At 36.1% G+C, this 57671-nt stretch carries 42 protein-coding genes, 2 tRNA genes, 1 other RNA gene and 4 pseudogenes (1 of these 49 running past the window's edge); 30 read left to right on the plus strand and 19 right to left on the minus strand.

Going from position 1 to position 57671, the window contains the following annotated elements:
• A pseudogene (locus ACFIK1_RS03100) lies at nt 1–190 on the plus strand (late control protein); the annotation flags it as partial.
• A gap of 355 nt (nt 191–545) precedes the next feature.
• Here ACFIK1_RS03100 and ACFIK1_RS03105 read toward each other — a convergent pair.
• A tRNA-Met gene (locus ACFIK1_RS03105) sits at nt 546–622 on the minus strand.
• 164 nt (nt 623–786) lie between these two features.
• Between ACFIK1_RS03105 and ACFIK1_RS03110 the strand changes: the two genes are divergently transcribed.
• Both ACFIK1_RS03110 and ACFIK1_RS03115 read left to right on the plus strand, forming a co-directional pair.
• The gene (locus tag ACFIK1_RS03110) at nt 787–1743 is read left to right on the plus strand and encodes a Gfo/Idh/MocA family protein (protein ID WP_375633056.1); all 957 of its coding nucleotides are present in this window, start codon (nt 787–789) and stop codon (nt 1741–1743) included.
• Between the two features lie 49 nt (nt 1744–1792).
• The gene (locus ACFIK1_RS03115; protein WP_375662060.1) at nt 1793–2911 is read left to right on the plus strand and encodes a DegT/DnrJ/EryC1/StrS family aminotransferase; all 1119 of its coding nucleotides are present in this window, start codon (nt 1793–1795) and stop codon (nt 2909–2911) included.
• Between the two features lie 324 nt (nt 2912–3235).
• Here ACFIK1_RS03115 and ACFIK1_RS03120 read toward each other — a convergent pair whose 3' ends face one another.
• Genes ACFIK1_RS03120 through ACFIK1_RS03130 form a run of 3 tightly spaced genes read right to left on the minus strand, consistent with a single transcriptional unit; the run spans nt 3236 to nt 4502 of the window.
• Nucleotides 3236–3502 carry a hypothetical protein gene (locus tag ACFIK1_RS03120; RefSeq protein ID WP_375611955.1) on the minus strand — a complete coding sequence of 89 codons (267 nt, stop codon included), beginning with the start codon at nt 3500–3502 and terminating at the stop codon, nt 3236–3238.
• The gene (locus ACFIK1_RS03125; protein WP_375662061.1) at nt 3492–3878 is read right to left on the minus strand and encodes a hypothetical protein; all 387 of its coding nucleotides are present in this window, start codon (nt 3876–3878) and stop codon (nt 3492–3494) included. Before ACFIK1_RS03125 ends, ACFIK1_RS03120 begins: the two co-directional genes overlap by 11 nt.
• Nucleotides 3879–3905: 27 nt before the next feature.
• Nucleotides 3906–4502, minus strand: a complete 597-nt coding sequence (locus tag ACFIK1_RS03130) for a DUF1134 domain-containing protein (RefSeq protein ID WP_375613340.1) — start codon at nt 4500–4502, stop codon at nt 3906–3908.
• A gap of 214 nt (nt 4503–4716) precedes the next feature.
• Between ACFIK1_RS03130 and chpT the strand changes: the two genes are divergently transcribed.
• Nucleotides 4717–5355: a histidine phosphotransferase ChpT gene (gene chpT, locus ACFIK1_RS03135; RefSeq protein WP_375632317.1), complete on the plus strand. Its 639-nt coding sequence runs from the start codon at nt 4717–4719 to the stop codon at nt 5353–5355.
• A 224-nt stretch (nt 5356–5579) separates the two neighbouring features.
• On the opposite strand, the gene ctrA is transcribed toward chpT, so the two are convergent.
• Complete coding sequence (gene ctrA, locus ACFIK1_RS03140; RefSeq protein ID WP_273790819.1) at nt 5580–6281, minus strand: response regulator transcription factor CtrA; 702 nt, start codon at nt 6279–6281, stop codon at nt 5580–5582.
• A gap of 565 nt (nt 6282–6846) precedes the next feature.
• On the opposite strand from ctrA, the gene ACFIK1_RS03145 reads away from it, so the two are divergent.
• Nucleotides 6847–7233, plus strand: a complete 387-nt coding sequence (locus ACFIK1_RS03145) for a flagellar export protein FliJ (protein WP_375634637.1) — start codon at nt 6847–6849, stop codon at nt 7231–7233.
• Nucleotides 7234–7374: 141 nt separating this feature from the next.
• Here ACFIK1_RS03145 and ACFIK1_RS03150 read toward each other — a convergent pair whose 3' ends face one another.
• A complete protein-coding gene (locus ACFIK1_RS03150) occupies nt 7375–7650 on the minus strand; it encodes a DUF1153 domain-containing protein (protein ID WP_273758311.1) in 276 nt (91 codons plus the stop codon).
• Between the two features lie 390 nt (nt 7651–8040).
• On the opposite strand from ACFIK1_RS03150, the pseudogene mnmA reads away from it, so the two are divergent.
• Nucleotides 8041–9265 (plus strand): annotated as a pseudogene (mnmA, locus tag ACFIK1_RS03155) (tRNA 2-thiouridine(34) synthase MnmA).
• A gap of 275 nt (nt 9266–9540) precedes the next feature.
• On the opposite strand, the gene ACFIK1_RS03160 reads toward mnmA, so the two are convergent.
• Nucleotides 9541–10350 (minus strand): TrmH family RNA methyltransferase, encoded by an 810-nt coding sequence (locus tag ACFIK1_RS03160; protein WP_375662062.1) that lies wholly within the window; start codon nt 10348–10350, stop codon nt 9541–9543.
• Nucleotides 10351–11111: 761 nt separating this feature from the next.
• Between ACFIK1_RS03160 and ACFIK1_RS03165 the strand changes: the two genes are divergently transcribed.
• Nucleotides 11112–12020: a cation diffusion facilitator family transporter gene (locus tag ACFIK1_RS03165; RefSeq protein WP_375662063.1), complete on the plus strand. Its 909-nt coding sequence runs from the start codon at nt 11112–11114 to the stop codon at nt 12018–12020.
• Between the two features lie 1292 nt (nt 12021–13312).
• On the opposite strand, the gene ACFIK1_RS03170 is transcribed toward ACFIK1_RS03165, so the two are convergent.
• Complete coding sequence (locus tag ACFIK1_RS03170; protein WP_375662064.1) at nt 13313–14152, minus strand: DUF1460 domain-containing protein; 840 nt, start codon at nt 14150–14152, stop codon at nt 13313–13315.
• A gap of 757 nt (nt 14153–14909) precedes the next feature.
• Between ACFIK1_RS03170 and ACFIK1_RS03175 the strand changes: the two genes are divergently transcribed.
• Nucleotides 14910–16130, plus strand: coding sequence for an MFS transporter (locus ACFIK1_RS03175; RefSeq protein WP_375618195.1), 1221 nt, complete (start codon nt 14910–14912; stop codon nt 16128–16130).
• Nucleotides 16131–16999: 869 nt separating this feature from the next.
• On the opposite strand, the gene carA is transcribed toward ACFIK1_RS03175, so the two are convergent.
• Complete coding sequence (carA, locus tag ACFIK1_RS03180) at nt 17000–18196, minus strand: glutamine-hydrolyzing carbamoyl-phosphate synthase small subunit (protein WP_375662065.1); 1197 nt, start codon at nt 18194–18196, stop codon at nt 17000–17002.
• A gap of 258 nt (nt 18197–18454) precedes the next feature.
• On the opposite strand from carA, the gene ACFIK1_RS03185 reads away from it, so the two are divergent.
• Nucleotides 18455–18907: a GatB/YqeY domain-containing protein gene (locus tag ACFIK1_RS03185; protein WP_375662066.1), complete on the plus strand. Its 453-nt coding sequence runs from the start codon at nt 18455–18457 to the stop codon at nt 18905–18907.
• 672 nt (nt 18908–19579) lie between these two features.
• On the opposite strand, the gene ubiC is transcribed toward ACFIK1_RS03185, so the two are convergent.
• The 4 genes from ubiC to ACFIK1_RS03205 form a co-directional block, all read right to left on the minus strand.
• Entirely contained in the window at nt 19580–20086 is a 507-nt protein-coding gene (ubiC, locus tag ACFIK1_RS03190; protein ID WP_375662067.1) for a chorismate lyase, read from the minus strand.
• A 1162-nt stretch (nt 20087–21248) separates the two neighbouring features.
• Nucleotides 21249–21500: a GlsB/YeaQ/YmgE family stress response membrane protein gene (locus ACFIK1_RS03195; protein WP_375611967.1), complete on the minus strand. Its 252-nt coding sequence runs from the start codon at nt 21498–21500 to the stop codon at nt 21249–21251.
• Nucleotides 21501–22355: 855 nt separating this feature from the next.
• On the minus strand, nt 22356–24047 hold the full coding sequence (locus ACFIK1_RS03200; RefSeq protein WP_375633036.1) for a Na/Pi cotransporter family protein: 1692 nt from the start codon (nt 24045–24047) through the stop codon (nt 22356–22358).
• Nucleotides 24048–24116: 69 nt separating this feature from the next.
• Nucleotides 24117–25334, minus strand: coding sequence for a mechanosensitive ion channel family protein (locus ACFIK1_RS03205; RefSeq protein WP_375662068.1), 1218 nt, complete (start codon nt 25332–25334; stop codon nt 24117–24119).
• 134 nt (nt 25335–25468) lie between these two features.
• Between ACFIK1_RS03205 and dnaG the strand changes: the two genes are divergently transcribed.
• The 3 genes from dnaG to ACFIK1_RS03220 all read left to right on the plus strand — a co-directional run bounded on the left by dnaG (nt 25469) and on the right by ACFIK1_RS03220 (nt 30885).
• Nucleotides 25469–27406 (plus strand): DNA primase, encoded by a 1938-nt coding sequence (gene dnaG / locus ACFIK1_RS03210; protein ID WP_375662069.1) that lies wholly within the window; start codon nt 25469–25471, stop codon nt 27404–27406.
• A 390-nt stretch (nt 27407–27796) separates the two neighbouring features.
• Nucleotides 27797–29812 carry an RNA polymerase sigma factor RpoD gene (gene rpoD / locus ACFIK1_RS03215; protein ID WP_375662070.1) on the plus strand — a complete coding sequence of 672 codons (2016 nt, stop codon included), beginning with the start codon at nt 27797–27799 and terminating at the stop codon, nt 29810–29812.
• Between the two features lie 611 nt (nt 29813–30423).
• Entirely contained in the window at nt 30424–30885 is a 462-nt protein-coding gene (locus tag ACFIK1_RS03220; protein WP_375662071.1) for a YcgN family cysteine cluster protein, read from the plus strand.
• A 28-nt stretch (nt 30886–30913) separates the two neighbouring features.
• On the opposite strand, the gene ACFIK1_RS03225 is transcribed toward ACFIK1_RS03220, so the two are convergent.
• Nucleotides 30914–31657, minus strand: coding sequence for an SIMPL domain-containing protein (locus ACFIK1_RS03225; RefSeq protein WP_375662072.1), 744 nt, complete (start codon nt 31655–31657; stop codon nt 30914–30916).
• A gap of 172 nt (nt 31658–31829) precedes the next feature.
• Here ACFIK1_RS03225 and ACFIK1_RS03230 point away from each other — a divergent pair.
• Nucleotides 31830–31906 (plus strand) — tRNA-Ile (locus ACFIK1_RS03230).
• Between the two features lie 1698 nt (nt 31907–33604).
• The gene (locus ACFIK1_RS03235) at nt 33605–33787 is read left to right on the plus strand and encodes a hypothetical protein (RefSeq protein ID WP_273790801.1); all 183 of its coding nucleotides are present in this window, start codon (nt 33605–33607) and stop codon (nt 33785–33787) included.
• Here ACFIK1_RS03235 and ACFIK1_RS03240 read toward each other — a convergent pair.
• Nucleotides 33711–34025 (minus strand): helix-turn-helix domain-containing protein, encoded by a 315-nt coding sequence (locus tag ACFIK1_RS03240; protein ID WP_007347852.1) that lies wholly within the window; start codon nt 34023–34025, stop codon nt 33711–33713. The two genes, ACFIK1_RS03235 and ACFIK1_RS03240, sit on opposite strands and share 77 nt — an antisense overlap.
• A 608-nt stretch (nt 34026–34633) precedes the next feature.
• Between ACFIK1_RS03240 and ACFIK1_RS03245 the strand changes: the two genes are divergently transcribed.
• From ACFIK1_RS03245 to ACFIK1_RS03255, 3 genes are all read left to right on the plus strand, one after another.
• Nucleotides 34634–34759: a hypothetical protein gene (locus tag ACFIK1_RS03245; protein ID WP_375613352.1), complete on the plus strand. Its 126-nt coding sequence runs from the start codon at nt 34634–34636 to the stop codon at nt 34757–34759.
• Between the two features lie 576 nt (nt 34760–35335).
• The gene (locus ACFIK1_RS03250) at nt 35336–35647 is read left to right on the plus strand and encodes a hypothetical protein (RefSeq protein ID WP_375613354.1); all 312 of its coding nucleotides are present in this window, start codon (nt 35336–35338) and stop codon (nt 35645–35647) included.
• A gap of 52 nt (nt 35648–35699) precedes the next feature.
• The gene (locus ACFIK1_RS03255) at nt 35700–35870 is read left to right on the plus strand and encodes a hypothetical protein (protein ID WP_375621377.1); all 171 of its coding nucleotides are present in this window, start codon (nt 35700–35702) and stop codon (nt 35868–35870) included.
• 529 nt (nt 35871–36399) lie between these two features.
• Here ACFIK1_RS03255 and ACFIK1_RS03260 read toward each other — a convergent pair.
• Nucleotides 36400–36579 (minus strand): DUF1508 domain-containing protein, encoded by a 180-nt coding sequence (locus tag ACFIK1_RS03260; protein WP_142416545.1) that lies wholly within the window; start codon nt 36577–36579, stop codon nt 36400–36402.
• Nucleotides 36580–36969: 390 nt separating this feature from the next.
• Complete coding sequence (locus tag ACFIK1_RS03265) at nt 36970–37509, minus strand: helix-turn-helix domain-containing protein (RefSeq protein ID WP_375611979.1); 540 nt, start codon at nt 37507–37509, stop codon at nt 36970–36972.
• Between the two features lie 358 nt (nt 37510–37867).
• Between ACFIK1_RS03265 and ACFIK1_RS03270 the strand changes: the two are divergent.
• Nucleotides 37868–38919: pseudogene (locus ACFIK1_RS03270) on the plus strand (DUF475 domain-containing protein).
• Between the two features lie 451 nt (nt 38920–39370).
• Here ACFIK1_RS03270 and pncA read toward each other — a convergent pair.
• Nucleotides 39371–39979 carry a bifunctional nicotinamidase/pyrazinamidase gene (gene pncA, locus ACFIK1_RS03275; protein WP_375655111.1) on the minus strand — a complete coding sequence of 203 codons (609 nt, stop codon included), beginning with the start codon at nt 39977–39979 and terminating at the stop codon, nt 39371–39373.
• Between the two features lie 46 nt (nt 39980–40025).
• Nucleotides 40026–40562, minus strand: coding sequence for a hypothetical protein (locus ACFIK1_RS03280; protein ID WP_375618210.1), 537 nt, complete (start codon nt 40560–40562; stop codon nt 40026–40028).
• A 160-nt stretch (nt 40563–40722) separates the two neighbouring features.
• Between ACFIK1_RS03280 and ettA the strand changes: the two genes are divergently transcribed.
• The 12 genes and pseudogenes from ettA to murD form a co-directional block, all read left to right on the plus strand.
• On the plus strand, nt 40723–42372 hold the full coding sequence (gene ettA / locus ACFIK1_RS03285) for an energy-dependent translational throttle protein EttA (RefSeq protein ID WP_375662073.1): 1650 nt from the start codon (nt 40723–40725) through the stop codon (nt 42370–42372).
• A gap of 586 nt (nt 42373–42958) precedes the next feature.
• The gene (locus tag ACFIK1_RS03290) at nt 42959–43897 is read left to right on the plus strand and encodes an ArsR/SmtB family transcription factor (protein ID WP_375662074.1); all 939 of its coding nucleotides are present in this window, start codon (nt 42959–42961) and stop codon (nt 43895–43897) included.
• Between the two features lie 2488 nt (nt 43898–46385).
• Nucleotides 46386–46763: a hypothetical protein gene (locus ACFIK1_RS03295; RefSeq protein ID WP_375618214.1), complete on the plus strand. Its 378-nt coding sequence runs from the start codon at nt 46386–46388 to the stop codon at nt 46761–46763.
• A 1308-nt stretch (nt 46764–48071) separates the two neighbouring features.
• Nucleotides 48072–48581, plus strand: coding sequence for a lytic transglycosylase domain-containing protein (locus ACFIK1_RS03300; protein ID WP_375662075.1), 510 nt, complete (start codon nt 48072–48074; stop codon nt 48579–48581).
• A gap of 83 nt (nt 48582–48664) precedes the next feature.
• An RNA gene (gene rnpB / locus ACFIK1_RS03305) (RNase P RNA component class A) lies at nt 48665–49055 on the plus strand.
• A gap of 264 nt (nt 49056–49319) precedes the next feature.
• Nucleotides 49320–50318, plus strand: coding sequence for a 16S rRNA (cytosine(1402)-N(4))-methyltransferase RsmH (gene rsmH, locus ACFIK1_RS03310; RefSeq protein ID WP_375662076.1), 999 nt, complete (start codon nt 49320–49322; stop codon nt 50316–50318).
• Nucleotides 50315–50719, plus strand: coding sequence for a hypothetical protein (locus ACFIK1_RS03315; RefSeq protein WP_375662077.1), 405 nt, complete (start codon nt 50315–50317; stop codon nt 50717–50719). The genes rsmH and ACFIK1_RS03315 overlap by 4 nt, the downstream gene beginning before the upstream one ends.
• A complete protein-coding gene (locus ACFIK1_RS03320; RefSeq protein ID WP_375662078.1) occupies nt 50719–52461 on the plus strand; it encodes a peptidoglycan D,D-transpeptidase FtsI family protein in 1743 nt (580 codons plus the stop codon). The genes ACFIK1_RS03315 and ACFIK1_RS03320 overlap by 1 nt, the downstream gene beginning before the upstream one ends.
• Nucleotides 52462–52484: 23 nt before the next feature.
• Nucleotides 52485–53936 (plus strand): UDP-N-acetylmuramoyl-L-alanyl-D-glutamate--2,6-diaminopimelate ligase, encoded by a 1452-nt coding sequence (locus ACFIK1_RS03325; protein ID WP_375662079.1) that lies wholly within the window; start codon nt 52485–52487, stop codon nt 53934–53936.
• The gene (gene murF / locus ACFIK1_RS03330; RefSeq protein ID WP_375662080.1) at nt 53933–55354 is read left to right on the plus strand and encodes a UDP-N-acetylmuramoyl-tripeptide--D-alanyl-D-alanine ligase; all 1422 of its coding nucleotides are present in this window, start codon (nt 53933–53935) and stop codon (nt 55352–55354) included. The genes ACFIK1_RS03325 and murF overlap by 4 nt, the downstream gene beginning before the upstream one ends.
• Before the next feature lie 21 nt (nt 55355–55375).
• Nucleotides 55376–56446, plus strand: a complete 1071-nt coding sequence (mraY, locus tag ACFIK1_RS03335; RefSeq protein WP_375633003.1) for a phospho-N-acetylmuramoyl-pentapeptide-transferase — start codon at nt 55376–55378, stop codon at nt 56444–56446.
• Between the two features lie 4 nt (nt 56447–56450).
• Nucleotides 56451–57671: pseudogene (gene murD, locus ACFIK1_RS03340) on the plus strand (UDP-N-acetylmuramoyl-L-alanine--D-glutamate ligase); it runs 175 nt beyond the window's last position.

Here is a 57671-nt window from a genome sequence, read left to right on the forward strand (position 1 = left end):
AGAGGGACGCCCTGAAATCATGGCGGATCAACCTCTCATCCTTCAAGGGTTTCGTGGGCAAATCAATGGACCATGGAAAGCCGCGACCGTCACCCACCGCTATGAAAAACAAAGCGGATACACCACAGAAATCACACTCGAGGCACCAAACAAGGGAAAAGAGGCAGGAGAAAAGGAAACCTCTGAGTGACAGAAAATCAAAGGGACAACTTGACCCTTTGATCGGTCGTGATGAGGAATAGGTGCAACTTGCACCAATTGCATGAGTACAGCAATAGGGTATTGTTTACCCAATTCCTCAAAGGAGCAATGGTGCAAACATTGCACAATTGCATACTGAAGAGCAATTTGGTCAAGTTGACCGAATTCCTTAAACGCTTCTCTTATTTAATAATGTCCTGAATAATGTGCTTAGGATACAGAAAAATCATCAGTCAATTTATGCTAAAAGAAGTCATACCATCTTATATACGCTGCTTCTCAAATAATACGATTNAAGCTACATTGGCAAGCTAAACTGCTGGCAAGCTACAACAAACAAGTAATGGTAGCGGAGGAGGGATTTGAACCCCCGACACAAGGATTATGATTCCTCTGCTCTAACCTACTGAGCTACTCCGCCAAAATAAGCAATCATAATTGTCAATAATTACATCTTTTGCGGATATAAGGGGTAGAATAGTAAGATGTCAAGCATCGTTTTTAAGCTTTTCTCTTGTCATTCTATTTTATCCTCGATATGTAAAAGTGTAATTTTCATATGATAAAGTAAGGTAAGGCATGAAAATGGTGCCACGTGTAGCGGTTTTAGGATGCGGTCATTGGGGTGAAAATCATATACGGACACTCCACTCTCTCGGGGCTTTAGCAGCAGTTTCTGATATTGATAATGATCGTGCTGCTAGTTTTGCAACACTGTATGGTGTAGAGGTTGTTACACCAGATGATCTTTTTACGCATCGAGATATTGATGCGCTGGTATTAGCGTTGCCGCCACAATTGCATACGCAAAATGTGCTCCGTGCTGTTAAAAATGGTAAAGATGTTTTGGTGGAAAAACCAATAGCCTTGAATGTTTCTGATGCTAAACGCCAAGTTCAGGAGGCTGAGGCCTATGAGCGAGTTTTTATGGTGGGCCATATTTTGCGTTTTCATCCAGCTTTTGAAAAAATGTGTGAATTGGTGAAAAACGGAGATGTGGGAGATGTGCGATATATTTATTCTCATAGATTAGGCTTTGGAAAATTTCACACACACAGTGATGCTTTATGGGATCTTGCCCCTCATGATCTCTCAATGATTTTGGCGTTGACAGGATGTGAACCTTCCGAAATTCGCGGTGAGGGGGCTGCTGTCGTTGATCAGATTTCTGATTTTTCTCATATTCATATGATTTTTCCAAATGGCGTGCGTAGTCATCTTTTTACTTCACGCTTGAGTTCTTATCGTGAGAGGCGTTTAATTGTTGTTGGAACAAAGGCTATACTCGTTTTTGATGATATGGAACCGTGGAGTCGTAAATTGGCAATGCACTATTTTGCCGTTTGGAAAGAAAATCAAGAGTGGGCTTTTAGCATGGATGAGCTGAATTACATTGATGTTTGTGAAGATTTGCCGCTTACTTGCGAATTACGGCATTTCCTTCATTGTATTGAAACGCGTCAATCACCTCGTACAAATGGTGATGATGCTATTGCGGTTTTACGGATTTTAACAGCTGCTGATGTCAATTATGATAGATAAAAGAGATAGGTAGCGCTTTTGCATTCTTGTGATAATCAATGGAGTTAATATGCAATTCATCGACCTTGGGGCGCAGCGTGCGCGTATTGAAGATAAAATTAATTTTGCAATTGCGCATGTAGTCGCTAGTGGTAAGTATATTTTGGGGCCAAAAGTAACAGAATTTGAAGAGAAATTGGCAGAATATCTTGGCGTTAAACATGTGATTGCATGTGCTAATGGAACAGATGCTTTGAAGATGCCTCTTATGGCTAAAAATATTGGTCCAGGGGATGCTGTTTTTTGTCCTAGTTTTACATTTTCAGCAACGGCTGAAGTGGTTGCTTTGGTGGGGGCTAAACCTGTTTTTGTTGATGTTTTATCTGATACATTCAATATTGATGTTGAAAAACTTTCTCACGCTATCGAAATGGTAAAAAAAGAGGGACGTCTAAAGCCAAAAGCTATTATTGCCGTTGATTTATTTGGGCTTTCTGCTGACTATGTGCAAATTGCTCAAGTGGCTGCAAAGGAAAATCTTTTTATAATTGAAGATGCTGCTCAATCTATGGGGGGGAGAAGCGGTAATACTATGTGTGGTGCTTTTGGTGATGTGGCTGCTACAAGTTTTTATCCTGCAAAACCATTAGGATGTTATGGCGATGGAGGCGCTATGATGACCAATGATGATCATTTTGCAGAACTTTTACGCTCTATTTTGTTTCATGGTAAAGGTGAAACGCAATATGACAATGTACGTATTGGTATGAATTCGCGCCTAGATAGCATTCAGGCTGCAATTTTACTAGAAAAGTTTGCGATTTTTGAAGATGAAATGGAAAAGCGTGTGGAAATTGCTCAACGCTATTCCAATGGCTTAAGAGATATTGTTACAGTTCCAGAAATAGGAGAAAATATTCGTTCTGCTTATGCACAATATACGATTAAGGTAAAAGAACGGGATAAATTAAAAGATTTTTTACAAAAACATTCTATCCCTACAATGATTTATTATAAAACTCCTTTACATCAACAGCCAGCTTATAAACACTTCCCTTATGTAAAAGATTCCCTTTCTGTTTCAGAGTCTTTAGGAGAGTGTGTTTTAAGTTTACCAATGCATCCTTACTTGACACAAACGGATCAGGATATGATTATCAAAAAAATAAGAGATTTTTATCACTCTTGAGAGCGTGTTTTTATCCTTAAAATTATGGTCAAAGCTTTATTGGTGATCCATCTTAGAAGGTATTTTTTGTTAGAGTGTGTGGCCAATGTTTTGGTATTATTTCCTTTCTAGGACCTATGAAATGTTGTCCTTTAGAGCGGTGATATGATTAGAAAGTGAAGCTTCTAGACAAGAAGATATTTTTTAACAGAACGGTATGGGCTAAGAAACTTTGTCCTTTAGCTTAGCAAAAAAGTCACGTTTAATAAAAAGGATTTGGGTTATGAAAGTTACAATGAACCTTTGTTGATTTTACTCTTCATTTAAGGTGTTTTAAAAGATAACTTATTTAACGGGGCTTTTGGAGAGAAAAGTTATTTTTTGGCGAATACGTGATGCTAGGTCATTTTTGCTTTTGGATTTTTGAATCAATGTGTTGATGGGTGATGTATTCCCTTCTTGTAGCGCTATTTGAGCTGCTAATGTTGCTGCAAGTTCTTTTGTTTCTTCTCGGAGTTCTTCTAGCAATTGGTGGTTAGCGGTCGTGTCCAGCTCATGAGTTTGGATTTTTTGTAAGCGTTGCTGATAGTGTGCGACTTTTTCACGCATCATTTGTCTTTCCTTTGGAAGTGTGTAGTGTGGCGATATTTTGTTTGATTGCTATCGCTTCTTTGGTGAGAGTATCTTTTGTGGGGAGGCATAGCCGATAAAACTGTTCTGTTACTTGGCTCAGTTGTATTTTTTGTTGGACATATTTTTTTTGCAAAAATTCGTACTTTTGTTGGTTGTTTGCTAATTCTACAGCATGTTGTGCACGAAGAAAATCGTGATTTGCTTCTATTTCCGCGAGTGATAATGGTATTTTCGCACAAACATCTTTATACGCAAAATGAACGGCTTTACGCCAAATAAAAGGAGATAAAAGCACCAGTAACCAGGAAGTGAAAGCAACTCCAAGTATAAAAAAAAGAAATGATTGAATAAGCATAATACCCCTTTTCAAATAAGAATACGTTTAAAACGGATTCCATGTCGGTCTATGTGTTAATTTTAAATATCCTATATTGATACCAAGGCGTGCGCCGACTCCTGTACGTATTGGGATTAACAAGGTATTATGGTATTTTAGGACATGAAAACCAACACCTGCAATTAAATAGGCCGAACCTGAAATACCACCATAGCGTCTCCATAAATTATTTATGCCATTAAGATTGTAAACTAAGATCATTAAACGGGAGCCTTGGCCGCCAAAATCCCATCCTACTGAGGGACCTTGCCAAAAAACTTTATGTTGACCATAGCTTTTGGTAAAAACCATTCCTTCGCCATAGGTTAATCCAGCAAAAAAGGCACCAGAAGCTTCTTCTCCTAAAATATAGGCATTGGGATAACCGTATTTTGAAAAAATATTTTGAATTGCAACAGCCAGACCACTAGCTGTTTTTCCAAAAAAAATATGACCAGAATCAATAATTTCTTGGAGTGAATAATGAGGTTCGTTTTGCTCTATTGGTTTTAGTCGAGCTTGTGTAGTGTTTATGGTGATGAATAAAAGGAAGATTAAAGATATAATATTTTTGTACCAGTATTTGAGCAGAGAGAGAGCCATGGAGTTTTCTCCTTTTATTAGTGATAAACAAAAAGATAATATTAGAATTTTCATTCTATTCAAATAAAAAATAAGATATAAGGTTATTTAAATTCTTGAATTTATTTCTGAATTTTTTAGCATGATTGTTAATGTTTCCTATTATGCATCAGATGTTAAGAGTTTTTCTTTAAAATAAAGTTTGTTTTTTTGAATCTAGGAGTTTTCAATCATTATGACGTTAGATATTTCTTTGAAGCCTATGGATCTTGCTGCTTTGCTTTGTAGTCGTATTTGCCATGATTTGATTTCACCTGTGGGGGCTATTCAAAATGCAATGGAGCTTTATGATGAAGGAGGAGCTGAAGAAGATGCTTTACAATTGGTGCGTTTATCCGTTGCGAGTGCTGCTGCACGTCTACAATTTGCGCGATTGGCTTTTGGTTTTGCTGGTGCAAGTGGAGGACAAATAGATACACGGACTGCAGAGCAGGTTGCTCAACAATATATGAAAGAAGAAAAAGCAACTTTAAAATGGCAAGCTTCTTCTTTATTGTTAGAAAAAGATGAAGTTAAACTTTTGCTTAATTTATTATTGATTGCAAACGCAACAGTTTCTCGTGGTGGTGAAATTGTTGTTATGATTTTGCAAGAAGAAAATAAACGTTCTTTTCGATTTGAGGTTTTCGGTAGAACTCTCCGTATCCCCCCTCATTTTCTTGCGTTATTTCGTGGAGAAGTTCAAGAAGAGCTTATTGATGCACATGTCATCCAATTTTATTACACAATGTTACTTGCTCAGATGACAGAGATGAAAATAAATATTGATGAAAGTGATGGTTGTATTGTTTTAGAAAGTGTAAAAAAGCTTTGAATAAGAGAGAAGCGCTTAAGCTGTGTTGGGAAAAGTGGCTTCGATTGAACTTATGAGCGATAAGGTTATATGTGTAAATTGGGTGTGGTTACTTCTTAAGCTTTAAGCGCTTTCTATATGAGATTTTTAGTGTGCGAGTTCTCTACTTTTAATAGAGAAAAGATCTCGGGGAAAAAATCTCGGCCCGCTACACTCCGAGATTTTACAATGTGCATATTCACTGCTTAAGCGGTTTTTCGTACGTTCTCTTCAACTGGATCACGTAATACATAACCACGTCCCCAAACTGTATCAATGTAATTTACACTGGAAGAGACTGCTTCCAATTTTTTCCGCAATTTACAGATAAAAACATCGATAATCTTTAGTTCTGGTTCATCCATTCCACCATAGAGATGATTGAGAAACATTTCCTTGGTAAGGGTGGTGCCTTTGCGTAAAGAGAGAAGCTCTAACATTTGGTATTCTTTACCGGTTAAATGAACAGGGCGCCCTGCAACTTCGACAGTTTTTGTGTCAAGGTTAACGGTGAGATCTCCGGTAACAATAACCGATTGTGCATGTCCTTTTGAACGACGAACAACTGCATGGATACGTGCAATGAGCTCATCCTTATGAAAAGGCTTCGTCATATAGTCGTCTGCTCCAAAGCCAAAACCACGAACCTTATCTTCAATGGCATTCATACCAGAAAGGATTAGGACAGGAGTTTTTATTTTTGCCAACCTTAGAGTCCGCAAGACATCATACCCTGACATGTCAGGCAAATTCAGATCAAGCAAAATGATATCATAATCATAGAGTTTTCCTAAATCGATACCTTCTTCACCCAGATCAGTGATATAAACATTAAAGTTAGCCGACTTTAACATCAACTCAATGCTTTGAGTAACTGCTCTATCATCTTCAATTAATAATACGCGCATTTTAGATCCCTCACTTTGCTCCTTCACGAATCATAAGGAGCATTTCTATTTTATATCAGTTAGCAAAACCACTGTTATAAAAACAATTCATTAAATCAAACACTTATAACAAAGCGTTTATGAACATTTCAGTAGTACGCGTAACAATCACTACTAAATTCCCCACTATCCATGATAGTGGTTAACAAAATATTTTTATTTTTGAAAGAGGCTACAAAATTATTTTAGAAAAATCCTATATTTTTTAACATAATAAAAAAGGAGGGCTTTTTCTATAAACTTTAACTTAAAAAAAATTTGTAAAAGAGCTTTATAAATTACTTTTTTACAATTTCAGTGTTTATTTACTGAGCTTTAAACCTCTTCAGTTTATAATGGGGGAAAAGTTAAAGAAATAGTTATTGCTCTATTAAAGCAGATTGTATTTTCAGATGCTTTAATGAAAGGCAAAAATTATTATAATTTCAAGTTAATAGACTGTTTTTGTCGGATAGATATATAACTAAAAGATATTTATTGGGTGTGAATGCGAGTTTTGAGTTGGCGCAATCAAGGAGTAGTGAGTATGAAGCCACGAGAAAATATGGTGCGATTAAGGATGTTTCAAGTGCGTGGAAAGCGCCGTGAAATTACACAGCTTGAGATGATGATCGCAGAATTTGAACGAATGGTGTTAGAGTTGGAAGCACAGATTACTCATGAAGAACGTAAATCTGGAAACAATGATGTTCACCATTTTGCTTATTCTGCTTTTGCGCGTGCAGCGCGGCAAAGACGTGATAATCTGATCAATTCAATTCGTGATTTAGAACTTCAAAAAACAAATGCTGAAATTGCTCTCCATGAAGCTAATACAGAGCTGCAACGTGCACAGCTTTTGGAAGCACGAGAAAAGAAGATTGCTGCGGATGATAAGGATATTTTGATTCAATCTAATTCAATGGTTGGCTAATTTAATGGCTGGATGATAAAAGCAATTATTGAAAAATCCATTCTTTCAGGTTTATCTTTTGGGTATAGTATAAAACAGCCAAACTTTTACCAAGTTTGGCTGTTTTATAGATTGCTTTATGTTTTATTAATCAATGGCAACTTAATGCCTGTAGTGTTGAATCTTGGTCGTTCGTAATCCCGCTAAACCGTGTTCATCGATTAAACTTTGCCATGAAAGAAATTCTTCTACAGTCAAAGTATAACGGTGGCACGCTTCGTCAAGACTTAACAATCCACCTCTGACAGCCGCAACAACTTCAGCTTTGCGACGAATCACCCAGCGCCGTGTTGTTTGCGGCGGTAGGTCGGCAATTGTAAGCGGACTTCCATCTGGCCCAATAACATATTTCATTTGTGTTTTTATCAAGTTGGTCATTCGTATCCTCTACCTTTAGTCAAGGACTTGATTCGTTTATAGAGCATGAAATTTAAAAAAGAGCTAAAAGCGCTGAAAGAAAAAATTAATAAAGTGATTGGGTCTGTAAAAAGAAGCTCAAGTTGAAGTGTGTAGAAGAGATTCTTGCAATATTTTACTGGATTTTTCAAAAGAGAAAAAAGGATTTCTCCTAAACGATTACCATTATGCCTTATTTCCATCATTCTTTTTTTGTTTGCAGCAGCTCTTAAGAAAGTAATGCCTATGGTTGTGGAAAGGATAAAAAAATAATATAAAGACAATCAATCGTGTAAAAGTGCTAAAGAGCGTGCATCAGAATGTCAACATATGGGTAGCCATTAAACAGAGCATTAAATAGAGAATGAATACATGTTTTTAAACAGTCTTGATTTACCAGGGCAACCTGAGGATTCTCGCATTGTTGTTGCAATGTCGGGGGGGGGTTGATTCATCGGTTGTTGCAGGTCTTTTGAAAAAGGAAGGGTATAATGTTATTGGCATTACGTTGCAGCTTTATGATCATGGGGAAGCAACGCATCGGGTGGGGGCGTGTTGTGCAGGACAAGATATTGAGGATGCACGCCGCGTTGCAGAAACACTAGGAATACCGCATTATGTTCTTGATTATGAAAAGCGCTTTCGCGAAGCTGTTATTGATCCTTTTGCAGAAAGTTATGCTCATGGAGAGACCCCAGTACCATGTATTGCATGTAATCAAACGGTTAAGTTTGCTGATTTATTAGCAACGGCACGCGAATTGGGGGCAGATGCTTTGGCTACGGGACATTATATTCGTTCGCGTTCCCACGGAGCGCATCGAGCACTCTTTCGTCCTCTCGATAATGATCGTGATCAGAGTTATTTTCTCTTTGCAACGACACAAGAACAGATTGATTATTTGCGTTTTCCACTTGGTAACCTTCCAAAAGCCCGCGTTCGTGAAATGGCAGCAGAAATGGGCTTTGTGGTTGCCAATAAGCATGATAGTCAGGATATTTGTTTTGTTCCACAAGGAAAATATTCAGATGTTATCGCAAAACTGCGTCCAGAAGCAGCTAATCCTGGCGTTATTGTCCATATTGATGGAAAGATTTTAGGTAAACATTCGGGAATTGTTAATTATACGGTTGGTCAACGTCGTGGTATTGGGGTGTCAACGGGTGAAGCGCTTTATGTGGTTTATCTCGATGTGGAAAATGCACGTGTTATTGTTGGACCGCGTGAAATGTTAGAAACGCATAAGCTTTTTTTACGTGATGTGAATTGGCTTGGTGATGAGTCGTTAGATAATTTCCCTTCTCAAGGTATTGAGGTGGCTGTAAAGGTGCGTTCAACGCGTCCTCCTCATCTTGCGCGCTTACATTATAAAGAAGGTATTTTTTCCGTTGATTTATTGGAATGTGAAAATGGTGTGGCACCAGGGCAAGCTTGCGTTCTTTATGATGGAAATGGTCATGAGGCGCGTATTCTTGGGGGAGGATTTGTAACACATTCAGAACGTGCAGCCGATACTGAAATGATGTTGAAGCGCGTTTTATGCAATCTCGAAACAAAAGATTCTGTTTCCTCAGAACTAAAAACAACAGCTTTATAAAGCATAGTAAATTGATTTAATGATATCTTTTAACCTTAAACTTGAATGAGAGACTTCCGGAAGATTTTCTCATTGAAAGTTTGTTTTATGATTGAATCCATCAACATTATATCTTCTGCACGTCATAAGTGGGGTTAGGGTGTGGAAAGTGATGAAAAAAATGTAAAAATGTTTTTTATCAATGCTTTCAAAGGCTAGGGAACGGCAATATTATTGGAGACTGGTAGATAACACACAACATTAGGTATGTTCTATAACTTGAAGTGTTATCATCTTTAGTGGTCAAAGTTGGTAAAATGAGCAAGTGCAATACCTGAGGCTGTGGCAACATTAAGGCTGTCAAAACCGTCAGTCATGGGAATACGTAAGGTGTTTGATTGTTGTAGTATATGGGGTGGTAAGCCATCGCCTTCTGTTCCAAAAATAAGTGCCATTCTTTTGGTTTTGTTGGCTTGTTTGAGAGTGTGTGAGGCAGAAGGGGAGAGTGCATAAAGATGAAAGTTTTCATCGTTTAGAGCAGCTATAATGTCATCTATATCAGCGTTTTGCGTATAGGGTACTTTTAAAGCAGCACCGGCAGAAACTCTTATTGATTTGCGATAAAGTGGATCGCATGAGGTTTTGTCGACAATAATGCCATTACTGGCAAAGGCTGCTGCATTACGAAAAATTGATCCCATATTATCGTGATTCGAGATACCACATAAAACAAGAATCAAAGCTTTTTCTGGAAGATGTTGTAAAAAACTTTGTAAAGATGGCAGTATTTTGCGTTTACCAATACCCAGAATACCACGATGAACATGGAAGCCGGTGATATTATCCATAATTTTTTGTGGAACGCAATAAATGGGACATAGGGGCTGTGTTTTTTCTAAAAGCGGTAGAAGTCCAGAGAGACGGTTTGCTACGATAAGCAGTGAGATGGCAGAAAACTCTTTTGAGTGCAGTAATGCGGACAATGTTACTTTGCCTTCAGCAATAAATTGATGTTGCCGTCCAACAAGATCTTTTTCACGGATATTATGATAGGCTTTTAGGCGTGGATCATCTGTTTCATTGATTGTTGTGATATTCAAATGCATGCGAGATTTTTAGTGCTTTTTTCTTATGATTTCCAGATGTTAGAATTTTTTTTATTTTAAAAGAAGAGATAAAAAAATACTTTTTAAAACTTATGGTAGAATTTATGTTGACAATATGCAACCATAGGTATAATGTGAAAATACTGATACGGAATCATATATTTTTCTCGTATCGGGTGCAGTGTCTTGGGTCCCCGCTATTTCCCAAGTTCTGTATGCCCTTAATTTCTAAGGGAAAAGAATCTGGGTCCCCAATGCCCAGATTCTTTTTTTGAGGGTAATCATTGTTCTTCTTTTTATATCTAAATTTTTTAGTAAATCATATTTTAAAATCCAGTTGACCTGTAAGGTTACAGTAGAGTGCTAAGATATTTTTTCTAAGGTGCAAAGATGGCTTATAGATGGGTTATAATGCACATCATAAGACTAAAAAAATGCATGATTATGATAGATTTGAGCAAAAACAAGTTTTTCGTTTATGAGAAGTGAGATGGCTTTAAGTTATTCAGAAAACGATTAATAATGAAGGTTATGTGTTTGATTGCTCTTGGGAAAGCTCTTCTTTCTATTATTTTTCTCTTCTTTATTTATTGGTGCTGTTCGTGTAACTGAGCAGTTTTTACGATAATAATGGTGAGCTGAGGCGTTTATTGTATGATGAAGCTTCTGTAATATTGAGGAAAGATCGTCGTTATGCCAAAAGTATAATGATATGGTTGAAAATATTAGTTCCCTATTTCGTGAAGAAAAGGATGAGGTTCATGGATGTAAAAATCAATATACAAAGCTTAACTTTATACTCTATTTTTATTGCGTGTATTGTTTTTGCTTTGAAATATTGGGCATATCACATCACAGGTTCGGTTGCACTTTATTCTGATGCATTGGAATCAATCGTTAATATCCTTGCGTCATTGGCAGCATGGTGGGCTGTTAAAGTGAGTATGAAGCCAGCAGATCATGATCATCCCTTTGGGCATCATAAAGCGGAATATTTTTCCGCAATTCTTGAAGGGGTACTCATTATTATTGCGGCAATTGTTATTTTAAGAGAAGCATGGATAGCTCTTTCTACCGTTAAATTGTTGCAGAAACCTGGAATATGGCTTGTTATTCATCTTATTGCAACTGTCATAAACTGTATGTGGGGAATGGTTCTTATTTGGCAGGGAAAACTCCATCGCTCACCGGCTCTTAAAGCTGATGGAGTGCATTTTATAACAGATGTTTTTACGTCGCTTGCAATTTTAATTGGTTTGATTGCCGGTTTTGTCGGAGGATGGGGAGCTTTAGATCCAATTTTAGCGATAATCGTTGCCGTTAATATTCTCTTACAGGGCTGGAAGGTGATTAGAAATGCTGTTCAGGGATTAATGGATGTTGGCGTTGAATTGAATGAAAGCATGCGGATTCGGGAGCTGATTTCTGCAAATGCATCGGGTGCGCTTGAGGTCCATGATTTGCGGACGCGTGTTGCTGGGAGGGTTACTTTTATAGAGTTTCATTTGGTTGTGCCTGCTATAATGCAGGTAGGAGAAGCACATAAAATTTGTGATAAAATCGAAGCTGTTCTTCAAAAAGAATTTGATAATGTGCGTATTTCTATTCATGTCGAGCCTGAAGATGAGGCAAAATTGCCTCCTGGTACAACGGTGATCCCTTTTATATAAAAAGATTTTTTCAAATTGTCTGTTATGTTATAAGGGCTGTTTTTTATGATGGAGCGATTCATACCTCTCGAAAATACGATGATGCTCTTTTGTTGATTTTATTTTTGCATCAATCAAGTATACAAGGTTAAACAGAGTATTTAAGGCAAGATTTATTCTATTTCGTTAAAACACTGTCATTTAAGGTGTGGTGAGATAAGGCATATAAAATTTGATCTATTAAGTGTTTTTAGAGTATGGAGTAAATATTCAAAATAGGACTTACCGCTGTATTCTTTTGTAAGTGAATCTCATGAAATGATTAGCAGCTTAAATCCATTTAAGAAAACGGATTGTTTACAGACTGTTGGGATTAGATGTTTCGTTGCTTAGGGCGAAGAGGAGTGAAGCCTTCGTAATAAGTTTAATGAGATTTAATTATAAATTTTATATAAAAGTTATGAATAGGGTTTTAAAGTTTGTGATCATAGATTAATCATCATTATTGTTGCTAATAAATGTATTGTTTTATCGATACAATGGATTCTGTTTAGAGTGTTCTTTATTGCATGAAGGATGGGGACTCATTAAAGAATGAAAAAAAATAATGCTCATGTCTCTACTCTTTGAAGGATATTATTGTCGTTGCTGTAGAAAATCGCAAAGCTGAACTAAAGAATGATGCTAAAGATAGAAACTGGTTTTAATTGATGCTTTCATATTTTCATTCCAATCTGGCATCAAAATTTTACAAGGACTCGTACAGTACTGGTGCATCCTAATCATAAATATGCTTCTACATTAGAGCTATTTTAATTTGATAGACAATAACAAAAAACAAAGACTTTATTAGGAAAACAATGCTATAAAGTCAAAAATTTATATGCTCTAAATTAGAGAGGTAGATCGAATTTTTATAAAATACTTTATGAAACAACACCAAACATATCTGGCTTTACTTTTACTTATTTTACAAACGTTCGTTTGTGTCTTTTGCGTTATATTCGTAAAGATCAGATTAGCAGTAATCTAAAGATAACTCTTGGTTGAGAATATGAAAGGAAAGCGTGATACTATAGTAGACTTTTTTCTGTCTTTATCGTTCAACCAGTATAAAGTGATTATAAATCCGTGATTTCTCCAAAAATGATTTTGTCATACCTATAAACAAAGTTAGATCAAAACGACTTTTTTCTCTTAAAACTGTAAACAAATATATTGTATCCGTATAGCTTGAACGAAGTCAGATGTTTACCTGAATGACGACAGTATATATTTTAAGGATAGAGAAGATATTTCATATCACTATGATGTTATTCAAGAGCTCTTAAAACAATGATTCCTGGTGTTTTTTCAACATAATTCATAAAAGGAGAATCAACGACTTTTTCGTTTTCTTTTCGTGAAGAAGCATTTCTTAACATTGGCCCTTTATCTGTCATGATAAAGAAGCCCACATGTGTTACATCCAATCCAGCAAGTTTCGTATAAATACCAATGAAATCACCAGACTGTAAACGACCTATAACCTCCTCATTAATAAAGTTACTTGGAATATACGTTATTATGCGTTTCACAACTGGCAACCCAGGTAGATAGTTTCCACCATCAGCTTTTTTGTTGAGATATTTTTCTATTTTTACCGCATGGGGACTTATTTCAGCGGTAATATCAGTGGCGAGTTTATATTCTCTATAAGCCCAATCTGTAAAAAAATGTTTCCGATTTAAAAAATGAACATTACCGTTAATATAACGTGTTTTTATGACGTTATTTATGAATTCTGTTTGGGATGTTGATTTGCGCAATGCTTCAACATAATCCAGATAAGTGAAGCAATCTAAGCCTCTAAAGTCAATAATCAGTTTTTCTGGTGTATTTTCTGAGCCATGTAACATATTTGCTTGGTAAGGTGTCCCTAAAAAAGCTTCAGAAAGAAAGTCAATTAGTGCCCCTTTTTCCTGATAATTTGTTTCTGAACGTTTTTTGAGAAGAGCATTTAATTTATTTAGAGTATAGGGATCTAGGTTTACGTTGGTTGTTTGTTGTGTTTTTATTTTATTTTCTAAAATACTCTCTTGTGAATCAGAATCCTGAACATCACATCCTGTTACCAACATTAATATGAAAATTAATAGAGATATTTTTCGCATTTTATACACCATTTTTGAATTAAAAATTCATGACGAACTATTTCTAAAAGTGCTATTTTTTTAATGCTTATCATGATCATCGTTAGATTTAATGGTAGCATACAATCATTAAGAGTATCAATGAATATAAAGATAAAATAAGGTTCCACAAATTGCAAACGATATGAATCTTTTCTAAGATTATAGAATTAAAGAACTTTTCTCTATAATATACTTATTTTTCAATCAAAATTATTGTCAAATAAATATTTTTAAAAATATGATGAGCTTTTTATGTTGTTAAGCTATTCGGGTGTTGCTGCTTTAACTTTATAGCATATTCTGAGGGTAAGAAAATTTTTTAAGAGCTTATCTTTTAAAAGGTTTCAATTACTATAGGATATCTAATGTATCCAATGGAATTGAGATTCCTGAAAACGGTGGGATGAGAGGGGGAAATGATGTCTGATAAAATTCATCATAATGTCTCTAAAACTATTGGAAATACTCTGTGTTTCATGAAATTTTGTTCATGAGTTTGTCGCACAAATATTTTTTTCGTATAATGCAAAAAAATTTTATTCTTTGACAATGAGATAGCAATTAAAGATATAACAATTAAAACGTAATTTTATAGTTTTATCTTGACTCTTATTTAAATTTTTACTTTGTTATTATTTTGTATGTGAAAAGTATAGGGTATAGAATACTTTTAAAAGGAAACGGGAGTTAAAAGAGAGCGGGGGAGTCATTGTATGCGTAAAATAGTGTGTATGTTATGCAAGACCAAATGCTCAATCCGAAATTTGTTCAGCGTGGGCTCATTTTAGTGTTCATCACTTTATTGTTAGATATTCTTTGTATTGCGATCATTTGTCCTGTTTTGCCTGAATATTTTTCTCAATTAACTGGAAAAGAGGTCAGTACATCTTTTGTAGAAAGAGGAAAATTACTTGCAGCTTATTCAGTGATGCAGTTTTTGTTTGCTCCTGTTATTGGCAATCTCTCTGATCGTTATGGTCGTCGTCCTATTTTGCTTCTCTCTATTATCTGCTTTGCTCTTGATAATCTCATATGTGCTATAGCATGGAGCTATTCTATGTTATTTATCGGGCGTCTTTTGTCAGGGATAAGTGGCGCTAGTTTTGCAACTTGTACAGCTTATCTTGCGGATATATCCGATGATAAAACCCGTACACGCAATTTTGGTTTGTTAGGCATTGCATCCGCATTGGGGTTTATTTTAGGATCGTTTATTGGTGGTTTTTTAGGTCAGTTTGGTCCGCGTATTCCGTTTTATTTTGCTGCTGGTTTTTCTCTCATTAATTTTATTTTTTCTTGGGTTATGCTTCCAGAAACCCTTTCTTTATGGAATAGGCGCTTTTTTGATATTAAGCGGGCAAATCCCTTAGGTGCTTTTTGGCATCTGAAACAATACCCGATGGTTCTTTGGGTGTTATTGGTCTTTTTTCTTTATTGGTTTGCGGAATCTGTATGGTTAAGCATTTGGGCTTTCATTGCAAAAGAACGCTATGATTGGAGTTCTTTTTCTATTGGACTCTCCTATAGTGTTTTTGGGATAGGGCAATTTATTGTAGTCGCTCTCATTTTGCCTTATTTTTCTAAACGATGGAGTGATTGGCATATTGTTATAGTGGGGCTTTTGTTTGCCTCTGTTGCTATGCTGGGCTATACATTCGCGACGCAGGGGTGGATGGTATATATGGTTTGTGTGTGTACTATGCTTGAGTATCTTGTTCATGCACCTATACGTGCTATTGCTTCAGCGCAGGTACCGACAAATGTACAAGGAGAACTGCAAGGAGCGATGACATCTGTTATTTCGTTGAGTTTAACATTTGGTTCTGTTTTTTATGTGTTTCTTTTTGAATGTTTTACAGATAAAAATGCATTGTTTTATTTTTCTGGTGCTCCTTTTGTTGGAGGCTTTTTTCTTCTTGTTGTTGCGACAGTTATTTTTGTCTTGCGGGTACGTTAATTTGTTTAGAGAGGCCGGTACGTACTATTTTGCTAGAGAATGCACAAGATAAACAAAATGTATCATTTTATAGGCAGAAAGTTTTTTGTGATATTTGTTTAACAAAGTGTTATATAAAATATCGATATATCCTTCTCATTTAGTGAAAATAATTTTTTTATTTTGTGATATTGTTTGTATAGGGGAGTCCGTATTTTTTCTATTGCTTGCAAATTAATATCCAGTGTTAATGTAGCAGCATATTGAAAACAAAGATTAAAACGTATCTGAGTTAGATGTATCAGTATTGTATGAACAATTCCAAATTTTATATGGCAAATTGGAAGTAAAATATTGCTTATATTTGTTGGCATAACTTCTGAAATCGAAAGAAAACCTCATTTTGGAAGAATATAAAGTTGTAAAATTGAAAAAATGTTTTCTGTTTTGCGATTACTTTTTTATTCGACTTTACAGTTTTCAAAACCATCTACGGCAATATCTTTTAAAAAGTAGAGATTTGTTGCATTGTCTCACACTTTAATTTTTTTATTCTTTAGGAGGAATTATGTTTCTCATGCACAATAGAATGCTTAAAATTGTACTGTGAATCAAATACTTATTTGAAGGTTAGGCACTTTACTCTTTTTAAAGATGATTTTTATCGACCCACTTATCTTGCTTGGGGGGAGAAGCCAATGATTTTGATGGATACGACCTTAAGAGAAGAGGAATGAGAAAAATTTAAGCTATTCAGAGCGCTCTTTTTAGTTTCAGAATGATAAATAAGAATATTTATTCAATAAGTTGTAGGTATAAGAATAATATAATTGTGCGTAGGAAGATGATATAATTTAAAGGAGAGAAGCTAAAAGGTGAGGCTTTTTATTTTAAGATATTTTTTTATAATTCATAATGAGATCACTAAAATGCTGAAAGAGGTAGTGGCTATCTTGTGGTCCCGGAGAAGCTTCAGGGTGATATTGAACAGAAAAAACAGGTTTTCCAATGATTCGAATACCACAGTTTGAGCCATCAAAGAGAGAAATATGTGTTTCTTGAACATGTTGTGGTAAAGAGGCAGAATCTACGGCAAAACCGTGATTCATCGATACAATCTCAATTTTTCCAGTGTTAAGGTCTTTAACTGGGTGGTTGGCACCATGATGTCCTTGGTGCATTTTCACGGTCTTTGCACCAACCGTAAGAGCGAGAAGTTGATGACCAAGACATATTCCAAAAATTGGTAAATTATGATCAATTAATGTTTTGATTGTTGGAATGGCATATTGAGCCGTAGCTGCGGGGTCTCCTGGTCCATTAGAAAGAAAAACGCCATCAGGGTTCATTGCCAGAATTTCTTTTGCAGTTGTGTGGGCAGGCACAACAGTAATGCGGGCTTTTTGTGTTGCCATAAGGCGAAGAATATTACGTTTAATACCGTAGTCAATTGCAATGATATGAAGATTGTGCACATTGTTTGTACCGTATCCTTTATTCCAACTCCATGGTTTTTCATCCCATTGCATTGATGATTGAGATGTCACATCTTTCGTAAGGTCAAGATTGACGAGACCGTGCCATTTTTGCGCACGTTTCTTTAAAGAAGGAATATCAAAATTTCCATTAGCATCATGTGCAATGACAGCATTTTGTGCACCTTTTTCACGAATAAGAATTGTGAGTGCACGTGTATCAATACCACAAAGTGCAATAATTTTACGCGTTTTAAGCCATTGATGAAGATTTTCATTGGCACGATAATTTGAAGGATTTGTAATATCTGCCTTGAAAATAGCGCCAACAGCACCATGACAATTGAGAGGAGAGAGATCTTCAATATCTTCGCTATTTGCCCCTACATTTCCTATATGAGGAAAAGTAAAATTAACGATTTGTTGTGTGTATGACGGGTCTGTGAGGATTTCTTCATAGCCTGTGATGGCGGTGTTAAAACACACTTCAGCTTCAGCGATACCTGTAGCACCTGCTCCTTTGCCTTCAATAACTGTTCCATCTGCTAAGACTAAGAGGGCTGTAGTTTTTTTGATACTCCAAGGGTGGCTGGGTGAAGTCGCTTGTATCATATTATGTATCCACAATTTATTCTCTGAAAGGTATAATGATCAACTTTACACAAAAATCATACCTTTAGCAGATGCTGTGTATATTATTCTGGTAACGTTTTGCTTGAAGTAGGCAGTATAAGTACATTCCATGAAGAGGTAAAGTCTTGTTTTAGCTTTTCGAAGATCGAGTCCTTAATTATTTTTTTATCCTCCATTGCAAGATGGATAAAGATTGGTTAAAAGGCATCTTCTTCTTGAACAAAATTGGATAAATTTATGTTGCGTAACCAGATTGATGGGGCTCTTAGGGCTGCTTTGAAAGCGCAAGATAGTGCGCGTCTTGCTACACTTCGTTTAATGAATGCTGCAGTTAGGGATCGTGATATTCTTTATTATGATGAAGGGAAGCTAGAAGTGGATGATCAGCAGATACAGTCTGTTTTCACTAAAATGCTTCAACAGCGTGAAGAATTGATACGAGTCTATAAAGAGTCTGGTTGCTTGGAATTGGCAGAGAGAGGACAAGCAGAAATAGAAGTTATTCGTGAATTTCTTCCCTATCAACTTAAGGAGATGGAAGTAGAACAGGTTCTTTGTGAAGCTTTGGCACAAACAAAGGCAGAAAAATTACGCGATATCGGTAAGGTGATGGCATGGCTTAAGGAACGGTATGCGGGGCAAATGAATTTTTCTAAAGTGTGCAATAGTCTTCGTAAGAAATTGCAATAGATCTTAATTCAAGGGGATTGGAAAATATTTTTTATTGTGCGTCGCCTTTGTAAGTCAGTAGGATGTTGATAAATTTCATTTATTTGTACACACATACTATTATAAAAAAATAACTTTTTGATATCAACGAAACTTTTTGGGCTCTCATAGAGCAATGAAACATCTTTTATGTATTATATTTTCTGTTTTTCAAAGCTGTTAGACCATTAAAAAACAAAAGTATTATAGAGTTTTTACTTTTTTAAAAAGATCTATTGTCAGCACTGTTAAAAATTTTAAAATAGGATGATTAAGCTAATTGATACAGATTTCCAATTTTGGGGAGTGTATTATTGTCTTTTTTGCTGTTTCAAAGTATTTTTTTGATAAAGAGTTTCCCGTATTTTAGAGTGGTGATTATTCAGCAAGAAATTTAAATATAGATGGTTTTATCAATATGGTGTGTATCTTTTTAATTCAAGTGCTGGTTTTAATGATAAGAAAATCAGAACTTTAAAACGTTTTTTCTAGGGGAGACATTTTTAAGCTGAGTTTATGAAATAAAAAGATCTTTTGAAAAGAAGTCTTTGTTTGTAATGTGTTCTTGAGATGATTTTGAAATTCTTTTCTTTGATTAAATCCCTTATAAGCTATATGAAATCTATAAGTTATGCAGAATAAAATGAGTAACCTCTATTTGTGGGGATACAGTGGTGAATCTGTTAAAAATAGTTCAGTTAGCAACAATGGCTTACCCGTTAACCGCAAACGGGAACGGCGTGCCCATAGCGCATCTTGTTGACCAATATGAATGTAATCGCGGGTTAATTTGTCATTGTTAAATAAATAATGTCCTAGAGGTACAGTTCCCAAATGCATTAAGGCTTGATTGTGTAGGAGGGTTTCTTGTGGAATTACAGTGCGTCCAAGGAGCCAAGGTTTATTATCTCCCATTAATATGACTTCGCGTAGCCAATAACGCGCATTTTCGGGGAGATGCTCTGCTTCTTCTGTTAATTTATCTCGCGTAATAAAACATTCGCGTTGTGGTTGAACTTGGAGGCAGGTACAATATTTCTTTAATCGAAGCGTCATTGAGCCCGATTCCATGAGCCAATCGTGAACATTTTCTGGTATTGGAGGATTTTGATCAGAAAACCACTTTAGAGGTGGTAAGATGGAATCTTCAAGATCAGACATCGTTTTACTCCACAGCTAAAGTCTTATTCCATATGTTATGTTGGGTTAAATAGATAGCTCTATTGTAATACAAGGAGTATAAAAGCAGCAAGATTTTAACAGGAAGATATCAAAGGGAAAATCGAAAGCAAAGGTCTTTAAAAGAAGATATGCAGGAAGTATATATTATAGGATTATTTTCATTTAAAAAAGCAAAATAAAGTATTATTTTTTGTCCAAGGCACTTTCACAATGCGTTACGGAAATTTCTTTATCGCATGAGAGCAATGGGAAAAATGTTTCGTGCTTTAAAATTCGTTTGTAACGCATATAAAGAAGAGCTAAAAATTCATCTATGCAAGATGATATAAAGAGGAAGTTTTAAGAGGAACAAAACTTTATTTTATACTTTAGAAAGTGAAGAGATATTCAAAACTTTTGAATTGAGATGTAAAGGAGATCGTATTCTTTATAATCAAGAAATTTATATTAATGAATATACTTTTTAAAACGTTTAAATATATTATATTATTAAAATTATGAAGTATTAATTTATATTACAGAGTATGTAGTAATTTTATAATAAAGTTTGCATTAATATTATTCATATTTATTTATATATTTTTATTATTAAAAATAAATTAAAAAAACACATCATAATTTAAGTTTTATATTTATTTTATATACTATTTTATTTCACATATTAGGAAAAAATTATTTATCATTTTGTTCTTGCCGTCTCTCTTTATTTCTTAAGATGCAAAAAAGCTCTTCGAGTTTTCTTGGTAAAAAGGGTATTGTTGATAGAGTGTAAGCTATTAAGCATTATACGGTAGAATCTTTAATCATCGTTAGTGATTTTTGTAACCTTATGGGTTGTTATTACAGTGAGATAAGCTGGATTTGCGCACGTGGTACAAAAATCAGTTCGTATTTCGTTAAAGTAACGCAACATATCTCTCCTGATATGCGTAAGTTTATATAGGTATGAAATGGTGCGTTATAAAGTTCTTTACTGCATTTCGTTTTATAATACGGTGATGGTGTATGCCCAAAATTGCAGCTTAAGCATCTCACCATCATATCAAAATTGGTAACAACAAGTTACAGGGGAATATTTTAAACTCTGCTCGTTGTTTCCTAGTTTTGTATTGAATCCCAAAAGGTGTAAAAAATAAATACTCTATGATCGAATTTTTTGTCCTATCCATATAAGAATACAGGCTCCTATAAAACCTGAAATAAGATAGCCAAGCCAACCAGCAAAACTTACACCTAAAAGACTAAAAAGAAAGCTTGCTAGCGCAGCGCCAATAATCCCTAAGATAATATTTAACAATATTCCTGTTTGGCTTTTCATAATATACTGTGCAGCCCAACCGGCAATCCCGCCGATAATAATAGCTGCAATCCAACCTATGTTTGCATTTTCCATGATACCCTCCTTTGCCTGAATTTAAATTGTAACTAGAGTAAACTTTGTAAAAATCAAGGTTTATTCCTTTTTTACCCAGTGGAAAGGATATTTCTGTTAGAGATTTTACTTGTTAATTTCCTTTATATTAAAATAATAATCACATTTATATTATATATAATAATTAATAAGTATAAATTATATAATACATTTTAATTTATAAACAAATTAATTAATTGAGAAATATGAATAAAAGAAGAAAATATTAGTGAAAATGTTTTAAGAACTCATAAAGTGTATTTATAAGCTTTTTAAGCTCTCTCTTACATTTAAAAAACAATTGTGATTAAAGTAATAAGTAAAATGGATATTTAAAAATTTGGAGCTTGCCAATTGATATCAATGATTTTTGAAATGAAAACTGTTTCGTTGACACGTTATAGCATGGCTGTATAGGTTGAACCTCTACCAATCTTCATATAAACGTTGCATTTTTGTGGGGTTTTGTATTCCTTATAGAGTATTTCTGTTTCGTTGCTACTGTGAAGCGGTTTCCTTTTTACAAGGCGGTTTAAGTTAGAACTATCATACTCTTGACCTATTCTTTATGTGTTTAACAGTTTTGGCTTTGAGATGGTTAGGCATTTTTACGTCTTTCTTCAAGAGTTCTATTCTACATGCTGCTTTGTTTGTAATGTGCAAGCAAATGACTTTGAGCAATTCATCATGAATAGATTTTAAATGAAAGAAACTTACGATGAAGAAAGCTCATTTAAATTGTCGAATAATAAGATATTTTGATTAAATCAATATCTTGACCATATTCAAAATTGAATAATCGATGTGATGTGTGTTTTATTCAAGTTATTTGAAAAGTTAAGTTTTTTCTGCTTGTTCTTCAGCAGGGTTGCGTAGACGAGAACTTTGAAGAAGTCCCTGTTCTTCTAAAATGGGGTAGATCATTGAGGTCAAAAGAGAGTTGATTTGTTTGAGGTCGCGCACAGTGTCGAGATGAAGACTGGATGATTCTACATTTTTGAGATCCCCTTCACGCAGACGTTTAAAATGTTTTAAACTCATCTCTTTTTCTAAGTTTCGTAGTTGATCTTTTTTTTGTACCAATAGGTGTGCAGTGTGTGTATCACGTGAGACGAGAACGTTAAATGCTATATGCGCGTTGGCTAGTACAATGGCGTGGAAACGAAGGAGGTCACTCCAGCCCTCGCTGCTGAACTGTAAACCTTTTTGTTGTTTCTTTTTAACCAGCATCAACATATTATGAATAATGATATCGCCTGCTTGGTCTAATTTTATACAGGCGCCTAGAAGTTCTTGCGTTTGAAGAGCTTCTTCGTCAGATAATTTTTGTCCCGCTAATCGGGCAAGATAAAGTTTGATGGCGATATGTTTTTTGTCCAATATGGTGTTGAGTTGGTTGAGTTCACGAATAATATTGGGATCAGGCTTTTCATAAAGTCCCATAATTTTTTCTAGCATGATGTCTACAAGATCACAAATATGAATGACTTCACGCATGACATTCGAGAGGGCGAGAGTTGGGCGATCAAGAACACTGTCATCAAGAGCTGTTTGATCAGATAAATTGAGCCTTTTGTCGGCTTGCATTTTTTTTGCACTTATATTCACGATCTGAGTGGTTAATTTTAAAACCCATTTTGAAAGCGGTATTCCAGCAAGGAGAATGAAAACATTAAAAATGATATGGGCGTTGATCACTTGAGTAGGGGCGTTATTGCCAAGCCATGTGATGGGAGGGTGAAAGGAGAGAAATAAGATAAGTATAAGGATTGACCCTGCCCCACGCATGAGTAAATTTCCTAAGGGAACGAGGCGGGTATTAGGAGAGGCGTTGCGCGTTAAAAGTGGTGCTATAAGAGAAGAGCCAAAGTTGACACCAAGAACCATGACAACACAGAGTTGCGTATGGATAAGATCGTAGTTGGCAAAATTGACCAGCAAAATGATTCCTGCAATGGACGAATGTAAGAGGTAGGTTAAGCCAGCAGCCAACAAAAAAGTGGAAATAGGATCGGTTGAAAGATAACGAATGATGCTAGGCAAAATTTCGCTTTCACGTAAAGGTTCTGTCGCGGTACTTATCATCTCTAAAGATAAAATCAAAAGACCAATACCGATGACAATACGTCCTATTTGACGCCATTCACGTTTTTCTGTTGTCATGAAGATACAAGTGCCAATTAAAAGACACAAGGGTACAACAAGAGTGAGGTCATAGGTGAGAATTTTTACAACGATTGCTGATCCTAATTCTCCTCCACGTACAGCCATAAGTCCTGCTACTCCAGAGACAAAACCAGATTCAACGAAAGAGCCAACGAGGAGTGTTATTGCTGTAGAGCTTTGTAAAATCATTGCTGTAAAAAGCCCAAAACTTACGGCAAACAATGGTTTTGAAACGACGTGGCACATTTTATATTTAAGTCTGTCACCATAGGCGCGTTCAACTCCTGTGCGCACCATGCGTGTGGCCCAGAGAAGTAAAGAAATAGCGCCGGCAAGATGAAGGAGTACCAATGAACCATTCATGATACTTTATTCTTTCTTTGTTGTTGTGAATGTGGTTGCCTCAAATTAATAAATTGAAGTTTATTGTTTTTATTTCACTTTTGCTTTTAATACTTGATTAAAATCATAACCGCTTGGATTTTGAAAAACTTTTAGACCGAAACAGGGTAGAATGGAATAGAGGTGATCAAAGATATCGCCTTGAATTTGTTCATAGTCGATCCAAACGGTGGTGTTCGTAAAGCAATAGATTTCTAAGGGTAAACCATTTTCTGTAGGAGGTAATTGTCGTGCCATATAGGTCATATTAGGGTTGATGTTTAGATGCTGTTGTAGATAAGCAAAAACATAAGCACGAAAAGTTCCAATGTTGGTTAAACGGCGCGTATTGGCTAAGATATCATGATTTTTATCTAATTGAGCATTCCATTGATCAATTTCTGCTACTTTTTGCGTGAAATAATTTTCTAATAAATTAAATCGGGAAAGATATTTTTGTTCTTCTTTTGTGAGAAAATGGATACTTGATTGATCAATAAAAAGAGAGCGTTTGATGCGTCTTCCACCCGATTCTTGCATTCCACGCCAATTTTTAAAAGGGTCGGTCACAAGTTTACGGATAGGAACTGAGGTGATGGTGTTGTCGAAATTTTGAACTTTAACAGTATGCAAGGCAATTTCAATAACATCACCATCGGCACCGAGATTGGGGATTTCAATCCAATCCCCAACACGAACCATATCAGTGGATGAAATTTGAATACCGGCAACGAGAGAAAGAAGCGTATCTTGAAAAATTAACATGAGAACCGCGGCCATTGCACCAAGACCGGAGAAGAGAATAAGAGGGGAGCGGTCAATCAATGTAGCGACCATTAAAATTGTTGCAACAGCAAAAAGTGCAATTTTAGCAATTTGAATATAACCTTTTATTGGTTTTAGTCGTGCTGTTGGTCGTTGTTCGTAAAGGATGTTAATGACATTGAGACAGGAAGAAATTGTCAGGACGACAAAGAAGATAATGAAGGCGTTGGCAACATTACCGATGACAGTGCTAAATGCATCGGGCAATGTTGAGATAAAATTAACACCAATTGAAAGAATAAAAGCTGAAATGATATCCGCTATGTATTGAATAGCATTATTAATATCGATCGTTGTATTTTGGGGGAGAAAAGAAGAGAGTTTTTTTGCTCCGTGAATAAGTAATTTTCGTCCTAGAAAGTTCACTAAAAGGGCAGCTATAGTAAGAATAACAAGCCAAGAAATAGCCTCTAACCACGGATATTGAGCAATAAATTCGATCACTTTTTATTCTCCATTTCTAAAAATATATGCAGTTGAGGGGTTAAAATTTTACAACTGCTTAAGAGGAAGTATTGGAATTATGCTCTAAAGTCGTTAAATATGCAAAAAAGAATTTTCAAACTCTGTGAGAGATAATGCGTTTTCCGCCCGATTTCCTTAATGAACTGCGTACGAGACTCCCAATTTCAACAGTGATTGGTCAACGGGTGGATTTTGATCCTCGAAAAAGTAAGCCTTCACGGGGAGACTTTTGGTGTTGTTGTCCATTTCATGGTGAAAAAACGCCAAGTTTTCATTGTGATGATCATAAAGGGCGCTATTATTGTTTTGGTTGTGGTGTAAGTGGAGATATTTTTACCTTTTTGTGTGAGCTTGATGGACTGCACTTTTCAGAAAGTGTAGAGCGTTTGGCTGATTTTGCGGGAATGAAACTCCCTATTTTGGATTCACAAAGTCATAAACGTCAACTGGAAAAAGCTGACCTTTATGATGTGATGAAAATTGCCACAGATTTTTTTCAATATAATTTACGCGATAAAGGAGGTATGCAAGCACGTTGTTATCTGGATGCACGTGGTGTTACACCAGAGCTTGTAGAGCGTTTCCGCATTGGTTTTGCACCGGTAAGGCGTACAGCTTTGAAAGAAGCTTTGAGTGCACGGGGCATTTCAATAAAGCAAATGGAAGAATGTGGGCTTCTCTCAGTGCATGAGGAGAGCGCGGATTCTTATGACCGATTTAGAAATCGCATTATGTTTCCTATCGAAGATTTGCGCGGACGTGTGGTGGCTTTCGGAGGGCGTGCATTAGAGAAAGAGACACGAGCAAAATATCTCAATAGCCCTGAAACAGTGCTGTTTCATAAAGGAAATATACTTTATAACGCGGCAGCAGCTCGCAAAAATAGTCGCTTTGTTGGCGATGAAAAAATTCATTCACTCCTTGTTGTTGAGGGGTATATGGATGTCATTGCATTGACTAAAGCTGGTTTTGAAGGAGTTGTAGCGCCCTTAGGGACAGCATTAACGGAAGCGCAAATTGAGCTTTTATGGCAGATGGGGAAGGAGCCTATTTTGTGTTTTGATGGTGATGATGCTGGTTTAAAAGCTGCTTTTCGTGTTGCTGATCGTGTGTTGCCTCTTTTAAAGGCTGGGGTTTGTGTACGCTTTGTTTTGTTGCCACAAGGGAAAGATCCTGATGAAATTGTTTGTGCTGGTGGAGCACAGCTTTTTTCTTCTTTTTTGCAAAAAGCTATTCCTTTGAGTGAGCTTTTATGGTGGCGTTCTACCTATGGAAAGCATTTTGAAATTCCAGAGGCACGAGCAGCGCTAGAAAAACAACTAAAACAACAAATTTTTACGATTAAGGATGAAGATGTCCGTCGTTATTATTTGCAAGATGTAAAAAAACGCCTTTTTGATTTTTTTCGTCCCTCTTTTTCAAAAAAAAGGGGGGAAGGGCGATATGGTCAATCTTCACCAAATAGGACCTTTAAAGATCAAACCTTTTCTCTGTTAGAAAATTCTGAAATAGTACGAAATTCTTCGCAATCTATCCCTTTGCGTGAAGCAGTGATTTTACTTACTTTAGCTTACTATCCTGAGTTGTGGTATGAAAATTTTGAAATTCTTTCTGAGTTAGAATTAAAAAATACTCAATTGATAATTTTTCATCAAGCTATGTTGGAAATTCTTGGGGACCAACAGCTTCATGATAAAGAGACGATGGTTGCGTTCTTAGAAAAAAGAGGGCAAAAGGCTCTGTTAGAGCGTATGAAACATCTTGTGCAAAATATTGGTATGCGTATTATTCTTGGTGGAGCCCCTATAGAAGATGCGCGTGCTATATTAAAACAAGCTGTCTACTTGCATCTTCAAGAACACCACCTACATAAGAGGTTACAGGATATTGAAGAGCAACTTGTAGAAAATCCTAAGAGTGAGGTTTTTGATCTGCTTCGTGAGGTAAAAAATGAGCTGGAGCAGATGCAGGCAACAGAAGCGTTAATTGAAGGATTTGGAAGTTGGTTGGATGAAAAAATAGACGGGAATACACAAGATACGATAAAATGATTCGCTTTTTTAATGCGAATCAGTCACTTAAATTTTAGATGAGGAAGTTTATGTGGAGTGACATTTTTATAAAGATGACAATTAAATTTTAGGAAAAGCGGGTAAATTTTAGGAAAAGCGGGAAATTGGTTCTTACGATAGGGTGCAGAGATTATCTCAGAAGGGCTGAGAGGTGTCGGGGAAACTTCTGGAGTTTTCCCGCGTTTTTGTCTGGGTATCAAGTTTGTCTGGATGTCAGGGCGTATACAAAATGTATTCTTTCCAATGGTAATCTCTTAACAGGAAGTATATATGAGTAACTATTGGTAGATTTTAGTGAGAACAAAAAAACTGGTCACATGGAAACTATGGTTACATAGAAACTGTGAAGTGATCGAGTGGAGTTATGGTATGGCAACAAAGGTTAAACAGAAAGATAATGCAGAAGTAACAAACCAAGCGAGTTTGGATAGTCCTCTTCTTGATTTTTCTGATGATGCCATCAAGAAAATGATTAAACTTGCCAAAAAAAATGGTTACGTAACAATGGATGAACTCAATGCAGTTCTTCCTTCTGACGAGGTTACATCCGAACAAATTGAAGATATCTTGGCGATGTTCTCTGAGATGGGGGTTAATGTTGTGGATGATGAGGATGAAGTTGAGTCTGAAAATTATGAAGAAGAAGTTACGGTAGAGGGGGGTGATTTAGTAGAAGCCTCTAGCCACGCAATTGCAACGGCAACGAATAAACGCGAAGTAACAGATCGTACGGATGATCCGGTGCGTATGTATTTGCGTGAGATGGGAGCTGTTGAGCTTCTTTCGCGGGAAGGCGAAATTGCCATTGCTAAGCGTATTGAAGCAGGGCGTGAGACAATGATTGCGGGACTTTGTGAGAGTCCTTTGACTTTTCAGGCTCTTATTATCTGGCGTGACGAGTTAAAAGAGCAGCGTATTCTTCTTCGTGAAATTATTGATCTTGAAACGACTTATGCTGGTCCAGAAGCAAAGCAGGCTCCTGTTATTGAGCGAAGTGAAGTTGATAAGACCGTAGAAGAAAAAATGTCTTCTGGTATACGTAATATGGGGGAGAGCGCAGGAGAGAGAAACATTGAAGACGATGATGAGGAGGACGAGGACGATGTTAACTTATCGCTTGCTGCAATGGAAAATGAACTTTGTCCTCAAGTTATGGAAACATTGGATTTTATTGCTCAAACCTATGTAAAATTACGAAAATTACAAGATCAGCATGTTGAAAGCAGTTTGGCAGAGCGTAAAGAGGGGGGCCTTACATCTTCTCAGAAGAAGAAATATATTCAATTAAAGGGTGAGTTGATTCAAGCAGTAAAATCTCTTTCTTTAAACCAAAATCGTATCGAAGCTTTGGTTGAACAGCTTTATGACATCAATAAGAGATTGATTCATAATGAAGGTAAGCTGAAACGGATTGCCAATAGCTATGGCATTGGCCATGAGGACTTTTTAAAAGAATACCAAGGGCGTGAATTGGACGCAGATTGGATGAATTATATTGCTGCTTTGCCTACACCTGGTTGGAAAGAATTTTCGATGCGGGAAGCAAAAGAAATCCAAAAACTGCGAAGTGAGATACAAAATCTTGCGCAAGAAACGGCTATTTCGATTGGTGAATTTCGTCGGATTGTTATGCAGGTGCAGAAAGGTGAACGCGAATCAACAATTGCAAAAAAAGAGATGGTAGAATCTAATTTGCGTCTTGTCATTTCAATTGCAAAAAAATACACCAATCGTGGTTTGCAGTTTCTTGATCTTATTCAAGAGGGCAATATCGGTTTGATGAAGGCTGTGGATAAGTTTGAATATCGGCGCGGCTACAAATTTTCAACTTATGCAACATGGTGGATTCGTCAAGCTATTACACGTTCAATTGCTGATCAGGCACGTACAATTCGTATTCCTGTTCATATGATTGAAACAATTAATAAAATTGTTCGTACCTCGCGTCAGATTCTCCATGAAATTGGACGAGAACCAACACCAGAAGAATTATCTAGCAAGCTTTCTATGCCGTTAGAAAAAGTACGAAAAGTTCTTAAAATTGCAAAAGAACCTATTTCTCTCGAAACGCCTGTTGGTGATGAAGATGATTCCCATTTGGGTGATTTTATTGAGGATAGGAATGCGTTATTACCAATTGATGCTGCTATCCAAGCTAATCTGCGAGATACGACAACACGCGTTCTTGCTTCATTAACACCGCGAGAAGAACGTGTTTTGCGGATGCGTTTTGGAATAGGGATGAATACAGATCACACGTTGGAAGAAGTAGGACAACAATTTTCAGTTACAAGAGAGCGTATTCGTCAGATTGAAGCAAAGGCACTTCGTAAATTGAAACATCCTAGCCGTTCACGAAAATTGCGCAGTTTTCTCGATTCTTAAATAAAGGAATTCGTGTGCATTTTAATAACTTCCTCCTTCTTCTTAATGAAGGGGGGGAGGTGCTTCATGTTGTACTTGGATACTTTCTTGAGAAAAACATAGGAAGAATTTGAACAATCTAGAAAGTTTACGATGTTTAATGTTTTTCTTAGCTTTGGGGCTTTATACTTCTCTGTCTCAAAAGAATAGATATAGGGCAAAGGGTGGTTATGGAGTAGAGAGTAGGGGGCTTTCAAGAAATGAACGATAAAAACATTACCTTGCGTATAGCGCGGCTCGTTTTTAAGAAATGAGATCTGTTAGGAATAAACTTATATTGCAACATACGAACTTTTTGATGAAAAATGTATGTTCTTTGCGGAATTTTTCTATCATTTTAGGTGACGCATTTTATTCTTCGTTAAGTTTACAAAGAGATGTTTCAATAGGTTATGTTCATTTATATGCGCTATTTTTGAATATTCTCTTTTTATTCAGATAGCTTTTAAGAACATGGTTTAAAGTATACATTGAGTTGAATCTTTTTAAGAGACAGAAATAGATAAAATTATAGAAATTAAACGTTTCATTTTTTATAGATCGTCTTAATTAAAAAAGGTGTGTCTGAGTTTATGAGTGGAGAACTTCCCTTTTGGAAAGTAAAAAAATTAGAAGAGATTTCCATTTCTGAGTGGGAGAGCCTTTGTGATGGCTGTGGCCGTTGTTGTCTCCATAAAGTTGAGGACGATGATACGGGTGACCTTTATGCAACCAGTATTGCTTGTCGTCTTTTAGATGGGGAAACTTGTAGGTGTCGAGATTATGCTCATCGTAAATCAATTGTACCAGATTGTATATCGCTAGACATTACGACAGTTAAAACAGCGCGTTGGCTTCCAGAAAGTTGTGCTTATAGATTAATTTATGAGGGAAAAGATCTTCATTGGTGGCATCCATTGGTATCAGGAGATTGCCAGACGGTACATACAGCGCATATTTCTGCCCGCGGACAGATAAAGGTTTACGAAGACGAATTATTATCTGAGGAAGATTATCTTCATCATATTACTGGTCTTCTATGTAAAGGCCAGTAATATGATTTTTTATACAACAGTTGGTGATTTAATCGATCGCAAAGACGACAGTGACGCTCACATTATAATTTAATTCACCACCTGCAAAATTTGTATTTGCGTAGCTTGCATCTGCTGCTCTACTCATGAGACGTGGTGTTGGGTGGTAGTAATCATCCCTTTCATTGATTTCAATAATTTTTCCTAATTTTAAATCGGCTGCTTGCGCTATCGTTTGCGCTTTTTCAATGGCTTCAGTAATGGCTTTTTTACGTGCTTCTTGATAAAATGGCTTTGTATCTGCGTTGGTAAAAGTAATGCAGTTAACTGAATTAACACCTAGAGTCATCGCTTGATCAAAGATTTTACCAGCATTGGCAAGATCACGAATGCGCACGGTCAAAGAATTTGAAACATGATAGAGTTTTTCATTATTCTTTTTTTCGTGGTGTTTATCAGAAGTCGACTGATAAATGGATAAGCCTGATGTTTGCAAATCATTTGCTTGGATGCCATTGTTTTTAAAAGCGTTTATAATATCATTGATGGATTGATTATTGGAAGCTAATGCCTTTTGGGCAGTTTTGTCATAGGTAACAACGGCTAGATTAATAATTGCCATATCCGGTGCAGCTTGACTTTCTCCGATTGCAGTCACTGTAATCGTTGCATTTTTCATTTTATTTTCTTCAGCATAAGCACGTACAGTCAACGATGTGGCTAAGAGTGTAAATGCTAATATAACTGCTTTAACCAGAGAACCCTTCAGTGGTTGAATTTTCTTTTCTATCATATCTATACCTTTATATTTGTTAGTTAACTATTCTCTCATTTTTAAGAGTTCTTGTAAAGAAATTAGGGCACTGAAAAAAAAACCAATAGAAAAGAGAAAAAGATGGGTTATAATCTTTGTCAGCTCTTGTATCATAGGGCATTTTAGTTTAGAGAGAAACAACCTATATATGGGGCCTGTAGCTCAATTGGTTAGAGCCAGCGGCTCATAACCGCTTGGTTGGGGGTTCGAGTCCCTCCGGGCCCACCAATAGGGAAATGTCCAATAGAAAAATGGATCGCTTATATAAAAGTTTTGAGATTCTACCTTTTTTGTTTTTTATTTATTTTCCTGTTTGTTTTAGAAGCTTTTGGTCGTTGTTTGTTGCAGTTTTTTCTCTCAGTCGCTTTAATATGATGGTATGTTTTCTTAGTCTCATCAAAGAAGTTCTCTCATTTACAACCTTTTAGCATTTGGATTAACTGATATGGGGCGCTATTTACTTTCTTAATTCATATACTGTTTTGTACTTTTTCTGTGTGGTGTTCTTCATAAAATAGAAGGCTAAAAGCTTCATTGGATAAGTTTATTTATACTTGTTCTGCAAATAAATAGACCTCAATAAAACCAATTTTAAAGATTGGACCTGTTCAGAACAAATGGCTCAAAAAACATTTAGTGTAAATTTGCTTTTTTCTTAAGTGATGCTAAGGTCTTTTAGACGTTCGAATAGCATCATCGTGATGAAAGGTTAGTGTATAAGAGAATGTGATCTATGGGCATTCATATGTATCATGGGGCAACGATGATAACATTTGTTGATATTTTCTTTTTCCCAAGAAAGGAATTCTATTTGATATTTTGAGAAATATTGTTCATAGTGACGGTGGCGTGTTCTCTGAAAAGAATTTTATTAATTGTTCTTTGAAAAGTCAATTGAGTGATTATTTCTATCGCTTTGCATCATCCAGATTCTATTGTAATAAGCATTTTATTATTCTGTAAGAAATATTTTCTATGATATTGGAAAATTCATTAAAATGCCATTTTCTGTTTTTGTGTATTTTTTGCTTAATGTTTAAATTATAGAGTTTTCATGTGATCCGAATTATTATTGAAGAGCAGACGTCTTTTTTGATTTTACTCTCATAAGGAATTGGCAATATTGCGGTAATCCTAGCACTTTTTTGTATTGCTAACATTTTTCTCGTATTGATCGTATAGAGAGTTTTATCTTTATTATGAGTTTTTTCTCTTATGAAAAATTATTGGCAGGGAGGGTGTTTTTTTGGAAAAGTATACTTCTTCTTCAAAGTCATACTTTGAAAATATAATTCTTCATAATTTGCATAAGGAAATTTCTCTCTTGTTGTAAATCTGTATAAAATTTACGTACAAAGATTGTGCATGGTGATTCGTTTTATTTTTTAATAGTATCATTTTTGCTTATGATAGAGACTTATATTAGTATTTACAAGGGGCGTTTAGAGGGGAGGTTACCTGTAAACGTGTTACAGAGTTTTAGGTAATGTGGCTCTGTTTATAAGAATTTATTCCTATAACATTGTTATATTCTTGCTTTGCAATATTGTTAAAAAAACATAGATGGTGCTATGTAGAATAAATTGTGATGTATTTTTTCAAAAAGCTTTTTCGTGTTCTCTTATATAGAGTTCGGGAGTGTCTTCAGGGATATTTTCACATTAGTTTTTATTGGTCCGAATCGCAAGATCTGCGTAACATTATTCGCGTTTTTGATAGATTATACCAATTTTCATAAGAAGGTCTGGATCGTGTGATGCTTTCTGTTTCACCATGGTGCATGACTAATAGAACTTCATCTGATTTTGTAAAATAAGTTTGTACACAATTGCTTCCATACTGCCTATTGCAAATATTTTTTTCTAAGGTATGAGATATATTTTAAACGCTTTAGCGTTATATAGTGTGACTACATGGAGTATGACTATGAAGAATGATAAAAAATTTGAAACAACTTTATCTGATATTATTGTGAAATGGGAGTCTTTATCGACGTCTCAAAAGCAAGCGATATTGGATAAAGTAGAAAATTCTACAGATTCTGCTCATTCAACAGAACATTTAAGGCTTCAATCTTCTTTTTATCTCCAGACGAAATCAAAGTTATGAGTTTTAAGTCTTCATCGGAGATGTTGAAACCAGTTATTACATATATGGCACTAGCATTTCCCAGTGTATTCAAAATAGCCATGAGTTTATCTACAGAAGGCCTCTTGCCTCCATTTATCATTTGTTGGACGTAATTTTGTCCACAGCCTGCAGCTCTGCTTATTTCAATCATTGTTCGTCCGTCACTTTTTATCAATTCAACTAAGCGTTGGAACCAATCTTTTTCAGTCTTTGTCATTTTTAGACCTTTACATATTTACGCTATAGCGTTAATATTGCGTTGCGAATCCAGAATATATGATACAAGGAGCGTGAAAATATCCATGTGTAGCTCTTCGCTAAGGAAGCATATAGAGTTGTTTTTAACTAATAACAAAATGTCCCCATACACTTTCAGATTCGAATCAATAAAAATGGTTGCTTAGTTCCACGGTTGTGAAAAAGTAAATGTGTATACCAGAAAGGGCGATGCACACTCGTATGTTTATGAGATTTCACTATGATAGTATACGTAGCAGCATTATAAATCAAGATATACCCCAACATCAGAATTTGTAAAAAAAAATTCTGCGTTGAGGTAGTGTGTGAATATAACGAAGCTTTAGAGCCTTAAGAGATAGGATAATGGCTGTAGAAAAAATGTAAATTGCATAGACAAAGAATACTGATTTCTTCTTTATTGTAATAAATTAGATCACTATCAGATGGTATATCGTATATATGCGTAAAAATGGGAAATATCAAAAAAGTGATCTTGGATATTTTATTAAACAGGAAGGTAATCTGATCCACAAAGGTGGTTGCTTGATAGAATTGTACATTCGATCAATGCCCTTATGGCGATGAATGTGTTTTTATGATGCTGCGGTTTATAATGAAGTCTGTGTTTATAATGATATTGTTATTGATAACAATGCATTAACATATGGTTGTTTAGTTGTTCGTAAGAGTTCGCATGTTTATGAAAAATAAGAACTTTATCGTTATTTGAATATGAGTGGAGATGCATATGTTTATGCTAATGCGGTCTTTTTTGATCAAGTTTTGAATGCTCAATGTATTGAATTTTGTGGTGATACTCGTGATTTTAGAAAGGCTCGAGTTTATAATGATGCTTTAGTTTGTGGTGATGTAAAGATTTGTGGGAAGGCAAAATTTTACAGAAATGCTGTGCTTTGTGACACTGAAGATTTTTGTAATAATGAAAAACTTTCATATATAGCCGCATTCCTCATGGCGTAAAAAAGGAAGATAGGAACGATTTGGGCAAGGCTTGTATGATTGGATTGCGTCGTTAGTTTTATTTGACGTTCCTTATTTTTTGTATTTTGTGTCAATAAACGTGTCGCAAATAATTGGTGTGAGTGTAGATTTAGCCGCTTTCAGAGATTTGTTTGCGTCATTTATCAATGCTTTAATGGAGAAAATAAGAACGCCGAGAGTGACTGTTCACACTTGGAACATGCAATTTATTGCATTCTTTTTTTGATTGAGGATGAAACAAATTGGTCAAGATGATCACTTGAGCGACAATTAAGGGAGATCCAAATGAGTGTAAACGAAATTTTATTGGGAGCAATGATTGTTGTTTTGTTGTGCAGTGGGGTTATATTTCGGTTTTCTTTATATTATCGCAGTCAAGTGAAAATTTTAAAAGAGGAATCTAGAAGAATAAAGCATGAGTTTTTAAGAGATTCTATGAAGATGACTGAAGAACGAGATAGGGCTATTAGAGAGCAAAGTATGGTGATTAAAAGACGTGACCAAGCAATTGAAAAACTGAAAAAACAAATTAAGCAATATGAAAAAAATGAAAAGAAATATAAAAAAATGCTTAAATCTGAAGATGATAAAGAGTGATTGTATTCATATTTTGCATTAAAGGGTTTGGAAATGTGTTAGGAAGATTGGAATGACGAGAGAGATAAACTTTAATGAAGCCAATTATGGTGCTGATGGAGAGATTGTATTGGAAGAGAATATTCAAGTTTACTCTGATTTTATGACAACATTTAAGTTTATAAGACAGAGCGTCGTTGATCATAAAATAAGAGTTTATGATGATAAACCAGTTTATAGGTAGGCTGGTTATTAAAAAGCGCGTCTATACAATCCAGCAATTTTATATTATTACTGGAAACAATTTTGCACGTTCTTTTTAGATGTAAGGTATAAATGCTACGATAGTTTCAGCTAATAGGTATAAAAAATTGCATGATAATAGAAAGAAAGAGATATTTGCTTTTTATGAAGATGAAATGGGTAAGTCAGTTATGATTATCAGATACAGAAGAGGAATATGAACGTAAAAGATATTAATATCTTGTAGAGTAAATATATTTCTCATTGATGATTTATCTTCTCTTCATGTGCGTTTATTTTTTATGAAAAATACAAAACTTAAAAGATTTTCTTTTTGATAAAGGCTATAGAGATTTGAGTATGATTGAAAATAAACATATAATCTGTAAGAATATGACTGTTATTTGTGAGTGTCAGAAATAATACAGAACTTCCTCTCATTGAGGGGAAATCAATCACTTTTCATTTGTCACAAAAGTAACTACCATACCATTATACAAAATAGACGCTTGTTTTAATGGTAAAGAACGTTAGGACTGTAGTTCTCTAATAAGAGCCTTATGTGTAATTTCTTTTATTTGCTCAATATTGATTAGGATATCTTGTTTTGTTGGATAACCTTTACTAGAAAAAGCAATTTTTTGTGCATCTCCTGAGATTAAACGCCAGTACCATTGATTGTGAACTCCTTGAAACACCTCAAAATACATGCTTCCCACCTCATAAAATAGCTGATAATTTTCAGGATAAATATTTAACTAATCCGCTTGTAAACATTAATGTATGTCTCTCTAGGAAGTCGTCAATATATTCCCCTTAAATTTTCTGACCTTAAAAAATAATTTCTATGAGAGCTATTATTCTTTTAACAAGAAAAAATTTATTGTCAATAAGATATGAATGAGAATTTTATACTATAAAATTATTTTTTTTAATTTAAAGACACTATACTTTCATTTACAACGCAAATATTTTTCTGTCGTTACAGAAAAAAGTTTATAAATTATATAAAATTTCACCAGCAAGGATAAAGTAAAAAATACTTTTTTCCATACTGGTAGAGTTTAATCATTTCTTGTTTTTTCTTTTTAAATAGACGTTTATTGATTAGCTATAACCTCTTTTTGGGATACGCTTCGAATGAGTAAATCAATGAATAAGCTAAGGGTATAAGAATTGGCCATTTTAGCTTTCATATCGATAAGAGAGGTTGTAGTTTTAGGGTTAAAACCATTTGATAAACCTTGTCTTGACAAATATTGCTGCAATTTTTCATAAGAACTGTCGATTTTTTCTTGATTTAGTTTTTCGTTACGATCACTATCGGCAAGTGTTTCTTCCAGTCCCTCGATTTTTTTAATAAAATAATTCCAGTCAAAATCACCTTTTGTATATTCGGTGTCAAACATTTTTCCTTGTCCAGTTAAAAGCCAATTAATATTGACACCATATAACGTGCGGTATGTTTGTAAGACACTAAGATTGGGTTCTCTCTCTCCACGCTCATAAAAAGCAATGGAATTTTTTGTCATGCTAAAACTTTTAGCTAAGGTTTCACGTGATGGATCGCCTAAAGCAAGACGTACATAACGTAAACGTTTTCCAAATATGGTTTTTGATTCAGTTTCAGGACGTGCCACGAATTATCTCCCTCGGTAAATCATCATGGTATAAATCATTAAATAATAAAAGCACACTATGTATTAATATTCTATGATATAATGTCAATATTATAGCTTTAATTTCTTATTATTTTTTTATTTGTGTAGATAGAAAGCAATCTTTCATTTATTGTATTGACAATTGATATTCACTTCAAAACAAAATTCCTTGTTGCTACATTTGTCTCTTGCTTTTTTTGAGAGAATTTTCATGTAACTTTACCATATATATTCTATACACCTCTGCATTAATAGATGCAACTTTAAAGAGATGCAAACTTTGGATTGGTACTGGGTGTGCTTAGATGAAGTAGAAAATAAACTTTGAGGAATGATCATGGCCCTATTACGCTATTTTGGGTTTGCTTTTTTTTCACGATTATTGGTGTCTTTTTAGGAGGGGTTATTGGTTGGTTTGAAACGGAAAGTATTACTGGTTTTCTTAAATATTTTTTTATTTGCTTTGTTTTAGGAATTTTGGAAATTTCTTTATCTTTTGATAATTCTATTATCAATGCGCGTGTTCTTAGTAGAATGAGTCCATTGTGGCGTCGTCGTTTTCTTATGTGGGGCATTTTGATAGCTGTATTTGGGATGAGAATTGTTTTTCCATTATTGGTGGTTGTCGTTGCTGTTGGGATTAATCCAATTGCGGCAGTCAAATTAGCGATATGGGAACCACATCGATATGCTGAAGTTTTAACCGATGCGCATATGGGGATTGCTGCTTTTGGAGGAACTTTCCTTATGATGGTTGGCTTAAAATATTTTTTTGATTCTGAAAAAGAAGTGCATTGGCTTAATGTTATAGAGAAACCTGCTCAAAAGTTTGGGGCGCTTGTTGGAATTGATATTGCAATTGTTTTGATTTTGATCTTATTGGTTTCAGGTCAGATTGACGCAGAAAATAAAATAACTTTTTTATTGGCAGCACTTTATGGACTTTTGACCTTTATCGGTGTTGACGTTGTCGGTCATCTTTTGGATACTCCTCAAAAGACTTTAACAACAGTAGCTCACGGGGGAGTAGGGGCGTTTCTTTATTTAGAAGTTCTTGATGCTAGTTTTTCTTTCGATGGCGTGGTTGGTGCTTTTGCCTTTTCACACAACCTTTTTATTATTGCGATAGGTCTTGGTATCGGAGCATTTTACGTTCGTTCTATGACAATTATGTTGGTTGAATCAGGAACATTATTGCATTATCGTTATTTAGAGCATGGTGCTTTTTATGCAATTCTAGTTCTTGCAGTGATTATGTATCTGCAAACGATTATATCGGTTCCTGAAATTTTAACAGGACTTGTGGGAGTCTGTATTATTGGAATGGCATTATATTCTTCGATTCGTTTTAAGCATCGTCAATTGGATAAACATGTTGTATCTAAGTAATGGAGATCTCTTCCTTTTTCAAACTTTTGTTTATCGCATATCTTTGAATAGAAAGAGGTCTTTTATGCAAAATAAAATACTATTTTATTGCTTATTTGCGTTTTTTTAAGTTGAGTTTATTGCATAATACTACCCATGAAGGGAATAATATACAATCTCTAGGATACTTTTTGACCTAAATATAAGACAGAAAGCTGATGCTATACTTTTTACCAGCTTTCAATATTATGACAAGCTTTTGCATTAATGGTTCATAAGAGGCCTTTTTGCTGTTTTTTTGAATGATTTCTATTCATACATTGGATTCTCTTTGTAACGTGTAAGAGAATGGTTTTGAAACAGGTTTGAAATGAGAGAATTTACGATATTCTGAACTCTTACTTAAATATGTGCAAAATAATTTATCCTTTATAAATCAGTGTATTATAATGGTAGATTAGAGAAGGATATTTTAAGAGACCATTAAAAGTTCTATACCGGCTTCGTTCATTGTTTTAAGCATAGTGTTTAGTGATCCGTTTACATCAATACCAGCACAGGCATTTAATGAAACACTGACTTTAAAACCGCATTGCATAGCGTGAAGAGCAGAAAATCCGACACAAAAATCAGTTGCTAAGCCACACATAATGAGCTTAGTAAAACCATGTTCTTTAAGATAAACTTGTAAACCTGTTGGTGTTTTTTGATCATTTTCAAGAAAAGCAGAATAGCTATCCATTTTTTGATTATAGCCTTTTCTAAGGATAAGTTGTGCCTTTTCCACTCTAAGAGATGGATGAAATTCTGCTCCTTGTGTTCCTCGTATGCAATGATCAGGCCAAAGTATTTGAGGACCGTAGTCAAGAATGATGGTATCATAGGGCTTTTTTTCAGGATAGCAGGAAGCAAAGCTGCAATGGTTTTTTGGGTGCCAATCTTGGGTTAAGATAACGTGGTCAAAATGATTTATGAGATTATTGACGGCGGGTAAAATAGCATCACCTTGTGGTACGGCAAGTGCTCCACCTAGTAAGAAGTCATTTTGAACATCAATGACGATTAAGGCTTTTTTTTCCATAAATATATTCCTATACGAGATGAGCTTTTATCGTATTTTTAAAAAGCTATATGTCGTCTTGAAGTTTTGAAATGATATGCTGGATATTGATATTATTTTTATAATTATCAAGCCAAAAGAGGGGAATGGATAAGTTTTTACAATTGGTTTTATAGTTTTTTACGAATTGTAACCACGTACCAATGGGAAGTGCACTGTATTCATTTGTTGCTACGTGTTGATGCAAAGCTTTCATGATCATTGGGCTTGGAACGTCAGATCCCATAAGGCGGCGGTCGTTTTGTAAACGTAATTTAAGCCATATCAAGGCAAGGGGTGAAGTCCATTGCTTTCCGTAGCAAAAAATTGATGAAAAAAGAGAAGGATTTTTTACTGCGTAATATAAAGCCCATAAAGCGAGAAAAGAAGGCGCATAGAGAATTGCTTTTCTTTGTGGTACCATATTACATTGATAAGTCGGTTTAATACGATAAAAATACAATGTTATATCTGGTATGGAAAAGAGAGGCAATGTTTGATAACAGGTTTCAGGTACAGCTAAAAAGATTTGCTTTTTGCTCTTTAGGGGGATGTTTTTTTGCATTCAGGACCATACTGGGGCTTGTGAGATTAGAAAAAATGTACCAATATAAAGCGAAAGCTTTTGATACGACGTAAGTGCTATTTACTGTACAGTTTCAAAAAGCAAAAGCAGTTTTTTCAAAATCCTAATCTTTAATATCGCATAATATAAAGAGAAATTTATGGCACGTCAATTTATCTATCATATGGCTGGGCTTAACAAGTCTTACGGCAATAAAAAAGTTCTAGAAAATATTCATTTGTCTTTTTATCCAGATGCGAAGATCGGTATTTTAGGGCCGAATGGTGCAGGGAAGTCAACTATTTTACGTATTATGGCTGGGCTAGATAAGGAATATACGGGAGAAGCATGGATTTCTGAAGGAGCTCGCTGTGGATATCTACCACAAGAACCTTTGCTTGATGCGAGCAAAGATGTGCGTGGCAATGTGATGGAAGGTGTTGCAGATAAACAAGAAATTCTTGAGCGTTATAACGAATTGATGATGAATTATAGCGAGGAAACGGCTGATGAAAGTGCGCGACTTCAGGACATTATTGATAGTCAGAATCTTTGGGATTTAGAAAGTCAAGTGGAAATGGCTATGGCTGCTCTTGGTTGTCCGCCAGCCGATGGGGATGTAACAAAACTTTCGGGTGGTGAGAAGCGGCGTGTTGCACTTTGTAAATTGCTTTTGTCAAAACCTGATTTGTTACTTTTGGATGAACCGACAAACCATTTAGATGCTGAAACGACGGCTTGGCTTGAAAGGCATCTACGTGAATATCCTGGGGCTGTGCTTTTGATAACCCATGATCGTTATTTTCTCGACAATGTAACGGGTTGGATTTTAGAGTTAGATCGCGGGAGAGGTATTCCTTATGAGGGGAACTATTCTGCTTATTTGGGGGTTAAAGCCAAGCGTTTGGCTCAAGAAGGACGTGAAGAGGCAGCGCGTCAACGTGCCTTATCACGTGAGCAAGAATGGATTGCTTCTAGTCCAAAAGGGCGACAAGCAAAGTCAAAAGCTCGGATTAAGGCTTATGATGAGTTGGTTCAAGCAGCACGTGAGCGTCGTCCTGGAGAGGCGCAAATCATTATCCCTATTGGAGAAAGATTAGGACAGGTTGTTATTGAAGTTGATAATCTCTCTAAAGCTTATGGTGAGCGTGTATTGATTGATTCTCTTTCTTTTAAACTTCCTGCAGGTGGCATTGTCGGCGTTATTGGGGCCAATGGTATGGGAAAGTCGACCTTGTTTAAAATGTTGACGGGACAGGAACAGCCCAATTCAGGTCAAATACGTATCGGTGAAACAGTTCACATGAGTTATGTGGATCAGAATCGCGATTCCTTGGTGGGGAATAAAACTGTTTGGGAGGAAATTTCTGGTGGAAATGACATTATTAAATTAGGCAAATATGAGATGAATAGTCGCGCTTATTGCGGGGCTTTTAATTTCAAGGGGGCAGATCAACAGCAGAAGGTGGCAAATTTATCAGGAGGGCAGCGCAATCGCGTACATTTGGCAAAACTTCTAAAAGAGGGGGGGAATGTGCTTCTTCTTGATGAACCGACAAATGATCTTGATACTGAAACATTGGGTGCATTGGAAGATGCATTGGAAAATTTCGCTGGTTGTGCAGTTATCATATCGCATGACCGTATGTTTCTTGATCGATTGGCAACACATATTTTAGCCTTTGAAGGTGATGGTCATGTAGAATGGTTTGAAGGTAACTTTGCTGAATATGAGGCTGATAAAGTTCGTCGTCTTGGGGCGGAATCTCTTAATCCTAAGCATGCAAATTATAAACCTCTTACACGCTAGAATTTTTTATCTTATCTCAACTTTGTTGGAATAATAGTGTATTTTATTGCGTTTGTTATTTCATAAATAAAGTGTGTGTGTACTCTGTGGAAGTTTTTATTCATTGAAAAGAGTAAGAGACACTTTATGAAATTATAGCCTAAATAGGGTTGTTCTAATCATGATATATAACCGGTTATTGCTTGTAAAATTGCAATGAAAAGGAGGAGATGAAGAGTATAGTACTACTTCTACAAATGCTCTGGTCATTGAGCATTACCATCTTTACTTAATAAAAATGCAAGCTGGCATCATCATGTTATTTATTTTTTCTCAATGGTATACAGTTTTTGTTTTGAGGTGGGCATAAAAGATATTTTTATCTATATGTCCCCTCCGTTTATGAGCTGTAAGAGAATGATTTGGATTGATTTATCATGAATATTATAACGAGAAGCAGATGGATAAGATCTGTTCGTTTTTTACATTAGCCTATTTTTTTCATAGTATGATAAAATAGAGAGCACAAAATAGATGAGAATATGCGTTGTATACTTGACTTTTTTTCCTATAAACAAATGTTTATAGGAATGTTGAGGGGATAATTATGAAAAAAAGTGCAAGTTTAGATGCAATGGTTGAGCTGCTGAAAGCGGTCGCAGAAGTAAGCCATTTACGTGTTCTTAGGCTCTTACATCATGAAGATTTAACAATCCCTGATTTTATTTTTATTCTTGATCAGTCGCAAGCATGTATATCACGATATTTACGTTTATTGTACGAAGCACGATTGATTGAGCGTTATCAGAAGGGGGATAGCCTTTATTTTAAGCTTTGTCATGATTTTTGGGGTAAAGACATTGTGATGGGTGTTCTTTCGGCTTTGCCAAAGAATGATGTGTTGTTAGCGCATGATTTAGAACGTTTGAAGGATGTTAAAAAGCAGCGTCAAAAAACGAGGAAGAAGTATTTCTTACAAAATGCGTTGCAACGGGATGTATTACGGTCATCTTATATGGCAGATCATGGTGTAGAAAACGCTTTACTTGAAATCATTGGCGATAAACCATTTCAGACGATGCTGAATATTGGAAGAGGTGAAGACTCTATCTTAAAATTGTTTTCTAATCTTTATACGCATGCGGTTCAAGTCGTGCTTGATAGCAATGTTTTTCACTTGTCTGTTGGAGATACAACTTTTGATTTAGTTATTCTTCATTGGGTTTTACATTTTTTTGAAAACCCTGAAATATTCCTTCATGAGATATCAAGTGTTTTGCGTCCTCATGGACGTTTATTGATTGTGGATTTTGGTTATCATGAAATTGAGTCTTCATATTCTGATCAAGCACATACGCGTTTTGGATTTTCGGCTTTACAAATAGAACAATGGCTTAAAAATACGAGACTTGTTCTAGAACAAAAGGTTTGTCTTACTCCTATACAAAATGAAAACAGTGAGAAAGGTATGGTTACGCTTTGGCTTGCTCGTGATCCGCGTTTATTAGTTGACGATATCAAAGATAAACAAGTCAATTTTGCATAAATCGCGTTTGTTGACCTGCTTTATTCTCTGATTTTTCTTAAGGAATAGCGTAGAGATAAAACTTTATTCAATCATTGATAATCTATTGTTTTTTACATTTGTATTATGTTTTTATATGAGAGTATTGGTGTTTTACAGGGGCTTGGTGGCTGTGTACTGTGTAATGAAAGCACTTTCTATAGAGTTAAGCCTATGAGGATCGTTATTTAAGGTGTCTTGATATCATATTTGTTTTATTAGCCAATATATTGATTTTTTAGATTTCAATGATAGGCTCGAATATAGGAATATTTTTTCATTTCAAATTTCCTGTTTCAGAATCCAAAAGAGTCTGTTTGTTTGTTACAAGAGAAGATATTTATCTAAATAATACCGTTTGTAAAAGGAAATACATATTTCTAAATATGAGAGCGGCGGCGATATGATGTAATAGCGCACAATATAATATAGTGATGGCTCATACCTTCATAAATGTCAAAAATGGTGGTACCCAATAGATCTTACGATGTCTCTTTAAAACAGGTGCTTAGATAAGAAGTACCTTGGAATTTTTAGTGAGGGGTGCAAAAAGATGCTCTAAAAAGACGAAGGGGTAAAAGGGTAAGACAATGCATGATTTTCATTATTTAAAACACAGCGTTATGAGCGTGTTTGAAAGTCGTAAAGGCAAATGAAAGGGATGGTAAAGATGGCAATAGGTTTTTATCTTTGGGCTTTTATGTTTCGTTCAAAATAAATGATGGCTTTTTTAAGATTACTCAAACAGACGTAAATATTTTTACTCTAATTGGGCATATAAAAGCTGGGACTGTTTACATGGTTCTCATTTGCTCTAGTCTTTATCTCAAGCATATTGCCATGTTAGGAGCAGGTGTTGATTTACAAGTAACAGCAAACGTAAAAGCTTGGTAGATGACGCCATAAAATTACTCATAAATTAGTAATGGATTGGAGTGATATTCTGAATTTTAAAAACATTTTGTACAACAATGGTTATAATAGCGTATCTGACTTTACGTTTATTTCTTCTTACAAGCATTCATATATGGCGTTTGTCTATGTGTTTTTCATTATATTCATAAAAATAAGATTGACGATAATCTATGGATAGTCCGTGGCTGAAAGTAGAAAAGAAAAGCGTGATATTACACTAAAGTTTCGTATCTCTTTATCATGAGAAGTATGAAGGTTATTAAAAAGGTTATTAAATAAGTCCATTTTTCTTGCCAAAAGTGATTTTTTCTTTTTATGCTTACTGCTCATTTTATGATGCAGCCCGTTAGTATAGCGTAAAATTGATAGGGCATCATCGTTTTATGTTTTTTATCCATATGCTTTTTCTTGTTTGTGATGTGCCGTAGTATGGCTATTCATTGATTCAATAGACGAAGGTTTAAAATAAGGGAATCTCACGTTCTTGAGATCTCTCATGTAAGTTGTAAAATGATGAGTTATGATTGTAAATCAATGCATTATTTACGTTAGAAGAACAGACTATAACAATTTTTGAGCATAGAAACTACTGTGTGTATTATTTTACGGGATCATTTAAATGATAGAGATTAAGAGAAACGGTCTGCATTGATCTCGGTTTGTTATGTTAAAATGCGTTAGAGCCTGTTGGTTATTGTAAAATAGTTTATCGTTATTTGGAATGATGATAGGACGTGATTCGAAACAAATACCTTCAGAGTTCTCATTTTTTCATAAAATTAAGCTGTTTAAATTCTTCATTGATTGTTACATGAGAGATGCGACAATATTTTAATAATCATTTACAGAATTTTTTATGAAGATAGATAAGATTTTAAAAATCTACATTTTTATTTTTGTGGTGATTGCTGTTCGAAAAGTGATTCTACTTTTATATAGTTTGATTTTTATAGGGTGGATACGTAGAAATTACGGTTTTTTTGATTATGATTATCAGAGTTATGAAAGAAACTATTTAAAAGTTATAATGATCGTAGATTCCAATTGATGCTTCTTGAAATAAAATTGCTTCAAATTGGGTCATTTTAAACTTTTTTTGCCTAAATTTAAACATTTTTAAACAATTTATAACTCTTTTATGTTTTTTTGCGTAGAAGATGATAAGAATTTCTTGTTGTTTAAAGAATTTTATTCCATAGCAAGAATATTGCATCGGCTATCTTAGTGGTTGATGTGAGAGGACGATCGGGGAACCTCCTCCCCCCCCCGCGTGGATCCCCTAGATTGTCTGGCCTGACTGAGGATTTCCTCAGTCAGGCTTTTTATAATTGTTTTGGGGGATGTTGTAGCGTGTTATTAGGGGGAAGTGTAAGATCTGTTATTGTTTCGCCTATACTACCTAAATACATAGAGGGGCAGTTTTTGTTGGGCGGATAGTGTTAGCGTATTCATTTTCAATAATTTGATTTTTCTTTATTGAGGCATCGTTGAATGCTATAAGGAGAATCATAAAAGGAATCTATGTTTGTGTTCTGTGATCTTTAGGTAAGAGATAATGGAATCTTTTTCGCGTCGTATTGTTTTTATTTTATTTGTATTTTTTATTTTTGGCGCTGTCTTTTTTGCTTCTCAAAGTAGTGCTGTTTATCAGTTTTTTTCCGGTCGCTCTTCTTTTTCTTCTCAGAAGCTTGATGTAACAGAGGAGGAGTTGTTAGAGAGATTGTCTGTATCTTTTCCAGATATTATCAAGCATCTTTCTAAGATGAGTCCTCAACAGCAAGAGGTGTTTATTGCGCAGCTGCGTCGTGATGTAATTGCGCTTGCTTTTAAAAGTGGTCAGAGTCGTGAGCAGGCTCACAAATCTGGTGAAACTGTTGCTATGGCTCTTTCAAAAGCGATTTCTCGTCCTTCCATTGCTAATGCTTATTTTTAGCTATTTTTTTAATCGCGCTTTTGGGTTTTATTTTAAGGAGCAAGAGCTTTTCATGAAGTCTTGAAAAGTGCGAGGAGATAATTAATTTGTAAGGTATTAACAAAATTTATCTCTCAAAAGGTAAGCAATTGGAGTATAAGGGTAATGTTGCAATCATTACAGGAGTGATAGAAAGTCTATCAAGGGTATTGGTCCAAGTTAATTGCATTATCAATCGCTACAATGACAAAAGCAGTATTGACTATAATAAAACACGTTAACCGTGTTTTATATGCCGGTTATTTTTTTATTTGATATGAGAAAATAAAAATTTTTTAAAGGATTTAAGCTTTCTTTGTTCTACGGATTTTAGGATATTTATCCACTTGTATGATTTCTGAAAATGAGGTGCAAGGCTGATAAGATGGTAGTCTGTGACAAAGAAAAAAATATTTGAATGAAGATGAGGGTTTATTTTTATTTAAAAGGCTTTGGGGGTATTGAGTTTCCTAACATTTTTCAAAAAAACAGACAAAAGTAATTGTTAAGCTTTGTTGTAGAGATAAAGACGGATATAGCTTTTTTAGCATATTGTTTTATAATGATAATTTGTCATTTTCATATTAAGTGAGAATCTTAAGAATTGCAAAATTCTCTCGTTTTAAATTTATTCATGGTGAAAAAATCAAAATCACTTTCTTGTGCACTACAAGTGAGAGGCTTGTGTGGATAAAAGCTCTTTCAAAAAAAGAAGTAAAAAGCTTCTTTGAGGCATCTTGAGAGCTAAAAGTCTGTTGCAATATTTTGAATTGGTAAAGAGTATGATGGTTTTAGTATATTTATGAATTTTTTATGCGCAATGATGGGAGCGGGGATTTGTTTTATGATTTGTTGGGGTTTTATCGGACATAAAGAGTGCTGTGGGTGTTTATTAACCAGAGAGAAGTGTTGATAACAGTTTATATTTTTTGTGAAACTTTTTTGATATTGAGGATCTTCGGTAAAAAGATGTTCTTGTCTCTCTTTAAGATGCTATTTTTTTAATATAAAAATTGAGTGATACAATAGTGATAGCAGAAATTTACAAATTATATCATTTTATTTAATACGATATAAGATTAATTATAGTCTCTTTATTTTTTTTACTTTATGATATAGATAAATCTATAATTTGTGCATAAAGAGATTTTCTTTTGTTGCAGAATTTTATCTTGAAATTGTCTTACTCTTTCCTTTTTCAAGCCGTTCTTTTGCTTTCTTTTTTTGTACAATACGTTTGCAAATTATTTGCAGCTAGAATTTGAGAATGTTTGAGTGAAGAGAAAGAAAATGCAATTTTTGAAAATCTTGTTAAATACAGCGTGTGCTGTATTTTTTGTATTTGATGTAAGTTGGACTCATAGTGTCTTAAATGTTGCGGAATCAGCAGAATCCTCAGTGATTGTTGCTTCTAAGATTCCTGATCGTCCTTATGAGTTTCTTATTCAGAAACTTGCGAATAAATATAATGTTCCCGTTAATTTAGCACATGCTGTTGTAAAAGTTGAAAGTAATTATAAGGCAGGTATAAAGGGGGCTGCTGGCGAAATAGGTTTGATGCAAATTAAACCCTCTACGGCACGAGGGTTGGGCTTTAGTGGTTCTGTACAGGATTTGTATGATCCTGCGACCAATCTTGAATATGGTATGCGTTATTTGGCACGGGCCTATAAACTCAGTGGTGGAAGTACATGTGGTACAATCCTTAAATATAATGCAGGCCATGCTGCAAAAAAAATGAATTCCATTTCAGCGAAATATTGCGCAAAAGTAAAGACTTATCTGGCTTCATTAAAATAAAAACATCTGTTGAGAGAGGTTTGTCATAAAATATTTTAAGATGCTATTTTCACGGAGCAGAAAATGTTTTATAAATTAGTATGTCAGTCGGCTGGGCAGCCGCGCTTGTCTGATACTGAAATACGGCAGGTGAGGAAAGTCCGGGCTCCATGGAAAGACGGTGCCGGGTAACACCCGGCAGGGGTGACCCTAGGGAAAGTGCCACAGAAAGTAAACCGCCTATTTTTATAGGTAAGGGTGAAAGGGTGGAGTAAGAGCCCACCGCGCATTCAGTAATGAATGTGGCAAGGTAAACCCCACCGGGAGCAAGACCAAATAGAAATGACGTGCAAAATTTAATTTGCAGCCGATTTCCGGGCGAGTCATTCGGGTAGGTTGCACGAGGCGGATGGTAACATCCGTCCCAGATGAATGGTTGCCATGTAAAGTGTAAGCTTTACTCTACAGAACCCGGCTTATAGGCCGACTGATATTTCATGATGATACGCGATATTTTATAAGATCAATTATATATGGTCTTTTATGGAGTCTATGTGTTTGAAATGGACACTTGAGCAAAGAGTGTTTTAAAAAATTATAACATTTCTTTAAGTATAATGCGTTAGGATCTGTTTTGGGATAACTTTAGTTTTTTCGTTCATTGTGATTAATGTGAAAGTTGAAGGCCAGGTTATTCTAAGATCAGTTGCCATGAGAGAGCTGTTGATTTAAGACAGCCTAACTTCAAGACGGATTATTTTGATAAAGCAGGATCAAAGAGCTGAACGCCATATTCCAGTGTTGTTACAGCCAGTTTTGGCTGGGCTTATGCCATTGGTTGGAGCAAAAGTGATTGATGGCACCTTTGGTGCAGGTGGTTACACGCGCGCTTTGTTAAAGGCAGGGGCACAGGTGATTGCTCTTGATCGTGATCCTCATGCTATCAGTGCAGGACAATCGCTTGTTGAAGAATTTTTTCCACGCCTTCGTTTGGTCCATATGGCGTTTTCACAGCTCGATCGTGTCGTTGAAGAGAAGGTGGATGCAGTTATTTTGGATATTGGTGTCTCTTCAATGCAGCTTGATGAAGCAGAAAGAGGTTTTTCTTTTCAAAAAGATGGTCCATTGGATATGCGAATGGCTCAGACTGGTTTTACAGCCAGCGATGTTGTCAATCATTTAAAAGCAAGGGATTTGGCACGTATTTTTAAGATATTAGGGGAAGAGCGTTATGCGGGGCGAATTGCACGGATGATTGAAAAGCGTCGTGTTGTGCAGCCTTTTTTGCGTACAGGTGATTTGGCGTATGCTATCGAAACGTTGATAGGACGTAAACCGGGAGATCGTATTCATCCGGCAACACGTGTATTTCAGGCTCTTCGTATCTATGTTAATGATGAAATTGGTGAATTGGCATGTGGTTTATTTGCTGCTGAACGCGTTTTAAAAGCTGGAGGCCGTTTGGGGGTTGTCAGTTTTCATTCTCTTGAAGATCGTATGGTCAAAAGATTTTTTTCGGCTCGTTCTGGAGAATGTATGAGATCACGCTATCTGCCAGAAATAAAGGCTGCTCCAGCAACATTTTTTCCTTTGTTTAGAGGTGGGATCACGGCAACTAAAGAGGAGTTACAGAAAAATCCTCGTTCACGTTCTGCGAGGTTGCGTATTGGTGTACGGACTGAAGCAGAGGCTCTTGCAGCAGATATGAAATTATTTGGTTTAGCAGAGATTGCCAGTTTTGAAGGCAGCAAAAAATGACAGTTTTTCGTACATTTGATATGATTTTAGTGTTGATTATGATTTGTATGGCAGGACTTACTTATAAGGTAAAATATGATGTTCAAAAACGAATGAACGAAGTTCTTCATCTTGAGCATGAAATTGCTGCAGCAAAAAATACGGTAAGTTTGCTTCATGCTGAGTGGGCTGTGATGATAAGTCCTTCACGCATGCAAAAACTTGCGAAACGTTATCAGAAAGAACTTGGGTTAGAGGTTATACAGCCGCGTCAAATCGTGGAGTTTAAAGACATTCCGGTATGGGCACATGATCAAATTGAAGAAGTGATTAAACAAAATATCTTGGAAGATAATCAAAATATTTTGACAAATAATCGGGCTTCTCAGATCAATAGTGTTATCCAAAAAGGCGCGCAGTAATGAAATCGACTTTTTTATTCTCACAGAAGAAAAAGCGCTTAAAGAATTCGTTGAATAATCATAATGTTTCTGTTCGTCGTCCCCATTCTAGTCGTCCACGTTTGCTTTTTTCGTTGTTCTGCTTTTTAATTTTATATGGCATCATGGGGGCTTGCCTTATTTCTTATGGGTTGGAAGGTGGACAGATTGAAGAAGCAAAAGGGCCAGGAGTTCTTCAATTGATGGCACGGCCTGATATCGTTGATCGTAATGGTCGTTTATTGGCAACAGATATTAAAACTTATTCACTTTTTGCTGAGCCACGACGTATTATTGATGTGGATGAAACAATTGAATTGCTCTCAACAGTTTTGCCTGATCTTAATTGGCAGGAAACCTATAAGCGCTTAAAAAGAAAATCTAGTTTTTCTTGGATACAGCGGGGGTTAACACCAATGCAGAAGACGCAAATTATGGCTCTTGGTATACCAGGAATTGGTTTTCGGACTGAAATTCGTCGCTTTTATCCTGATGGACCTGTAACTTCCCATATTCTCGGTATGGTGAATGTTGATAATCAGGGCATTGCAGGTATGGAAAAATATATTGATGATGCGGGGTTGAGTGCTTTGCGTGCCGCTGGTCTTGCCATGGAAGAATCATTAAAACAAGTTCAGCTTTCGATTGATGTGCGTGTTCAGGCAATTGTTCATGATGAACTTATTCAGGCTATGAAGCGTTATAAGGCAATTGCTGCAGGAGCTGTTATTTTAAATATACATACGGGGGAAGTTTTGGCTTTGGCATCACTACCAGATTTTGATCCTGGAAATCCTATCGAAGCTTTAAAAAGTGATCGTCTCAATCGGATGACGGCAGGAGCTTTTGAAATGGGATCAATTATTAAAAGTTTTACGACAGCCATGGCACTTGATTCCAATATTTTTCATTTAAACAGTATTATTGATGCTTCAAAGCCAATAAAAGCAAGTAGTGGGTATACTATTCATGATTTTCATGGAAAAAATCGACCCTTAACGTTATGGGAGGTTTTTATTTATTCTTCTAATATTGGTTCTGCTAAAGAGGCATTGGCGATAGGGATTGATAAACATCGTGGTTTTTTGCAAAAACTTGGATTACTGGATCGTCTCACAACAGAGTTGCCTGAAGTTGCCCACCCTATTGTACCACATCATTGGAAGGATATCCATTCTATGACGATTTCTTTTGGGCATGGTATGGCAACAACACCCTTGCAAACAGCTGTCGGGGCTGCTGCTTTAATGAATGGTGGTTGGTTAATTGCTCCGACATTTTTAAAACGGACAAAAGAACAAACTCTGCACCATGCAAAACGGGTTTTGCAGGCTAAAACAAGTCAAAATATGCGTTACCTTTATCAATTAAATAGTGATATTGGTTCTGGACGTAATGCAAAAGTAGAAGGCTATCGTGTAGGTGGTAAGACAGGAACAGCTGAAAAAGTTGAAAATGGCAAATATTCTAAAACAAAAAATTTCAATAGTTTTCTTGCTGCTTTTCCTATTGAAGATCCTGCTTATGTTGTTTTAACAATTATTGATGAACCAAAGCCTGCAGAGGGACAGCGTTCAGCAACAGCGGGAATGAATGCTGGACCAATGCTTGCTAATATTGTTCGTCGCACAGCTAGTTTTCTTGGTGTAAAACCCGATTTTAAAAAAGAATATGAGCTTCTTTTAAGTAAAAAGAGCAATTCAAGTTTCGTTAAACAACAGTAAAATAAATACAAAGGTGCATCGTTATGTTGTTTGGAACAGTTTTTACAGAATGTGTTGAAGATGAAAGTCTTTCTTCAATAGTAATAACAGGAATAAGTGTGGATTCTCGGCAAGTTTTGCCGGGCTATGTTTTTGTCGCTGTTCAGGGGAAAAAAAGTGATGGAAGACACTATATAGATGATGCGATAAAGCGTGGCGCACGAGCAATCGTTACAGACTGTCATGCTGTTCTTGAGGATTTATCTGTTCCCATTTTACGTGTTTCTAATGTTCGTCATAGTTTAGCGTTGGCAGCTGCACGTTTTTACGGTTCTCAGCCTGAAACGGTCGTTGCTGTGACTGGTACAAGTGGTAAAACATCTGTTGTCTCTTTTCTTCGGCAAATTTGGACTTATGCTGGATTTTGTGCTGCGAGTATAGGAACGGTTGGTGTTGTTTCTCCTAAACGGAATGTTTATGGTTCTCTCACAACACCTGATCCGGTCGTCTTGCACCGTCTTCTTTATGAAATTTCTCATGAAGGTGTGACTCATGCAGCTCTTGAAGCTTCTTCGCATGGGCTTGATCAAGGACGACTTGATGGAGTTCGTTTAACGGCTGGTGCCTTTACTAATTTAGGGCGAGATCACATGGATTATCACACGGGGGTAGAGGATTATTTGCGGGCTAAAATGAGGTTGTTTGATACACTTTTGCCTGTATCTTCTCCTGCTTTGATTTTTGCTGATGATGTTTATTCACAAAAGGTTATTGATGTTGTTACACAAGCACGCCGCCGTGTCTTGACAATTGGTCGTAAGGGGCAATTTATCACGATTAATCGTGTTGAACATCAACGCTCAAAACAGTGTATTGAGTGTCGTGTGGAAAATAATATTTATACATTTGATTTGCCTTTGGCTGGAGATTTTCAGGTAGCCAATGCGCTTATGGCAGCGGGGTTAGCAATTGCAACTGGTGTTTCACCTCGTAAGGTTTTTTCTGCGCTTGAAACTTTGCAGGGGGCACCTGGGCGGTTGGAATTTGTGGGAAAGACAGAAAATAATGCGCCTGTTTATATTGATTATGCCCATAAACCAGAAGCTTTGGAGCAGGTTTTGCTTTCTGTTCGTCCCTTTACGCAAGGGCGTTTGATCGTTGTTTTTGGTTGTGGAGGAGATCGTGATCAAGGAAAAAGACCTTTGATGGGAAAAATTGCGGCGGATAAAGCGGATATTGTTATTGTAACGGATGATAATCCTCGCACAGAAATGCCAGAAAAAATACGCAAGGATATTTTACAGGCGGTGCCAACAGCAATAGAGATAGCAGATCGTGGAGAGGCTATTTCTTACGCGGTGGAGCTTTTGAAAGTTGGTGATACATTAATCATTGCTGGAAAAGGTCATGAGGATGGCCAAATTATAGGGCAGACAACTTATCCTTTTTCAGATCGTCTGAAAGCGATAGAAGCTTTAGAGGACCGAAAGAAATGACAACTTTATGGGATAAGCAAGCACTTGTTGCTGCAGTTAATGGTGTTGTAATGGGAAGCCTGCCAGAAACTTTTTCTGGGGTTTCCATTGATAGCCGTACTCTTGCGGAAGGGGATGTTTTTTTCTGCATTAAAGGGCATCATCTTGATGGTCATGATTTTGCTGCGCAAGCTTATGAACGAGGTGCAGGCGTTCTTATCGTTGCGGAACACCGTTTGAGGGATATGAAAAAGATATCGGCTCCACTTATTGTTGTTCCTGATGTTTTGCAAGCCTTAGAAAAACTTGCACAAGCTGCACGCAAACGTTCAAGAGCTAAGATTATCGCGATAACAGGATCGGTGGGAAAAACAACGACAAAAGAGGCTTTGAAACAAGCACTTGCAACGGTTGGGAATGTTCATGCGAATCTCGCTTCTTTAAACAATTGCTGGGGGGTTCCACTCACTTTAGCGCGGATGCCTATGGAGAGTGATTATGGTATCTTTGAAATTGGCATGAATCATAGAGATGAGATTCGCCCTCTGGTCAAACTTGTTTGTCCGCATGTTGCTCTCATTACGCATATTTGTGCAGGACATATGGGTTTTTTCAAAAATCTTGAAGAAATAGCAAAGGCAAAAGCTGAAATTTTTGAAGGATTAGATGAAAAAGGAATTGCCATTTTAAATGCGGATAGTGATTTTTTTTCTTATCTCGTTCAAAAAGCAAAGAAATGTGGTGTAAAGAAGATCTTAAGCTTTGGTGAGACTAAAGATGCTGATTATCAAGCGCGAGATATACGTCTTCTAACTGATAGTACTTCTATGATTGTGCGTATTGGGGGGCGGGATAGGAAGGTTCAAATTGGTGCTCCAGGACGCCATATTGTGCAAAATAGTTTAGGGGTTATCGCTGCTTGTGATGCTATGGGAGTTGAGTTAGAGCCTGTTCTTCTTTCTTTTCGCTATTTTTCTTCTCAAAAGGGGCGAGGTGTTCGTTATCGACTGTCTTTATCAAATGGGGGTGAATTTTATCTCATTGATGAAAGCTATAATGCAAATCCTGCTTCTATGCGTGCTGCGCTTGAGCTTCTTGCTACAGGACCAGTCGGGGAAGAGGGGCGGCGAATTGCTATTTTAGGAGATATGCTAGAGTTAGGGGAGTATAGTGAAAAGCTTCATCGTGATTTAATAAAGCCAATACGTCTTTCCGGTGCTAATCCGGTTTTTCTATTTGGTGAGGCGATGAAATCTTTAGTCAGTGATTTGTCTGCTGGTGTTAAGGTTCATTATGCTGAAAATATTGAGAAAATTTTATCTCTCCTTTTAGCAGAAATTTCTTCTGGGGATCTGCTTATGGTTAAATCATCCAATAGCCTTTGTTCATCAAATATTGTGACTGCATTGCTTGACCGCTATAAAGCGGTTTCTTCATAGTTTTAAGAGGTTTTTTGTACCATGATGCTGTTTTTTTCTTCGTTTAGTGATTGGCTTCCAGGTGTGAATGTATTTCGTTATATTACTTTTCGCACGATAGCGGCTATGCTTAATTCGGGGCTCATCGTCTTTTTGTTTGGACCTAGCATCATTGCTTCTCTTAAATTGCGGCAGGGTAAGGGGCAACCGATTCGTGCGGATGGTCCTCAAACACATTTTAAAAAGGCTGGAACACCTACAATGGGTGGATTGATGATTTTAACCGGTATTGTGGTATCGGCATTTTTGTGGTGTAATTTATCGAATATTTATTTTTGGGTATCGCTATTGGTTATGCTTTCTTTTGGGGCAATTGGATTTTATGACGATTATCTTAAGGTCACAAAACAAACAGACAAAGGATTTTCTGGGAAAGCACGGTTAAGTTTGGAGTTTTGTGTTGCCGCAATTGCTGCTTTTGTCATCCTACAAATTGGCTCATCTGGATTCGCTTTGCCTTTTTTGAAAGATTATCTTATCAATTTGGGCTGGTTTTTTATTCCTTTTTCTGCTTTTGTTATTGTCGCGACGGGTAATGCGGTTAATTTGACGGATGGACTTGATGGCCTTGCTATTGTTCCTGTGATGGTTGCAGCCTTATCTTTTGCTCTGATTGCTTATCTTTCTGGTAATATGAATTTTGCTGATTATCTCCAAATCCATTATGTATCGGGAGCAGGTGAATTGGCTGTTTTATTGGGAGCTGTTGTTGGGGCAGGGCTTGGTTTTTTATGGTTTAATGCACCACCTGCAGCTATTTTTATGGGAGATACTGGTTCGTTGGCTCTTGGAGGATTATTAGGGACTGTTGCAGTCGCTACGAAGCACGAAATTGTTTTGGCTCTTATTGGTGGGCTTTTTGTTGTGGAAGCTTTTTCGGTCGTTATTCAGGTTGGTTATTTCAAATTAACAAGAAAACGAGTGTTTCTTATGGCACCGATACATCATCATTTTGAGAAAAAAGGCTGGACTGAAAGCCAAGTCGTGATACGCTTTTGGATTATTTCAATTGTTCTCGCTCTCATAGGTCTTTCAACACTTAAATTGCGGTGAGAATGTGATTTCTGTTACGTGTTATAAAGGTCAAAAAGTTGCTCTGTTTGGGTTGGGACAGTCTGGACTAGCAACGGCACAAGCATTGATGCGTGGCGGTGCAGAAGTGGTGGCGTGGGATGATAGTCCTTCAAGCGTGCAGATGGCTTTTCGGCACAATATTCCAACGCGAAATCTCCGTTATGAAGATTGGTCAGAATTTGTTGCATTGATTGTAGCTCCTGGAGTTCCTTTAAATTATCCTCAACCCCATTGGGTTGTTGAAAAAGCACGAAAAAAAAAATATAGAAATTATCGGTGATATTGAATTATTTGTTCGTGCGCGCCAGCATTTTTTACAGCATTATGGTTTTTGTGACCAAGATGTTCCTTTCATTGCGATTACGGGGACGAATGGAAAGTCAACCACAACGGCTTTACTTGCGCATTTGTTGGAAAAAATGGGTTATGATGTGCAGGTGGGGGGGAATATCGGAAAGGCAATATTGACGCTTAAGCCATTTGTTAAAAAACGTATCTATGTGATTGAATGTTCATCATTTCAAATTGATCTTACTCCCTCTCTTCAGCCGACCATTGGACTTTTATTGAATTTAACACCTGATCATATTGATCGACATGGGAGTTTTGCCTGTTATGTGCAAACCAAAAGGCATCTGATTGCTCAGGCTTCTCAGGCTTTCATTTCAGTTGATGATGCAGCTTGTCGGGTTTTATATCAACAGTTACTTCATGATGGGAAGCAAATTGAGGCAGTTTCCAAGGATCATTTTGTTGAAAATGGTTTTTATGCAGATGGGACCAAGCTCTTTTCTGTTCGTCAAGGACAGCGCCATATGCTTGCAGATCTTGCTCCTATGGCGGTGTTACGTGGGAGACATAATGCGCAAAATGCCCTTATGGCATTAGCAACATTGCAGGCTTTAAAAATAACTGATCCTTCTGTGAACAAGCATTTAGCAAGTTATAAAGGGTTGGATCATCGTATGCAGCAGGTGCGTAAAATGGGGGCGGTTTTGTTTATCAATGACAGCAAGGCTACTAATGCAGATGCAACAGCTCCTGCTCTTTCCACCTTTAATGATATTTTTTGGATTGTTGGGGGACAGGCAAAAAAGGGAGGGATAGAGTCTCTTAGAGAATTTTTTCCTAAAATTCGTAAAGCCTATTTGATTGGGAGCGCGGCAGAAGAATTTGCTCGCACTATTGGATCTGCGTTTCCCTT

This window comes from Bartonella sp. OC16QHHD (assembly GCF_042194035.1).
In the GTDB taxonomy this organism is placed as follows: Bacteria; Pseudomonadota; Alphaproteobacteria; order Rhizobiales; family Rhizobiaceae; genus Bartonella.

What these genes read in the sequence shown, in the direction of transcription:
- ACFIK1_RS03325 (WP_375662079.1), top strand. Translation starts at nt 52,485, where the DNA reads ATGTTGTTTGGAACAGTTTTTACAGAATGTGTTGAAGATGAAAGTCTT.
- murF (WP_375662080.1), top strand. Translation starts at nt 53,933, where the DNA reads ATGACAACTTTATGGGATAAGCAAGCACTTGTTGCTGCAGTTAATGGT.
- ACFIK1_RS03185 (WP_375662066.1), top strand. Translation starts at nt 18,455, where the DNA reads ATGTTGCGTAACCAGATTGATGGGGCTCTTAGGGCTGCTTTGAAAGCG.
- ACFIK1_RS03295 (WP_375618214.1), top strand. Translation starts at nt 46,386, where the DNA reads ATGGAATCTTTTTCGCGTCGTATTGTTTTTATTTTATTTGTATTTTTT.
- ACFIK1_RS03110 (WP_375633056.1), top strand. Translation starts at nt 787, where the DNA reads ATGGTGCCACGTGTAGCGGTTTTAGGATGCGGTCATTGGGGTGAAAAT.
- carA (WP_375662065.1), bottom strand. Translation starts at nt 18,196, where the DNA reads ATGATACAAGCGACTTCACCCAGCCACCCTTGGAGTATCAAAAAAACT.
- ACFIK1_RS03170 (WP_375662064.1), bottom strand. Translation starts at nt 14,152, where the DNA reads ATGCGAAAAATATCTCTATTAATTTTCATATTAATGTTGGTAACAGGA.
- ACFIK1_RS03240 (WP_007347852.1), bottom strand. Translation starts at nt 34,025, where the DNA reads ATGACAAAGACTGAAAAAGATTGGTTCCAACGCTTAGTTGAATTGATA.
- ACFIK1_RS03220 (WP_375662071.1), top strand. Translation starts at nt 30,424, where the DNA reads ATGAGTGGAGAACTTCCCTTTTGGAAAGTAAAAAAATTAGAAGAGATT.
- ACFIK1_RS03260 (WP_142416545.1), bottom strand. Translation starts at nt 36,579, where the DNA reads ATGTATTTTGAGGTGTTTCAAGGAGTTCACAATCAATGGTACTGGCGT.
- ACFIK1_RS03280 (WP_375618210.1), bottom strand. Translation starts at nt 40,562, where the DNA reads ATGCAAAAAAACATCCCCCTAAAGAGCAAAAAGCAAATCTTTTTAGCT.
- ACFIK1_RS03290 (WP_375662074.1), top strand. Translation starts at nt 42,959, where the DNA reads ATGAAAAAAAGTGCAAGTTTAGATGCAATGGTTGAGCTGCTGAAAGCG.
- mraY (WP_375633003.1), top strand. Translation starts at nt 55,376, where the DNA reads ATGATGCTGTTTTTTTCTTCGTTTAGTGATTGGCTTCCAGGTGTGAAT.
- chpT (WP_375632317.1), top strand. Translation starts at nt 4,717, where the DNA reads ATGACGTTAGATATTTCTTTGAAGCCTATGGATCTTGCTGCTTTGCTT.
- ACFIK1_RS03120 (WP_375611955.1), bottom strand. Translation starts at nt 3,502, where the DNA reads ATGATGCGTGAAAAAGTCGCACACTATCAGCAACGCTTACAAAAAATC.
- ACFIK1_RS03245 (WP_375613352.1), top strand. Translation starts at nt 34,634, where the DNA reads ATGTGTTTTTATGATGCTGCGGTTTATAATGAAGTCTGTGTTTATAAT.
- ACFIK1_RS03165 (WP_375662063.1), top strand. Translation starts at nt 11,112, where the DNA reads ATGGATGTAAAAATCAATATACAAAGCTTAACTTTATACTCTATTTTT.
- ACFIK1_RS03130 (WP_375613340.1), bottom strand. Translation starts at nt 4,502, where the DNA reads ATGGCTCTCTCTCTGCTCAAATACTGGTACAAAAATATTATATCTTTA.
- ctrA (WP_273790819.1), bottom strand. Translation starts at nt 6,281, where the DNA reads ATGCGCGTATTATTAATTGAAGATGATAGAGCAGTTACTCAAAGCATT.
- ACFIK1_RS03160 (WP_375662062.1), bottom strand. Translation starts at nt 10,350, where the DNA reads ATGCATTTGAATATCACAACAATCAATGAAACAGATGATCCACGCCTA.
- ACFIK1_RS03195 (WP_375611967.1), bottom strand. Translation starts at nt 21,500, where the DNA reads ATGGAAAATGCAAACATAGGTTGGATTGCAGCTATTATTATCGGCGGG.
- pncA (WP_375655111.1), bottom strand. Translation starts at nt 39,979, where the DNA reads ATGGAAAAAAAAGCCTTAATCGTCATTGATGTTCAAAATGACTTCTTA.
- ACFIK1_RS03145 (WP_375634637.1), top strand. Translation starts at nt 6,847, where the DNA reads ATGAAGCCACGAGAAAATATGGTGCGATTAAGGATGTTTCAAGTGCGT.
- ACFIK1_RS03250 (WP_375613354.1), top strand. Translation starts at nt 35,336, where the DNA reads ATGAGTGTAAACGAAATTTTATTGGGAGCAATGATTGTTGTTTTGTTG.
- ACFIK1_RS03255 (WP_375621377.1), top strand. Translation starts at nt 35,700, where the DNA reads ATGACGAGAGAGATAAACTTTAATGAAGCCAATTATGGTGCTGATGGA.
- ACFIK1_RS03300 (WP_375662075.1), top strand. Translation starts at nt 48,072, where the DNA reads ATGCAATTTTTGAAAATCTTGTTAAATACAGCGTGTGCTGTATTTTTT.
- ACFIK1_RS03150 (WP_273758311.1), bottom strand. Translation starts at nt 7,650, where the DNA reads ATGACCAACTTGATAAAAACACAAATGAAATATGTTATTGGGCCAGAT.
- ACFIK1_RS03115 (WP_375662060.1), top strand. Translation starts at nt 1,793, where the DNA reads ATGCAATTCATCGACCTTGGGGCGCAGCGTGCGCGTATTGAAGATAAA.
- ACFIK1_RS03125 (WP_375662061.1), bottom strand. Translation starts at nt 3,878, where the DNA reads ATGCTTATTCAATCATTTCTTTTTTTTATACTTGGAGTTGCTTTCACT.
- ACFIK1_RS03320 (WP_375662078.1), top strand. Translation starts at nt 50,719, where the DNA reads ATGAAATCGACTTTTTTATTCTCACAGAAGAAAAAGCGCTTAAAGAAT.
- ACFIK1_RS03175 (WP_375618195.1), top strand. Translation starts at nt 14,910, where the DNA reads ATGCAAGACCAAATGCTCAATCCGAAATTTGTTCAGCGTGGGCTCATT.
- rpoD (WP_375662070.1), top strand. Translation starts at nt 27,797, where the DNA reads ATGGCAACAAAGGTTAAACAGAAAGATAATGCAGAAGTAACAAACCAA.
- ACFIK1_RS03235 (WP_273790801.1), top strand. Translation starts at nt 33,605, where the DNA reads ATGAAGAATGATAAAAAATTTGAAACAACTTTATCTGATATTATTGTG.
- ACFIK1_RS03200 (WP_375633036.1), bottom strand. Translation starts at nt 24,047, where the DNA reads ATGAATGGTTCATTGGTACTCCTTCATCTTGCCGGCGCTATTTCTTTA.
- ettA (WP_375662073.1), top strand. Translation starts at nt 40,723, where the DNA reads ATGGCACGTCAATTTATCTATCATATGGCTGGGCTTAACAAGTCTTAC.
- dnaG (WP_375662069.1), top strand. Translation starts at nt 25,469, where the DNA reads ATGCGTTTTCCGCCCGATTTCCTTAATGAACTGCGTACGAGACTCCCA.
- ACFIK1_RS03315 (WP_375662077.1), top strand. Translation starts at nt 50,315, where the DNA reads ATGACAGTTTTTCGTACATTTGATATGATTTTAGTGTTGATTATGATT.
- ubiC (WP_375662067.1), bottom strand. Translation starts at nt 20,086, where the DNA reads ATGTCTGATCTTGAAGATTCCATCTTACCACCTCTAAAGTGGTTTTCT.
- ACFIK1_RS03225 (WP_375662072.1), bottom strand. Translation starts at nt 31,657, where the DNA reads ATGATAGAAAAGAAAATTCAACCACTGAAGGGTTCTCTGGTTAAAGCA.